General features: G+C 72.1%; 50 protein-coding genes (2 of these 50 running past the window's edge). 24 read left to right on the forward strand and 26 right to left on the reverse strand.

Annotation, left to right across the window (positions count from 1 at the left end):
- The 4 genes from ACFVQG_RS13335 to ACFVQG_RS13350 all read left to right on the forward strand — a co-directional run.
- Window positions 1-91 carry the 3' portion of a hypothetical protein gene (locus ACFVQG_RS13335; protein WP_383380769.1) on the forward strand. The gene continues 485 nt to the left of window position 1, outside the view, so 91 of the gene's 576 nt are visible here — the last part of the coding sequence; its start codon lies off the left edge, out of view; it ends in the stop codon at window positions 89-91.
- A gap of 142 nt (window positions 92-233) precedes the next feature.
- Window positions 234-1,898, forward strand: a complete 1,665-nt coding sequence (gene ettA / locus ACFVQG_RS13340) for an energy-dependent translational throttle protein EttA (RefSeq protein ID WP_383380772.1) — start codon at window positions 234-236, stop codon at window positions 1,896-1,898.
- A 2-nt stretch (window positions 1,899-1,900) separates the two neighbouring features.
- A complete protein-coding gene (locus ACFVQG_RS13345; protein ID WP_383380775.1) occupies window positions 1,901-2,317 on the forward strand; it encodes an acyl-CoA thioesterase in 417 nt (138 codons plus the stop codon).
- The gene (locus ACFVQG_RS13350) at window positions 2,314-2,982 is read left to right on the forward strand and encodes a hypothetical protein (RefSeq protein ID WP_383380778.1); all 669 of its coding nucleotides are present in this window, start codon (window positions 2,314-2,316) and stop codon (window positions 2,980-2,982) included. Before ACFVQG_RS13345 ends, ACFVQG_RS13350 begins: the two co-directional genes overlap by 4 nt.
- An 18-nt stretch (window positions 2,983-3,000) precedes the next feature.
- Here the strand turns inward: ACFVQG_RS13350 and ACFVQG_RS13355 are convergent, their stop codons facing one another.
- Window positions 3,001-3,414: a globin gene (locus ACFVQG_RS13355; RefSeq protein ID WP_383380781.1), complete on the reverse strand. Its 414-nt coding sequence runs from the start codon at window positions 3,412-3,414 to the stop codon at window positions 3,001-3,003.
- A 101-nt stretch (window positions 3,415-3,515) separates the two neighbouring features.
- On the opposite strand from ACFVQG_RS13355, the gene ACFVQG_RS13360 reads away from it, so the two are divergent.
- Complete coding sequence (locus tag ACFVQG_RS13360; RefSeq protein ID WP_383380784.1) at window positions 3,516-4,520, forward strand: methyltransferase domain-containing protein; 1,005 nt, start codon at window positions 3,516-3,518, stop codon at window positions 4,518-4,520.
- Here the strand turns inward: ACFVQG_RS13360 and ACFVQG_RS13365 are convergent.
- From ACFVQG_RS13365 to ACFVQG_RS13400, 8 genes are all read right to left on the reverse strand, one after another.
- A complete protein-coding gene (locus ACFVQG_RS13365) occupies window positions 4,517-6,067 on the reverse strand; it encodes an FHA domain-containing protein (RefSeq protein WP_383380786.1) in 1,551 nt (516 codons plus the stop codon). The genes ACFVQG_RS13360 and ACFVQG_RS13365 overlap by 4 nt on opposite strands.
- A 115-nt stretch (window positions 6,068-6,182) precedes the next feature.
- On the reverse strand, window positions 6,183-7,529 hold the full coding sequence (locus ACFVQG_RS13370; protein ID WP_383380789.1) for a VWA domain-containing protein: 1,347 nt from the start codon (window positions 7,527-7,529) through the stop codon (window positions 6,183-6,185).
- 98 nt (window positions 7,530-7,627) lie between these two features.
- Entirely contained in the window at window positions 7,628-9,040 is a 1,413-nt protein-coding gene (locus tag ACFVQG_RS13375) for a PP2C family serine/threonine-protein phosphatase (RefSeq protein ID WP_383380792.1), read from the reverse strand.
- A 3-nt stretch (window positions 9,041-9,043) separates the two neighbouring features.
- The gene (locus ACFVQG_RS13380) at window positions 9,044-11,707 is read right to left on the reverse strand and encodes a tetratricopeptide repeat protein (RefSeq protein WP_383380795.1); all 2,664 of its coding nucleotides are present in this window, start codon (window positions 11,705-11,707) and stop codon (window positions 9,044-9,046) included.
- Between the two features lie 22 nt (window positions 11,708-11,729).
- The gene (locus ACFVQG_RS13385) at window positions 11,730-13,031 is read right to left on the reverse strand and encodes a hypothetical protein (RefSeq protein WP_383380798.1); all 1,302 of its coding nucleotides are present in this window, start codon (window positions 13,029-13,031) and stop codon (window positions 11,730-11,732) included.
- Window positions 13,032-13,110: 79 nt separating this feature from the next.
- Entirely contained in the window at window positions 13,111-14,130 is a 1,020-nt protein-coding gene (locus ACFVQG_RS13390; RefSeq protein ID WP_383380802.1) for a glutamate ABC transporter substrate-binding protein, read from the reverse strand.
- A gap of 14 nt (window positions 14,131-14,144) precedes the next feature.
- Window positions 14,145-15,518 carry a hypothetical protein gene (locus tag ACFVQG_RS13395; protein WP_383380804.1) on the reverse strand — a complete coding sequence of 458 codons (1,374 nt, stop codon included), beginning with the start codon at window positions 15,516-15,518 and terminating at the stop codon, window positions 14,145-14,147.
- A 308-nt stretch (window positions 15,519-15,826) separates the two neighbouring features.
- Window positions 15,827-16,921, reverse strand: a complete 1,095-nt coding sequence (locus tag ACFVQG_RS13400; protein ID WP_383380807.1) for a mechanosensitive ion channel family protein — start codon at window positions 16,919-16,921, stop codon at window positions 15,827-15,829.
- A 336-nt stretch (window positions 16,922-17,257) separates the two neighbouring features.
- On the opposite strand from ACFVQG_RS13400, the gene ACFVQG_RS13405 reads away from it, so the two are divergent.
- Window positions 17,258-17,794 (forward strand): HNH endonuclease, encoded by a 537-nt coding sequence (locus ACFVQG_RS13405; protein WP_053763139.1) that lies wholly within the window; start codon window positions 17,258-17,260, stop codon window positions 17,792-17,794.
- A gap of 68 nt (window positions 17,795-17,862) precedes the next feature.
- Here the strand turns inward: ACFVQG_RS13405 and ACFVQG_RS13410 are convergent, their stop codons facing one another.
- The 3 genes from ACFVQG_RS13410 to ACFVQG_RS13420 are packed head-to-tail and all read right to left on the reverse strand — an operon-like array spanning window position 17,863 to window position 20,446.
- The gene (locus ACFVQG_RS13410; protein WP_383380810.1) at window positions 17,863-19,215 is read right to left on the reverse strand and encodes an ABC transporter permease; all 1,353 of its coding nucleotides are present in this window, start codon (window positions 19,213-19,215) and stop codon (window positions 17,863-17,865) included.
- Window positions 19,212-19,916 (reverse strand): ABC transporter ATP-binding protein, encoded by a 705-nt coding sequence (locus ACFVQG_RS13415; RefSeq protein WP_383380813.1) that lies wholly within the window; start codon window positions 19,914-19,916, stop codon window positions 19,212-19,214. The genes ACFVQG_RS13410 and ACFVQG_RS13415 overlap by 4 nt, the downstream gene beginning before the upstream one ends.
- Window positions 19,913-20,446 (reverse strand): PadR family transcriptional regulator, encoded by a 534-nt coding sequence (locus ACFVQG_RS13420; protein WP_383380816.1) that lies wholly within the window; start codon window positions 20,444-20,446, stop codon window positions 19,913-19,915. The genes ACFVQG_RS13415 and ACFVQG_RS13420 overlap by 4 nt, the downstream gene beginning before the upstream one ends.
- 235 nt (window positions 20,447-20,681) lie before the next feature.
- On the opposite strand from ACFVQG_RS13420, the gene ACFVQG_RS13425 reads away from it, so the two are divergent.
- The 3 genes from ACFVQG_RS13425 (at window position 20,682) to ACFVQG_RS13435 (ending at window position 23,381) form a co-directional block, all read left to right on the forward strand.
- Entirely contained in the window at window positions 20,682-20,939 is a 258-nt protein-coding gene (locus ACFVQG_RS13425) for a hypothetical protein (protein WP_383380819.1), read from the forward strand.
- Window positions 20,940-23,036, forward strand: a complete 2,097-nt coding sequence (gene malQ, locus ACFVQG_RS13430; protein WP_383380821.1) for a 4-alpha-glucanotransferase — start codon at window positions 20,940-20,942, stop codon at window positions 23,034-23,036.
- A 69-nt stretch (window positions 23,037-23,105) separates the two neighbouring features.
- Window positions 23,106-23,381 carry a hypothetical protein gene (locus tag ACFVQG_RS13435; RefSeq protein ID WP_383380824.1) on the forward strand — a complete coding sequence of 92 codons (276 nt, stop codon included), beginning with the start codon at window positions 23,106-23,108 and terminating at the stop codon, window positions 23,379-23,381.
- 207 nt (window positions 23,382-23,588) lie between these two features.
- Here ACFVQG_RS13435 and ACFVQG_RS13440 read toward each other — a convergent pair whose 3' ends face one another.
- Window positions 23,589-24,164, reverse strand: coding sequence for a TetR family transcriptional regulator (locus tag ACFVQG_RS13440; RefSeq protein WP_383380828.1), 576 nt, complete (start codon window positions 24,162-24,164; stop codon window positions 23,589-23,591).
- A 145-nt stretch (window positions 24,165-24,309) separates the two neighbouring features.
- On the opposite strand from ACFVQG_RS13440, the gene ACFVQG_RS13445 reads away from it, so the two are divergent.
- Complete coding sequence (locus ACFVQG_RS13445; RefSeq protein WP_383380833.1) at window positions 24,310-25,803, forward strand: FAD-dependent monooxygenase; 1,494 nt, start codon at window positions 24,310-24,312, stop codon at window positions 25,801-25,803.
- Window positions 25,804-25,821: 18 nt separating this feature from the next.
- Here ACFVQG_RS13445 and ACFVQG_RS13450 read toward each other — a convergent pair whose 3' ends face one another.
- Window positions 25,822-26,325 carry a MarR family winged helix-turn-helix transcriptional regulator gene (locus ACFVQG_RS13450; protein WP_383380836.1) on the reverse strand — a complete coding sequence of 168 codons (504 nt, stop codon included), beginning with the start codon at window positions 26,323-26,325 and terminating at the stop codon, window positions 25,822-25,824.
- A 122-nt stretch (window positions 26,326-26,447) separates the two neighbouring features.
- Between ACFVQG_RS13450 and ACFVQG_RS13455 the strand changes: the two genes are divergently transcribed.
- Complete coding sequence (locus tag ACFVQG_RS13455; RefSeq protein WP_383380840.1) at window positions 26,448-27,395, forward strand: EamA family transporter; 948 nt, start codon at window positions 26,448-26,450, stop codon at window positions 27,393-27,395.
- A gap of 31 nt (window positions 27,396-27,426) precedes the next feature.
- Here the strand turns inward: ACFVQG_RS13455 and pepN (ACFVQG_RS13460) are convergent, their stop codons facing one another.
- On the reverse strand, window positions 27,427-30,000 hold the full coding sequence (gene pepN / locus ACFVQG_RS13460; protein ID WP_383380843.1) for an aminopeptidase N: 2,574 nt from the start codon (window positions 29,998-30,000) through the stop codon (window positions 27,427-27,429).
- Window positions 30,001-30,113: 113 nt separating this feature from the next.
- Between pepN (ACFVQG_RS13460) and ACFVQG_RS13465 the strand changes: the two genes are divergently transcribed.
- A complete protein-coding gene (locus ACFVQG_RS13465; protein ID WP_383380846.1) occupies window positions 30,114-30,590 on the forward strand; it encodes a DUF1203 domain-containing protein in 477 nt (158 codons plus the stop codon).
- A 91-nt stretch (window positions 30,591-30,681) separates the two neighbouring features.
- A complete protein-coding gene (locus tag ACFVQG_RS13470) occupies window positions 30,682-30,963 on the forward strand; it encodes a hypothetical protein (RefSeq protein WP_383380849.1) in 282 nt (93 codons plus the stop codon).
- Window positions 30,964-30,984: 21 nt separating this feature from the next.
- On the opposite strand, the gene ACFVQG_RS13475 is transcribed toward ACFVQG_RS13470, so the two are convergent.
- Together ACFVQG_RS13475 and ACFVQG_RS13480 are read right to left on the reverse strand one after the other, a co-directional pair.
- Window positions 30,985-32,025, reverse strand: a complete 1,041-nt coding sequence (locus tag ACFVQG_RS13475; protein ID WP_383380852.1) for an aspartate-semialdehyde dehydrogenase — start codon at window positions 32,023-32,025, stop codon at window positions 30,985-30,987.
- Window positions 32,026-32,192: 167 nt separating this feature from the next.
- On the reverse strand, window positions 32,193-34,334 hold the full coding sequence (locus tag ACFVQG_RS13480; protein WP_383380855.1) for a TerD family protein: 2,142 nt from the start codon (window positions 34,332-34,334) through the stop codon (window positions 32,193-32,195).
- A gap of 185 nt (window positions 34,335-34,519) precedes the next feature.
- On the opposite strand from ACFVQG_RS13480, the gene ACFVQG_RS13485 reads away from it, so the two are divergent.
- Both ACFVQG_RS13485 and ACFVQG_RS13490 read left to right on the forward strand, forming a co-directional pair.
- A complete protein-coding gene (locus ACFVQG_RS13485) occupies window positions 34,520-35,077 on the forward strand; it encodes an RNA polymerase sigma factor (RefSeq protein WP_383380858.1) in 558 nt (185 codons plus the stop codon).
- 1 nt (window position 35,078) lies between these two features.
- Complete coding sequence (locus ACFVQG_RS13490; protein WP_383380861.1) at window positions 35,079-35,894, forward strand: hypothetical protein; 816 nt, start codon at window positions 35,079-35,081, stop codon at window positions 35,892-35,894.
- 61 nt (window positions 35,895-35,955) lie between these two features.
- Here ACFVQG_RS13490 and ACFVQG_RS13495 read toward each other — a convergent pair whose 3' ends face one another.
- Both ACFVQG_RS13495 and ACFVQG_RS13500 read right to left on the reverse strand, forming a co-directional pair.
- A complete protein-coding gene (locus ACFVQG_RS13495) occupies window positions 35,956-39,267 on the reverse strand; it encodes a S8 family serine peptidase (RefSeq protein ID WP_383380864.1) in 3,312 nt (1,103 codons plus the stop codon).
- 193 nt (window positions 39,268-39,460) lie between these two features.
- Window positions 39,461-40,003 (reverse strand): CGNR zinc finger domain-containing protein, encoded by a 543-nt coding sequence (locus ACFVQG_RS13500; RefSeq protein ID WP_383380867.1) that lies wholly within the window; start codon window positions 40,001-40,003, stop codon window positions 39,461-39,463.
- Between the two features lie 125 nt (window positions 40,004-40,128).
- Between ACFVQG_RS13500 and ACFVQG_RS13505 the strand changes: the two genes are divergently transcribed.
- The 5 genes from ACFVQG_RS13505 (at window position 40,129) to ACFVQG_RS13525 (ending at window position 45,111) form a co-directional block, all read left to right on the forward strand.
- Entirely contained in the window at window positions 40,129-40,575 is a 447-nt protein-coding gene (locus ACFVQG_RS13505) for a VOC family protein (RefSeq protein WP_383380870.1), read from the forward strand.
- An 11-nt stretch (window positions 40,576-40,586) separates the two neighbouring features.
- On the forward strand, window positions 40,587-41,480 hold the full coding sequence (locus tag ACFVQG_RS13510) for a pyridoxamine 5'-phosphate oxidase family protein (protein ID WP_383380873.1): 894 nt from the start codon (window positions 40,587-40,589) through the stop codon (window positions 41,478-41,480).
- A 10-nt stretch (window positions 41,481-41,490) separates the two neighbouring features.
- A complete protein-coding gene (locus ACFVQG_RS13515; protein ID WP_383380876.1) occupies window positions 41,491-41,940 on the forward strand; it encodes an NUDIX hydrolase in 450 nt (149 codons plus the stop codon).
- A gap of 212 nt (window positions 41,941-42,152) precedes the next feature.
- Window positions 42,153-43,895 (forward strand): TIGR03767 family metallophosphoesterase, encoded by a 1,743-nt coding sequence (locus ACFVQG_RS13520; RefSeq protein WP_383380878.1) that lies wholly within the window; start codon window positions 42,153-42,155, stop codon window positions 43,893-43,895.
- Between the two features lie 61 nt (window positions 43,896-43,956).
- On the forward strand, window positions 43,957-45,111 hold the full coding sequence (locus ACFVQG_RS13525) for a serine hydrolase domain-containing protein (RefSeq protein WP_383380879.1): 1,155 nt from the start codon (window positions 43,957-43,959) through the stop codon (window positions 45,109-45,111).
- Between the two features lie 12 nt (window positions 45,112-45,123).
- Here the strand turns inward: ACFVQG_RS13525 and ACFVQG_RS13530 are convergent, their stop codons facing one another.
- Both ACFVQG_RS13530 and ACFVQG_RS13535 read right to left on the reverse strand, forming a co-directional pair.
- Window positions 45,124-45,393, reverse strand: coding sequence for a DUF397 domain-containing protein (locus tag ACFVQG_RS13530; RefSeq protein ID WP_383380882.1), 270 nt, complete (start codon window positions 45,391-45,393; stop codon window positions 45,124-45,126).
- A gap of 3 nt (window positions 45,394-45,396) precedes the next feature.
- Window positions 45,397-46,278, reverse strand: a complete 882-nt coding sequence (locus ACFVQG_RS13535) for a helix-turn-helix domain-containing protein (RefSeq protein WP_383380884.1) — start codon at window positions 46,276-46,278, stop codon at window positions 45,397-45,399.
- A 234-nt stretch (window positions 46,279-46,512) separates the two neighbouring features.
- On the opposite strand from ACFVQG_RS13535, the gene ACFVQG_RS13540 reads away from it, so the two are divergent.
- Window positions 46,513-46,893: an ATP-binding protein gene (locus ACFVQG_RS13540; protein ID WP_383380887.1), complete on the forward strand. Its 381-nt coding sequence runs from the start codon at window positions 46,513-46,515 to the stop codon at window positions 46,891-46,893.
- A gap of 914 nt (window positions 46,894-47,807) precedes the next feature.
- Here ACFVQG_RS13540 and ACFVQG_RS13545 read toward each other — a convergent pair.
- Complete coding sequence (locus tag ACFVQG_RS13545; protein WP_383380890.1) at window positions 47,808-48,842, reverse strand: hypothetical protein; 1,035 nt, start codon at window positions 48,840-48,842, stop codon at window positions 47,808-47,810.
- Window positions 48,843-49,057: 215 nt separating this feature from the next.
- Entirely contained in the window at window positions 49,058-51,634 is a 2,577-nt protein-coding gene (pepN, locus tag ACFVQG_RS13550; protein ID WP_383380892.1) for an aminopeptidase N, read from the reverse strand.
- A gap of 148 nt (window positions 51,635-51,782) precedes the next feature.
- Between pepN (ACFVQG_RS13550) and ACFVQG_RS13555 the strand changes: the two genes are divergently transcribed.
- The gene (locus tag ACFVQG_RS13555; RefSeq protein ID WP_383380895.1) at window positions 51,783-52,421 is read left to right on the forward strand and encodes a DsbA family protein; all 639 of its coding nucleotides are present in this window, start codon (window positions 51,783-51,785) and stop codon (window positions 52,419-52,421) included.
- 101 nt (window positions 52,422-52,522) lie between these two features.
- Entirely contained in the window at window positions 52,523-53,131 is a 609-nt protein-coding gene (locus ACFVQG_RS13560) for a histidine phosphatase family protein (RefSeq protein WP_383380897.1), read from the forward strand.
- Between the two features lie 109 nt (window positions 53,132-53,240).
- Here ACFVQG_RS13560 and ACFVQG_RS13565 read toward each other — a convergent pair whose 3' ends face one another.
- Together ACFVQG_RS13565 and ACFVQG_RS13570 are read right to left on the reverse strand one after the other, a co-directional pair.
- Complete coding sequence (locus tag ACFVQG_RS13565) at window positions 53,241-53,888, reverse strand: superoxide dismutase (protein WP_383380900.1); 648 nt, start codon at window positions 53,886-53,888, stop codon at window positions 53,241-53,243.
- A 129-nt stretch (window positions 53,889-54,017) separates the two neighbouring features.
- Window positions 54,018-55,412: an amino acid permease gene (locus tag ACFVQG_RS13570; RefSeq protein ID WP_383380903.1), complete on the reverse strand. Its 1,395-nt coding sequence runs from the start codon at window positions 55,410-55,412 to the stop codon at window positions 54,018-54,020.
- Between the two features lie 364 nt (window positions 55,413-55,776).
- Between ACFVQG_RS13570 and ACFVQG_RS13575 the strand changes: the two genes are divergently transcribed.
- Complete coding sequence (locus ACFVQG_RS13575; protein ID WP_383380906.1) at window positions 55,777-56,364, forward strand: biotin transporter BioY; 588 nt, start codon at window positions 55,777-55,779, stop codon at window positions 56,362-56,364.
- Between the two features lie 63 nt (window positions 56,365-56,427).
- On the opposite strand, the gene ACFVQG_RS13580 is transcribed toward ACFVQG_RS13575, so the two are convergent.
- Window positions 56,428-56,742 carry the 3' end of an LPXTG cell wall anchor domain-containing protein gene (locus tag ACFVQG_RS13580; RefSeq protein ID WP_383380909.1) on the reverse strand. Its footprint extends 429 nt past the window's final position, so the window shows 315 of its 744 coding nt (coding positions 430-744); its start codon lies beyond the right edge, outside the window; the stop codon is at window positions 56,428-56,430.

The following is a 56,742-nucleotide window of genomic DNA, read 5'->3' on the forward strand; positions in this document are numbered from 1 at the left end:
CTGGGGCCGCGACGGCGGTCTCCTACGGATCAGCGGCACGGCCACCGATCCCGTCGTCAGCGGCGGCTGGGCCGAGATCGACTGCGGCTGAGCACACTGCCCGTCAGCCGCGCTCAGCAGTAAAACCCCAGGTCACGGGCGCCCGGTGAGACGCGTTTCCTCCCAGGGCTAGCCGTACGGCAAGATGGGGTGTATCTGCCCACTGCCAGATTCAAGCTGCCGGACGGTTTCTCTTGGCTGAGTTCATTTACACCATGCGCAAGGCGCGCAAAGCGCACGGCGACAAGGTGATCCTCGACGATGTCACCCTGAACTTCCTGCCGGGGGCGAAGATCGGCGTCGTCGGTCCGAACGGTGCCGGTAAGTCGACCGTGCTGAAGATCATGGCGGGGCTTGAGCAGCCCTCCAACGGTGACGCGTTCCTGTCTCCCGGGTACAGCGTCGGCATCCTGATGCAGGAGCCGAAGCTGAACGACGAGAAGACGGTCCTGGAGAACGTCCAGGAGGGTGTCGCCGAGATCAAGGGCAAGCTCGACCGGTTCAACGAGATCGCCGAGCTGATGGCGACCGACTACTCCGACGCGCTGCTCGACGAGATGGGCAAGCTGCAGGAGGAACTGGACCACGCGAACGCCTGGGACCTCGACGCCCAGCTGGAGCAGGCCATGGACGCGCTGGGCTGCCCGCCCGGGGACTGGCCCGTCGTCAACCTCTCCGGTGGTGAGAAGCGCCGCGTCGCGCTCTGCAAGCTGCTGCTGGAGGCGCCCGACCTGCTGCTCCTCGACGAGCCCACCAACCACCTCGACGCCGAGTCGGTGAACTGGCTGGAGCAGCACCTGGCCAAGTACGCGGGGACCGTCGTGGCCATCACCCACGACCGGTACTTCCTCGACAACGTCGCCGAGTGGATCCTGGAGCTCGACCGCGGGCGCGCCTACCCGTACGAGGGCAACTACTCCACGTACCTGGAGACCAAGCAGACCCGCCTCAAGGTCGAGGGCCAGAAGGACGCCAAGCGCGCCAAGCGGCTGAAGGAAGAACTCGAGTGGGTTCGTTCCAACGCCAAGGGGCGCCAGGCCAAGTCCAAGGCCCGGCTCGCCCGGTACGAGGAGATGGCCGCCGAGGCCGAGAAGATGCGGAAGCTGGACTTCGAGGAGATCCAGATCCCGCCGGGCCCGCGTCTGGGCAGCATCGTCGTGGAGGTCAACAACCTCAGCAAGGCGTTCGGCGAGAAGGTCCTCATCGACGATCTCTCCTTCACCCTGCCGCGCAACGGCATCGTCGGGGTCATCGGACCCAACGGAGCGGGTAAGACCACTCTGTTCAAGATGATCCAGGGGTTCGAGACGCCCGACTCCGGCTCCATCAAGGTCGGCGACACCGTCAAGATCTCCTACGTCGACCAGAGCCGCGAGAACATCGACCCCAAGAAGACCCTGTGGGCCGTGGTCTCCGATGAGCTGGACTACATCAACGTCGGGCAGGTCGAGATGCCCTCCCGCGCCTACGTGTCCGCCTTCGGGTTCAAGGGGCCGGACCAGCAGAAGCCCGCCGGAGTGCTCTCCGGCGGTGAGCGCAACCGGCTGAACCTCGCGCTCACCCTCAAGCAGGGCGGCAACCTGCTGCTCCTCGACGAGCCCACCAACGACCTGGATGTCGAGACGCTCAGCAGCCTGGAGAACGCGCTGCTGGACTTCCCCGGGTGCGCGGTGGTCGTCTCCCACGACCGGTGGTTCCTGGACCGCGTGGCCACCCACATCCTCGCCTACGAGGGCAACTCCAAGTGGTTCTGGTTCGAGGGCAACTTCGAGTCGTATGAGAAGAACAAGATCGAGCGGCTCGGTCCGGACGCCGCTCGTCCGCACCGTGCGACGTACAAGAAGCTGACTCGGGGCTGATCTTGCGGCATATCTATCGCTGCCCACTGCGCTGGGCGGACATGGACGCGTACGGGCACGTGAACAACGTGGTCTTCCTCCGCTACCTGGAGGAGGCCCGTATCGACTTCCTGTTCCGCCCGGACAAGGAGTTCAAGCAGGGGTCGGTGGTGGCGCGCCACGAGATCGACTACAAGCGGCAGCTCGTGCATCGGCACCACCCCGTCGACATCGAGCTGTGGATCACCGAGATCCGGGCCGCCTCCTTCACCATCTCCTACGAGGTGAAGGACGGCGACCAGGTCTACGTCCGCGCCTCGACCGTCATAGTGCCGTTCGACTTCGAGGCGCAGCGTCCGCGTCGGCTCACCGCCGAGGAGCGGGAGTTCCTGGGCGAGTACACCGATGACGCGACCCAGGAGGAGGCCGTCGCCGCATGACGGTGCTGCACCTCGCCGACGAGGGGGAGGCGGCGGATCTCGCGGCCTTCCTCTCCCGGCTGCTCCACTACGACCGTGGAGCCGCGGTACGCCTCCAGGCCGCGGGCACCGCGCTCGCCGTCTTCGGACGGCCGCCGTCCTTCGAGGTGCTGGCCATCCGCACGGCACGGCTGGCGAAACCGTACGAGAACGGACTCGACGTCATGCTGGACGTGACCGTCTCCGCCGGTGACTTCCTGGAGTCCGTCGACGAGGCCGCCGCCACCGTCGTCGTACCGGCCGCGGTGACCGGGCCGCCCTGGGCGGGCGTCCTGCCGCCGCGTGGCGGCTGGCGCGAGGTGGCCGGGCTGCCCGGCGTGGACGCCCTGCGGGCGATGGTCGGCGCCGGGGTCGCGGAGTTCCGGGCCCGGACGCGGGAGCTGGCCGAGGAACGGCGTACCCGGGCCGAGCTGGACCGGATCGGGCGGGAGATCTGGTCCCGGACGGTCGCGGAGACCGGGCTGCCCGTGCGGGTCGTGCACGCCGCTCAGTCGCTGGGCTTCCTGCGGGGGGCCGGGGGCGTCGGCCTGTTCTCGTCCGGGGCCTGGCTGCGGCTGCGCACGCCGTACGGGTCCGTCGCCGTACGGCGGGTGGGGGCAGGGGCGCTGCCGCTCAGCGTCCGCTGAGCGGCCCCGTCACCGGCGTCAGTCCGGCGCGTTCACCATCGAGGCCGCCGCGTACGTCATATAGCGCCACAGCTGTTCCTCGTGCTCCTCCGACAGGCCCAGCTCGTCGACGGCGACCCGCATGTGCTTCAGCCAGGCGTCGTGCGCCGCGCGGTCGACGGTGAACGGGGCGTGGCGCATCCGCAGCCGGGGGTGGCCGCGGTTATCGCTGTACGTCGTCGGGCCGCCCCAGTACTGGATCAGGAACAGGGTCAGCCGCTCCTCGGCCGGGCCCAGGTCCTCCTCGGGGTACATCGCCCGCAGGACCGGGTCCTCGGCGACCCCCTCGTAGAACCGGCGGACGAGCCGACGGAAGGTCTCCTCCCCGCCGACCTGCTCGTAGAACGTCTGCTCCTGAAGCGTGCCTCGCCGAATCTCATTCACGTCTCCCATGGTCTCAGACGGGGTGGACGAGGACTCAAGGCCTAGGACCGGATCGGATCAGCGGGGGCCGGGCACTCGCCTCCCGGCCCGAAGCGCAGCACAGTGGACCCATGGGCGCGCACGCTCTCGGCAACGACCTGGACGACCTCGCCGCCTCGGCACGGACCGCGCTGGTGCGGGAGATCGCCGCCGAGGGGACCTTCGACGCGGACCCGGTGTGGCGGGCGGCGTTCGAGGCCGTCCCGCGCCACCTCTTCGTCCCCTACTACTACGTCGGTGTCGTCGGCGGCTTCGAGCGGCGCTGGTGCGACAGCCCGGAACCCGGCGCGCGCGAGCGCTGGGTGCGCGGGGCGTACGCCGACAGCCCGCTGGCCACCCGGCTGCGCGACGGCGAACTGCTCTCCTCCAGCAGCCAGCCGTCCCTGATGGCGGCGATGCTCGTCGAGCTGGGGGTGGCGGACGGCGACCACGTCCTGGAGATCGGCACCGGCACCGGCTACAACGCCGCCCTGCTCGCCCACCGGCTCGGCGACGACAGCCTCGTCACCACCGTCGACCTGGAACCGGAGATCACCGACGCCGCCCGGCGGCATCTGGCCACCGCCGGATACCACCCGGTCGTCGTCACCGGCGACGGCGCGCGCGGAGTGCCCGAACGCGCCCCCTACGACCGGATCATCGCCACCTGCGCCCTGCCGTCGATCCCGGGCGCCTGGATCGCCCAGTGCCGTCCCGGCGGGCGCATCCTGACCCCGCTCGCCACCGGTCTGATCACACTGACGGTCCACGACGCCGGGCACGCCGAGGGCCGCTTCCTGGACACGGCCGCGTACTTCGTGCCGCTGCGCGGCGGGGGTACGGCCGCGACGGACCCGGTGCCGATGGGCGGGGTGCCGCGCCGGGGCCGGGAGCACGAGTTGTTCCGCTTCCTGCTGACCCTCACCCGCGGCCGACTCGACCCCCAGGAGGCGTACGCCCTGTGGGAGCGCGAGGGACAGCCACGGCGCGAGCGGTACGGCATCACGGTCGTCGGAGACCGTGAGTGGGTGTGGCTGGATGACCCGGAGGGGCCTTACGCCTGGCCCCTCTCGGGTCCTCCGTCAGCCCTGGTCTAGCCCCGGCGGACCGTGATCGTCGTCCAGGCGCCCACGTGCACCCGGTCGCCGTCCTGGAGCGGGACCGGCACGAACGGCTGGATCGGTTCCTCCGAGCCGTTGACCGTGGTGCCGTTGGTCGAGTTCTGGTCGACGATCGCCCAGGTGCCGTCCGGCTGCTGCACCAGCACCGCGTGCTGGTGCGAGACGCCCGGGTCCTCCGGCGGCACCGACAGGTCGATGTCGGGGGTCTCGCCGGTGGAGTGGCGGCGGCGGCCGATGGTGACCTGGTTGCCGGAGAGCGTGCGCTGCTGCTCCGGGGAGTACGCGGGCAGGTTCAGGCCCGCGGCCTCCGGACCCGAGCGCTGCATCATCGACATGAAGTACTCGCGGTCCGGGCCGATGGTCGCCAGCCAGGTCGCCGGGCGCTGCGGGGTGGCCGGGCCGGGCGGGGCCTGGGTGGCGCCGGGCTGCGGGTAGCCGTAGCCGCCGCCGGGGCCCGTGGGGCCGGGGCCGCCCGGTCCGCCTGGCCCACCGGGGCCGGTCGCGGACGGCGGGGAGAGCACCCAGTCGTCGTCACCGCCGAAGGGCGAGCCGCCGGGGGCGCCGCCCGGCTGCGGGCGGTTCGGGTCCTGCGGGAAGCCGGGGGACGGGGGCGGGGCCTGCGGACCGGGGCCGGGGGCACCTGGGCCGGGGGGCTGCTGGAACGCCTGGGGGGCGCCACCGGGCGCACCGGGGCCGCCTGCCGGGCCGTTCGGACCGCCAGGACCGCCAGGGCCACCAAGGCCGCCAGGGCTACCGGGACCACCGGGTCCGCCAAAACCACCTGGGCCACCGGGACCACTGGGACCACTGGGACCACCGGGTCCGCCAAAACCACCCGGGCCACCAGGACCACCGGGCCCGCCAGGCCCCCCGAGCCCATTCGGACCACCAGGACCACCCGGGCCACCAGGACGACCGGGACCGGGACCACCAGGTCCCCCATGCCCCCCAGGCCCCGCATGCGGCGTCGGGCCAGGCGGCGGCGGGACCGGTCGCGACGGGTCGCCGCCACCGAAGCCGGAAGGACCACCAGGGCGCCCGGGAGCACCGGGCGGGCCCGACGGACCCCCCGGCTCCCCGCCGAACGGCGGGATCGGCTCGGCCGGGCGGTTCATCTGCGACGGCCGCGAGCCCTGGTAGTCGTAGGAGTCACCGCCCCCGAAGGACGGCGGCGGCCCGCCCGGGCGCGGGAAGTTCGGGGCCGCGCCGGACGTCGACGGGCGCGGTGCGGCCGGGGTGTAGGAGGTCGCGGTGTTGGTGAGGAAGTTCCACCGGCACTCCTCGCAGAACGGCGCGCCGCCCTCGCGGGGCGTGCGGCACTGCGGGCACAGCTCCGGCTCGGGGTTCGCGCGGGCGCCGGGCGGCGGGGGCGGGCCCTGGCCGGGGCCGGGCGGCGGGAAGCCGTAGCCACCGGCCGGGGGCGGTGGGGGCGGGGGTGGAGGTACGGCACCGGCCATGCGGTGACCGCAGACCTCGCACCAGTCGTCGGAACCCGACTGGTGTCCGTTCGGGCAGGTCGGCATGTCGGCGCTTCCCCCTTTCCTTTCCGGCCGGTCCGGCCGGATTTCTCCAACCCCGAGGGGTCAGGCTCGCTGTGGTCCGCAGACCCCTCTACGGACCCTCCCAGTCAATTCTGTGTCACTTCTTCACACGAACGGTCTTTGTTGACCGCGTCTCGAGAGTCATCTCGTCCGCGTCCGCGACCTTCGCCTTCAGTCGCACAGTACCTGTCGCGGCGTCGACCACGTCCACCACCTTCGCAAGCAGTTTCGCAGTATCCGCGTTCCCGGAGGCACTGGCGAGCTGAACGGCGCGGCCCAGTTTGGCCGTTGCTCCGTCGAAGTCTCCCGCTTTGCGTAGATCCAGCCCTTGTTGGATGGCCTGTGCCAGTTCGGCCTGCCCGGTGTAGTGGGCGACCTGCGGGTTGATGGCGGTGGAGGCGGCCATGTCATCGGTCCACACGGCCCGTACGAGACCCTGGGCGCCCAAGTTCTGCACCGTGCCGTCGGGTTGGGGAATGACCAGCGAGACGCGCGCCGCCAGCATCTCCTGGCCGATACCGGCGACCGGGACCTCCACGCAGACGTGGTAGTCACGGGACTCGTCGCCCCAGGAACCGGTGGGGTAGTCCCCGGCGCGCGGTCCCGCCTCGGTGCGCCGGTCGCTCAACTCCACCACCGTGGGCGCGACTTGCTTGACGAACTTGATGGTCGTGCCGACCGGTGTCCACAGCCGCAGGGCGACGTCCGCGACCTCCTTGCCCATCGCCGTCTCCATCATCTGCGTGAAGTCGGCGGCGAGTCCGGACGGGTCGGCGACGATGTCGGCGGTGCCGAGCAGGGCGGAGGCGATCCCTGTGACTTCTTTCACTTCCCAGTCGGTGCCCACGCCCCGCGCGTCACAGGTGAACCGTCCGGCGCAGGCGTCCAGGGACGCCTTCAGGTCCTCCGCCGACTCGTGTTCGTTGCGGCCGTCGGTCAGCAGGATGCCGTGCCGGATGGCGACGTCCGCCGACGCCAGCAGCCGGTCCGCCAGCCGCAGCCAGGTGCCGATCGCCGTACCGCCGCCCGCGCTCAGCTTGCGCAGCGCCTGCTTGGCCTGGCCGCGGGTGGTGGCGTCGGCGACCGCGAGCCGCCCGCCGCCCGGGTAGACCTCCCGGGCGACGTGCGTGCCGTCGATCACCGCGAAGTGCACGCCGTCGCGCAGGGTGTCGATCGCCGCGGCGGTCGCGTCCCGGGCGTTGCGCATCTTGGTCGGCGGGTAGTCCATCGAGCCGGAGCAGTCGACCATGATCGCCACGGCCGCGGACGGCCCCTGCCCCGGCGCGTAGAGGTGGGGCGCCGCCACGGCGCTCCCGATCGTGCCGCCGCCGGTGGCGGTCACCGTGACGATCGCGTTGACCTCGCGGCCGGATTCCGGGAGGTACTCGTTCTGGTACACGTCGACCGAGAACTGTGGCACGTTCGACTTCGAGAAATTGGCCATGCCTCTTCTGATCCCCCTTGGTCCCCGTTGAGCGCCCCGTGCGCGGCGGGGAGGTGACGGTGAGCGGACCGGTCCCCTCCGGCCCGCCTCGTGCGGCCTCAGGCCGATCCTGCCCCCTGCGGCGGGGCGGGGAACGGCACGAGGGCCACTGTTACGTTGTCGTGGCCCCCGCCGTCCAGGGCGTGGCCGACGAGGACCCGTGCGCCGTGCAGCGGCCGGACGGCGGCGTCGGGGGGGACCACCCGGGCCATCTCCTCCGCCGCCTCGGCGTAGTTCCACAGCCCGTCCGTGCACACCACCACTACACCCGGCCGGTCCGGTTTGAAGGAAGCGGTGTGCGGCTCCAGTTCGTAGGCGTCCGCGCCGAGCCAGCCGGTGATGGCGTGGGCGCGCTCGTCGGCGTACGCCTCCGCCTCGTTCATCAGGCCCGCGGCGACCATCTGCGCGGCCCAGGAGTCGTCCTCGGTGAGCCGGGCGGGGGGCGCGCCGCGGTCCAGCGGCACCCAGTACGCGCGGCTGTCGCCGACCCAGCCGACGACCAGCAGCCCGGCCGTCACCACGGCGCCGACCAGGGTGCAGGCGGGGGCGTTCTGGTGCGGGGCGTGCTCGCGGGCCGTCGCGGGCTCCTGGGCGAGGGAGTTGACCGCCCGGGAGGCGGCGACGATCGCCTCGTGCATCGCCTGCTGCGGGTGCGTGCCGAGCGGCAGCGCGGCGAGCAGGGACTCGCTCGCCGCCTTCGACGCGGCCAGCGAGGCGTCGTCCGGGCGGGTCGCCGAGGACACGCCGTCGCAGACGATCGCCAGTGTCGCGGGCGAACCGTCGGGCAACGCGGTGTGGCCGATCGCGAACGCGTCCTCGTTGCGGTGGTGCCGCAGGCCGCGGTCGCTCACCGCGGCGATCGGGCCCACCTCCTGCTCCATGTGGTCGCGTTCGCGCGGCTGGGCGTGCCCGCAGGTCTCGCAGTAGCCGTCGGTGTCGACCCGCCCCGACCGGCAGGCCACGCACACCTGACCGCCCGTCTCCGGCTGGTCGCCGGAGCCCGCCTGCGCGGCGAGGTCGGCGGCCACGCGCGGGTCCGGGGCCTGGAGGGGGTAGTCGTCGGGTTCCGGGCGGTGGGGCGGGTCCGGGGTGTGGGCCGGTTCCGAACGGTGGGTCGGTTCCGAACGGTGGGTCGGTTCCGAACGGTGGTCGAAGCGGACGTCCGCGGCGGGAGCCGCTGGTGGCGGTGGTGGTACGGGCGTACCGGCGGCGGCCGGGGACACGGGGACGCCCGCGGGGGCGGGTACGGCCGTGTCCCGGGCGGCCGTCGGCAGATGCCCCGGGGGCGGGGTGCCGTCGGGGGCCTGCGGTGCCGAGCCGTTGTTCATGGTCAGCGTCGGGCTGTCGTCCGGCAGCGGCGGCACGGCGGACAGGTCGTATCCACACGCACCGCAGAAACGGTCACCCGACTCCAGCGGCTCCGCGCAGCTCGGACACCTCGACAGGGCGGCCTGCTGGGGCATCTGCGACATCAACTACACCCATGTCCGGGGGCGGTAACGATTGGCACGTTCCACCAGGTCGATCCTCTCCTCGCCGCCCCGGGCCAGCCGGGCCAGCGTGCGGTACGAACGCTCCAGGCCGAACCTGAGGCCCCGTTCGTCCAGGCCGCTGCCGAGCAGCGTCCGTCCCCCGGCGGCCTGGGGCGGGACGGAACCCTGGCTACCGGAGAGTATCCAGTCCAGCGCGCAACCGAGGACCTCTGTGGCCAACTGTTCACGCCGCGTCGGGTCCAGGCCGTACGCCTCCAGCGCCTCGACCTGCTGCGCGGCGGCGGTCAGATCGTCCAGGAAGGGTACGGCACCGGTGACCTCCGTGCGCTGGCGCAACCGCGCCCGCACCGCCGCCACCCGAGCCGCGATGTAGTGGATGGAGCTTTCCGGCACCGACTCCAGCGTGCTCACCGCGCCGCGCCGGTCACCGGCCGCCAACTGGACGCGCGCCAGGCCGAACGCGGCGCTGACCTGGCTCGGGTCGGTCGTCCACACCAGCCGGTAGTACTCGGCGGCGTTGTCCAACTGGCCCAGCACCTCCGCGCACAGGCCGAGCGCGAGCTTGGGCGCGATCTCGCCGGGGAAGGCGTCGTAGATCGCGTCGAAGGCGAGTGCGGCGCTCTCTCGGTCGCCGGTGACCAGCGCGGTCACGCCCCGGTACCAGACCACCCGCCAGTCGTCCGGCCGCTCGTCCTCCAGCTTGGCCAGGGCGGTCAGCGCGCTCGCCGAGTCGACGTTCTCCAGCCAGGCGCGGATCTGCCGCAGCCGGGTCTCCACCGACGGGGCCGGGGCCGCGGCGAGCGCGCTCAGCAGCTCCGCGGGGGCCGTGGCCATCAGACCCGCCAGGAAGCCCGCGTTGGGGTCGGAGGGGTCGACGCGGGGGACGGGGAGGGCCAGGGCGGCGGTGGGGGTGTCCACCGGCTTGGTGAGGTTCGTGGGAGCGGCTGCGGCTGCCCCCGCGGCGATCGCAAGGCCCGCCGTGCCCGTCGTGCCCGTCGTGCCCGACGTGCCCATCGTGCCCGACGTGCCCGTCGCGCCCGCCCGGAGCGCCGGAGGTGCCGGGAGCGCCGGAGGCGTGCGGCGGGCGCGGGGCACGCGGGCTCCCAGGCGGGAGACCTCGTCCGTCAGCCGCGAGAACAACTCCGTGTCCGGCACCCGCAGTTCGGGGCCGAACAGGGTCGACAGCGCCGGGCGCGCCCGGCCCGTCTGGACGGACACCACCTCGCGCAGGACGCCCAGCAACTGCTCGGCCATCTCCTGCGCGGAGGCGAACCTGCGGGCCGGGTCCGGGTCGGTGGCGCGGACCAGGAGACGGTAGAAGGACTCGTACTGGCGGAAGACCTCGATGCTGTCCGGGTCGGGCAGGGAGTCGACGAAGACGGTCGTGTAGCCCTGGAAGTCGAAGGTGAGGACGGCCAGGGTGCGCGCCACCGTGTACAGGTCCGACGCCACCGACGGGCCGACCTCGGCGACCTCCGGTGCCTGGTAGCCGACCGTGCCGTAGATCGCCGACTCGTCGTCGTCCATGCGGCGCACCGCGCCCATGTCGATCAGCTTGAGCTGGTCCTCGGTCTGGATGGCGTTGTCGACCTTGAAGTCGCAGTAGAGCAGGTTACGGCTGTGCAGGTGGTCCAGCGCCTCCAGCGCCTCGATGCCGTACGCGCAGGCCTGTTCCACCGGCAGCGGGTCGCGGCGGCCCCGCTCGGTGCGGCGGGCGTTGGCGATCTCCTTGAGCGACTTGCCGCCGACGTACTCCATGACGATGTAGCCGTCCAGGGAGCCGGTGCGCTGGTCGAGGTGCTCCACGAAGTTGTAGATCCGCACGATGTTCGCGTGCTCGATCTCCGCGAGGAAGCGCCGCTCGGAGATCGCCGCGGCCATCGCGTCCTGGTCGCCGGTGTCCAGCAGGCCCTTGAGCACCACCCACCGGTCGGAGACCGCGCGGTCGACCGCGAGATAGATCCAGCCGAGCCCGCCGTGCGCCAGACAGCCCGCGACCTCGTACTGCCCGTGCACGACGTCACCGGACTTCAGCTTCGGGACGAAGGAATACGGGTGTCCGCACTTCGTGCAGAAGCCCTCCGTACGGCCCGGACGGTCACCGCGCGCCCTGCCGACCGGCGCCCCGCAGTCCGAGCGCGAGCAGAACCGCTTGCGCTCCGGCACCTCCGGGTTCTCCAGCACCATCTCGCGCGGGTCCGGCCTCGGCACCTGCGGCACCTGCACCAGACCCGCGCCGAGCCGCCCACGGGACGAGGAGGCGGAGGTGGAGCCGGAGCTGCGCACCGACAGCGAGCGGCCGGTGGACTTGCCCGACAGCGAACGCGACAGCCTGCCCGACACCGAGCGCCGTGACTTCGACGACTGGGACGACGTACGGGAGCTGCGGGAACTACGGGAGCTGTGGGAGCCGTCGGAGCCCCGTGAACTGGAGCGTGCGCTTCCGCTGCCTGCCGAGCCTCTTGAGCCCCTGCCGCCGCCCGTGATGCCGGTCGGTGGTGAGCCGACCTCGCCCATCGGCGAGACGACCGGTGCGAGACCGCAGGTGTCGCAGTACAGCTCGCCGCCGCCCACGTCCTCGTACGTCCCGCCGCAGCCGGGCCGCTGGCAGGTCTGCTGGCTCCGACCCGTGTCCGTCTGACTCATGACGCCGCATCCCCCTTCTCGCTCATCCGCCCGGTCCCCCGCGGTCCCGTGGGCCGCTGAGCAGTTCCGCCGCGGCGTGCTGGTAGCGCAGCACCGCCTGTTCGGCCACCCGCAGGTCGCAGGGCGCGCTCCACAGCATGCGGCGCGCCTTCTCGTACCGCTCCACCAGCAGCGGGTCCTCCGCCAGGCCGTGCCGGGCCACCTTCGCCTTGTACGCGTCCAGCCGCCCGCGCAGCTCGGCGCGGACCGCCAGCGGCGCGGTGACCGCGGTCAACGACTCGCGGGCGCGCAGCAGTTCGTCCTCCGCCTTCCGCTCCAGCGACTCCAGCAGCGGGGAGAGGCGGTGCCACTGGGCGTGGCGGCGGTACTCGGCCGCCGTCGCCAACTGCTCCTGGAGGGCCGTCGGCGGTCCGCTGACCACCGGGACCTCCGTCGCCGCGATCTTCGCCAGGACCTCGCCGCGCGCGGTACGGGCCTCGGCGAGCGTGCGGTCCGCGCGCGAGAGCACGTCCCGTAGTTTGATCAGCCGCTGTTCCGCGTCCTTGCGGACCTCCAGTACGGCGTCGATCTCCCGGCGGACCTCCTCCAGCGCCCGCGCCTCGCGGTCGTACACCGTGGTGTCCGGTCTGCCGCCGCCCGGCGCCGAACTGCCCTTCGTCGGCACCCAGAACGCCAGCGGATCGGAGACCACCTGCTCCCGGAGGGAGGTGAGCGTGCGCGTGATGCGCTCCAGGTCGTCGCCCGCCGGGTGCTCGCCCGGACGCACGCCCACCGAGTGCGCGAGGCGCCGGGTGCGCTGGAGTTCCGCGGCGAGTAAATCGATCCGCGCGGGCAGCGCCGACCACACCGCGTCGGCCGCGACGACCAGGTCCAGCGACGTCGCGTACAGCTCGTTCATCTGGTCCACCAGCGTGGTCAGGGAGTAGCTGTGGCTGAGCTTGCCCGTGCCGTGCAGGGTGGGGGCGTTGGCCGTCGCCGTGGCGCTGCCCGCGACCATGACGGACTCGCCGCGCAGCAGCTCCGTCAGCTCCGCCAGGTCCTCCCGGCTGGACCAGCGGCGGCGGGCGCGGATGTCGCGGGCCGTGCGCAGCGCGTCCGTGTACGCGTCGAAGTACGTCCACAGCAGCGTGATCGCGGCCTCGGCGGCGGCCCAGCGCTCCTTGGTGACGCCCGTCAGGTCGGCGCCTTCGAGGAGTCTGCGGCCCGCGTGGTCCTGGAGGGCGAGGAGTGAGGTCTCGATCGCCTCGTGCTCCGCGCCGAGCCGCGCCAGCGCACGGTCCACCTCGTCCCGGTCCAGTACCGGCCCGGTGGGTCCCGCGCCCATCGATCACCTCTCGTCGCTGTTGTGTCCCGGTGTGGTGTGTGGTGTGTGGTGTCTGTGGTTCGGGGTCGGGTGTTCGTGCCTACCTGTACCGCGGCACCGGCGGCGTCGCCGAGTCCGACCTCGAACCCAGCGTCGCCGACAGCCAGTTGTCGTACGACCTCTTCCAGCCGCCGTCCTCGCGGTAGTCCTGCAGTATTCGGTTGACCCGGCGTACCAGATCGTCGGCGCCCTTCTTCATCGCCACGCCGTAGTACTCCGTCGTGAAGGTCTCCCCCTTCAGCGTCACCGTCGGGTCCTGCGCCGCCTGGCTCGCCGCGAGCGCGCCGTCCGTCACCACCGCGTCCACCTCGCCCAGTTGGAGCCTGACCAGGCAGTCGAGCTGGTTGGGGACGGTGAAGGAGATGTCCGCGGAGGCGGGGAGCGCACCGGACTTGCGGTCCGCTTCCAGCTTCTCGTACGCCGTCGAACCGTCCGCCGAGCAGATCCGCTGGTCGGCGAGCGAGTCGTCGTAGCCCTTGATCGGTGAGGACTTGGGGGCGAGGACCTGCTGGCCGGTGACGAAGTACGGGGCGGAGAAGTCGACCTGCTCCAGGCGCGAGCAGGTGATCGTCATGGTGCGGACCACCATGTCGACCCGGCCGCTCTGGATCGCGGGTACGCGCTGGTTGGTCGGGATCGCCTTAAACCTGATCTTGTCCGGGTCGCCCAGCAGTTCCTGCGCGATACGGCGGGCCAGGTCGATGTCGAAGCCCTCCAACTCGACCTCGGGGTCGGTGTTGTTCGGGTCGCGGTAGCCCCAGCGGAAGCTGTTCTGGTCCACGCCGACCGAGAGGTGTCCGCGCTTCCTGATGGCCTCGATCGCCGGGCCCTCGGCCGTCGAGGGGGAGAGGCTGAGGTCCTGGGGGTTGTCCTCGCACTCCGGGGCCCTGGCGTGTGTGCCCTCGGCCACGCCCTGGCCGCCGATGCCCGTGCTGCCGTCGACGGGTGGCTGGGTCAGCGGCAGCAGCAGGACGATGAGCGTCGCCAGGGCGCAGACGACCGCCATCGCGCCTACTCCGCCCCAGCCTCGCAGGCCGGTCCGCAAGCGTCGTGCGTGCATCCTCACGCCCCCTTTCACCGGTACTCCGAAAGCCTGCGGCCGATGCCGAGCACCGCGCCGGCCGCGCCCAGCACCGCGAGGACGGCCGCGCCGACGGTCAGGCCCGTCATCGCGTCCAGGCCGTCGCCCGCGGACTTCTTGAACTCGTTCTCCTCGTGTGCGAGGGCCGTGCGCAGATTACTGTCGATGCTGTCGAAGCACTCGCCCGTCGGCTTCTCGGACTTCGAGCCGATGATCTTGTTCAGGGCGGCCTGGTAGTTGCCCTCGTCGTCCTGTGCGCGGGCGTCGGTGTGGCGGGACTGCCACTCCCGCATGTTGCCCGTGGCGGCGCGGACCGGGTCCGTGCCGGACGCGTCGTCGGCCAGGTCCTGTGCGTCGGTGAGGTGTTCGGAGAGGTCCTTCATCGACGCCTTGAAGGCGACGTCGAACTTGTCCTCGAACTCGCCGGGCTTGACCTCGACCGTCTCGGCGCCGCGGCTGACCAGGGTGAGGTTCTCGTTGCCGCGGGCCTTGAGTGAGGCGATGCGGGCGTCGTGCAGGACGTTGAGGGAGCGGACGCCGTGGTCGTAGGAGTCGTTCAGGCCCTGGCGGGCCACGGTGTGGCCGATCACCAGCCAGAGCAGGACGACCGTGGTGGCGGCCGTCGCGGCGACCAGGCCGTGGTTGAGGACGCGGTTCGTCCGCTGGTAGTTGCGGTGCTGGGCCCAGGCGAGCGCGGCGAGGGCGAGGACGCCGAGGGCGATCGCGGCCCAGGGGTACGGGGTGGCGCTGTCGTAGTCACCGCGCAGCCGCTCGTTCTCGGAGGTGTAGAGGTCCTCGGCGGCCGGGAGCATGTCGGTCTGCATCTTGTCGTTCGCGTAGCGCAGGTAGGCGCCGCCGAGGGGGTAGCCCTGGCGGTTGTTGGCGCGGGCGCGTTCGATGAGGCCCTTGTACTCCGGGAGGAGGCGGTTGAGCTTGGCGATGGTGGCCGCGGCGGGGGAGTCCGGGTCGCTGCTGTTGGCGGCCTTGACGAGTTTGGCGGCGGCCGTGCGGATGTCTTCCTCGTAGCGGTCCCGGGACGCCTTGGTCTCCTGGCCGCCGGCCAGGAAGCCGCTGGAGGCGGCGGTGTTGGCGTCGGCGAGGGAGCGGTAGATGTCGGCGGCTGCGGAGCTGAGGGGCTGGCTCTTGTTCAGGACGTCTTCGGCGGCGGACGCTCGGGTGCTGGTCTGCCAGGCGGTGAGGGTGCCGAAGGCCACGACGAGGAGGGCGAGGACGGCGCCGATGATGCGGAGGCGGCCGGGCTCGGTGGTGGCGGCTGCCCGCAGTTGGTCCACGCCCTCCGCGAAGGCGGTGCGGCGGGTGGGGCCGGGCGCGGGCGGCGTCGGGCTCGGTGGTGCCGCGCTGCTCATCGGCGTGTGTGTCACTCCTGACCTCCCCCATGGTCATCCGTCGCCGCAAGTATCGCTGCCGGGACCGACAATCGCACCGGCCTTGACTGGATCTTGATCGGATCGCACCGGCGACGCTCGCGCCGCGGCTCAGCACGGGCGCCGTCTTGCACCACCCCTGCCCATCAATACGCCGGTGGAATCGGTTCGGTTCCCGGGGCGGGTGGGAGCCTGACAGGAGCGTGAGGGGTGCGTGGGGGGCGTGCATGGCGCTGCGCGCCGGGGGGTGGGCGGGGCCCGCGTGACCCGCCCCCGTGCCCGCGCCCGCCTTACTTCGTCGTGCTCGGCGGTGTCAGCGGGGACGCCGCCATCGACTGCGGGGACGCCGTGCTCGCGTAGGCGGAGGGGGCGGCCATGCCCGCCGTGGGGTCGGTCGGGTCCTCGTCCTGCTGGACGGGGAGGCCGCCGACGATGCGGATGCCCTCGTGGTCGAAGGCGCGCTTGATGCGCCAGCGGAGTTCGCGCTCGATGGTCAGGGACTTGCCCGGCATGGTCTTGGCGGAGACGCGGACGACCATCGAGTCCAGCAGCACGCTGTCGAGGCCGAGCACCTCGACGGGGCTCCACAGCATCTCGTTCCAGGGCTCCTCCTTGCTGAGGACGGAGCCGACGTCGGTGAGGACGGCCTTCACGCGGTCGAGGTCCTCCGAGGGGCGGACGGTGACGTCGACGCCCGCCGTGGCCCAGCCCTGCGAGAGGTTGCCGACCCGCTTGACCTCGCCATTGCGGACGTACCAGATCGCGCCGTTCTCGCCGCGCAGCTTGGTCACCCGCAGGCCGACCTCGATGACCTCGCCGGAGGCCACACCCGCGTCGATGGAGTCGCCGACGCCGTACTGGTCCTCGAGGATCATGAACACGCCGGAGAGGAAGTCCGTGACGAGGTTGCGCGCGCCGAAGCCGATCGCCACGCCCGCGACACCGGCGGACGCCAGGAGCGGCGCCAGGTTGATCTGGAAGGTGGAGAGGATCATCAGCGCGGCGGTGCCCATGATCAGGAAGCTGGCCACCGAGCGCAGGACCGAGCCGATCGCCTGGGAGCGCTGGCGGCGGCGCTCCACGTTCACCAGCAGCCCGCCGATCGCCGTGCCGTCCACCGCCTGCACGGTGCGGTTCATGCGGTCTATGAGCTTGGTGATCGCGCGGCGGACCGCGACCCGGAGGACCGCCGCTATGACGACGATCAGCAGGACGCGCAGGCCGATCGCCAGCCAGGTCGACCAGTTCTCCTCGACCCAGCTCGCCGCGTGTGTGGCGCTCTCCTGGGCGTCCTGGATCGAGGGGACCGCCGGGGTCGTCGTCCCCGAGGGGGATGGCGACGGGGTGGCGGCGGCCAGTAGGCCGGACAGGGGCGACGACGACACGGGGGTACCTCCAGGCGCAGCGGTCTGCCCCGCGGCAGGGCGGTCGAGGCCACGGAAAGGTGTCGAGGCCACGGAAAGGTCACCGAAGGGCAGACTCACCACATTAGCGGGGTGTCGTGTGGGGATCGCTGTGATGTTCGGGGGAGAGAACGCGTACATCCGGGGATGTACAGGTGGGATGAACCGTTGTCCCTCCTGGGGATGAATTCCGGTGTGGTCGAAAACACTCCCAGCCCGTTACCGGGACATGGTGGCGCTTCGACCAGGCATGAGGGGAGACTGACGTCAGATCGTCCCGGCGCGAGCCACGCGCCGCCGGCGTACAAGGAGGCATCCGTGCCGCATGTCCTGGTCCTCAACGCGTCGTACGAGCCGCTCGGCGTCGTACCGCTCCGCCGCGCGCTCGTCCTCGTCCTCGAGAACAAGGCCGTATGCCTTGAGGAGTCCGGCGCCTACCTGCACAGCGCGACCGTCACAGTCCCCGCACCCAGCGTGGTCCGGCTCAAGCGATTCGTACGGGTTCCCTATCGGGGGCCCGTTCCTCTCACCCGTCGGGCCCTGTTCGCCCGGGACGGGGGCCGGTGCATGTACTGCGGTGGCGTCGCAACCAGCGTCGACCACGTCATCCCGCGCTCACGCGGGGGCAAGCACGTCTGGGACAACGTGGTGGCCTCCTGCCGCCGCTGCAACCACGTCAAGGCCGACCGGCATCTCGGTGAGATCGGCTGGCGGCTGCGTCACAAACCCGCTCCACCCACCGGCCTGGCCTGGCGCATCATCGGGACCGGCCACAGGGACCCGCGCTGGCTGCCGTATCTCCAGCCGTACGGCGCGGACGACGCCCTGGCCCGGATCGACGGCATCTCCGCCTGACCGGTCCGGGCCTTCGCATGCCCCGCGCGGGCCGGGACGATCCGCCGTCCGTTCCGGCCCCGCGTCGCTCACGCGTGCCGCAGCTCCTCGGCGCGCACCGAGCGGTGCAGCAGGGGCAGGGCCGTGGCGGCGGCCAGGAGCGCCGTCGCGTACACGGCGAGCGGGATCAGCAGCGCCGACCAGGGGACGGACCAGGTGGTCGTGTCGTCGGTGAGGCCCGCGTAGCCCGTACCGATCGCCATGCCGCCCAGGCCCGCGAGGAGGATCGCCGGTGCCAGGGGCAGGGCGGTCTCCAGCAGGAGTGCCCGGCCCAGCACCCCGTGCGGGACACCCGCGGCGGCCTGGGCGGCGAGCGCCCGGCGTCGGGTGGCCAGGGATTCGGCGGTGCTCACGGCGAGCGCGGACAGGGTGATCAGCAGGGCCATGCCCACCGCCGCCCCGGTCAGGTCCAGGCCCGTGGTGTAGAAGGACCTGTCCTCGCCCAGCCGCTTCTGCGAGTCCAGGACCTGGAGCAGCGTGTGCCGGACGCCCATGTACGCCGTCCCGGTCAGGGTGACCAGCAGGAGCGCCGCGTGGCTGCGGGCCGCCGCCCAGGGGTCGTCACGCAGGCGCTCCGCCGCGATCAGCACGGCCGGACGGCTCGTGCGCGCCGCCAGCAGACGGCCGGTCAGGCGTGACGTGGCGCCGCCCAGCCACAGCGCGGCCGTCCCGGTCAGCACCAGCAGGGCGAGCACCAGCAGCGGACCGCTCGCGGTGCCCCGGCCGTTCGGACCGTCGCTCGTCGTGGCGTACGCGCCCAGCGCCGTCCCCAGCACCAGCAGCACCGCCAGCAGGAACAGCAGCCCCGGGCGCGGCTGCGGGCGCACCCGCCGCACCAGACCCAGCGGTGAGGCGATGACACGGCGCAGCGCCAGCACGCTCACCAGGGCTCCCACCACCGGCACCGCCACCGCCGTCGCCGTGATCCCCGCCCAGGTCAGGGCCGTCGGCCCGCTCCAGAGCAGCAGCAGGACGAGTACGGAGAACACCGTCCCGACCGCCGAGCCCACCAGGCACGTCAGCCCCGTCTCGTACCCGGCGATCCGGCGCACCTGCCAGGGCGTGGCGCCCGCGAGGCGCAGCCCGGCCAGCCGCCGGTCCCGGTGGACCGCGCCGATCCGCGCGCACTGGCCGAGGAAGCCGAACACCGGGAGCAGGAGCAGGAGCAGCGCGACGACCACTCCGGAGCGCTCGCCGGGGCGGTCCAGCAGGCCGTTGCCGAGGGACACGCGGTACTGCCCGTCCAGCGAGGCGAGCGTCACCGCCGCCAGCGCGAGAACCGTCGCCAGCAGCGCGCCCAGCGCCGTGCGCGCGATCCGCCACCACTCGCGCCGGTCGGAGCCCAGCAGCAGGTGCCGGGCGAGCCGGAGGTCGCCGGTCACCGCTCCCCCTCCACGACGGCCGGGTTCCCGGCGCCGGTGACCGTGCCGTCGTGCAGCGTGACCTCGCGGTCCGCGTACGCCGCCACCCGCGCGTCATGCGTGATCAGCAGGACGGCCGTGCCGGACTCGCGGGCCGTGTGCGCCAGCGCCGTCATCACCTGCTCCCCGGCGAGCGAGTCCAGCGCGCCGGTCGGCTCGTCCGCGAAGACCACCCTCGGGCCGGTCACCAGCGCCCGCGCGAGCGCCACCCGCTGGACCTGGCCGCCGCTCAGCTCACCGGGCCGCAGCTCCTCCTGGCCGCGCACCCCGAACCGCTCCAGCCACTCCCCGGCCCGCTCCCGCGCCCCGGCCCGGTCCTGCCCGGCCAGCAGCAGCGGCAGCGCCACGTTGTCCACGGCCGTCAGCTCCGGGATCAGCTGGCCGAACTGGAACACCACCCCGAACTCCGTGCGCCGCAGCTCGCTCAGGCGCTTCTCCGGCAGTTGGTCGACGCGCTCACCGTCGTAGGTCACCGAGCCCTCGTCCGGGCGGACGATGCCCGCCAGGCAGTGCAGCAGGGTGGACTTCCCGCTGCCGCTGGGGCCGGTGACGGCGAGGATCTCGCCGGGGCGCAGTGCCACGGAGGCACCGCGCAGGGCAGGTGTCCTGCCGTGCGCCTTGCCGAGGTCGCGGGCCGCGAGCAGCGGCACTTCGTTGGTCATGCTGGGTCGACCTCCGCGGTCAGGGTGATGAGCCGGGCCGCCGTCGTGGTCATCCAACGGAGGTCGGCGTCGAGGTGGTTGAGGGCGTAGTCCGCCGAGAGCACGGTGGCGAGGTCCGCGCCGCGGGCGGTCTTGACCGCCGTCAGCTCCCGCATCCGCTCCATGTGGGCGGCGCGCTGGGCCCGGAGATAGCCCTCCGCGTCACCGCCGGACAGGATCGACACGACGACCTTGGCGAAGATCTCGTTCGTCACGAACGGCACGGGCGGCGCGATCTCCCCCGCCCAACGGGTCAGTTCACGGCTCCCGGCCTCGGTGGCGCGGTAGAGCGTGCGTTCGGGACCCCCGTCGGAGTCGGTGCCGTCGACCTCGGCCAGCTGGTCGCGGACCAGCCGCTGCAGGGTCGTGTACACCTGCCCGTAGGCCAGCGGACGGGCCTGCGGGAAGCGTTCGTCGTGCCGTCGCTTGAGGTCGTAGCCATGGCTGGGACCGGTGGCGAGCAGGCCGAGCAGGAGGTGGCGGGTGCTCATGGAGATCAGTATGTACTGAGTACATGTACTGAGTGAATAGTGAGCGGACGCTGATTCCGCGGGCGTCGGCGAAGGTGGCCGTGATGTCGCATTTGATCCACTCTGGGGGAGCGCGCCGAGGTGCGCGGGAGGGCGTGGAATCTGACGAGAAGCGCGTTGTCCGACATCGGGGCGTCTGGGGACGCGCCCGCTGGGTAGGGCTGCGGATACCCCATCCACTCGACGAGGAGAACCCGTGGCCGCATCCGCACACCTGCTGATGGACGCTCTCTCCAAACGCCCGGCGGACCCGTCCGGCGCACCCGCCGTGTTCGAGATGTCCGCCGAACCCGCCGTACCGGCCCAGCCGGAAGCCCCCCACCTGTGCGTCTTCAGCGCCGAGGGCCCCTGCTCCGAGGCCCCGCTGACCAGCGAGCCGCCGCTGCCCGACGCCGAACCCCTCACCAGCGAGCCGCCGCTCGCCGCCCCGGACGCCGACTCCACGAGGCCGTAGATGACCGCGCCCCGCCCGGCCGAAGCCGTCCACGAGCCACCACTCGACGACGAGCTGTCCCGGCTCGCCGAGCTGCACGGCGTGGCGACCTCCTTCCGCCCCGCCCCGGACCGCACGGTCGCCGCCTCCGCCACCGCCGTCACCCGCGCCCTGCGCGCCCTCGGCGTCGACGCGATCACACCCGACGCCGTGCGCGCCGCCCTCGCCGCCCGGCGCCGGGACGCGGAGCGGCTGCTGCCGCCGACGGTGGTGTGCTGGGCCGGGGAGGGGTGCGCCGCCCTCACCGGGCTGCCGGACGGCACCCGGCTGCGGATCGACACCGAGCAGGGCGAGACCCGCGCCGACGCCGGGCAGCTCCCGCCCGGCGTCCACCGGCTGACGGCCCAGGCTCCCGACGGCCGCACGGCCGACGCCCACCTGATCGTCGCCCCGGCCCGGCTGCCCACGCCGACGGGACGCTCGTACGGCCTGCTCGTCCAGCTCTACTCCCTGCTCTCCCGGCGCTCCTGGGGCATGGGCGACCTCGGCGACCTCGGCGAGCTGACCAACTGGGCGGGGCGCGCCCTCGGCGCCGGATTCGTGCAGGTCAACCCGCTGCACGCGGCCGTACCCGGCCACCCCACCGACCCCTCCCCCTATCGCCCCTCCTCGCGCCGCTTCCCCGACCCGGTGCACCTGCGCGTCGAGGACGTGCCCGAGTTCGCGTACCTGACCGACCCCGACCGGGAGCGGGTGCGCGGGCTGCTGGAGCGCGCCGGGCGGCTGCGGGAGGCCGTGCTGGACAAGGGCGCGCTGATCGACCGGGACGCGGTGTGGGAGCTGAAGCGGGAGGCCCTGGAGATCCTGCGCGCCGTTCCGCTCGGACCCGGCCGCCGCGCCGCCTACTGCGACTTCCTCGCCCGCGAGGGGCAGGCCCTGGAGGACCACGCCACCTGGTACGCCTTCGCCGAGGAACACGGCCCGGACTGGCGGTCCTGGCCGGAGGGCCTGCGCGACCCCCGCTCGGCGGCCACCGCCCGCGCCCGCGCCGAACTGATGGACCGCGTCGACTTCCACTCCCGCCTCGCCTGGCTCACCGACAGCCAGCTCACCGCCGCCCAGCGCACCGCCCGCGAGGCGGGCATGCCAATCGGGATCGTGCACGACCTCGCGGTGGGCGTGCACCCCGAGGGCGCCGACGCCTGGGCCCAGCAGGACCACTTCGCCGCCGGGATGTCGGTGGGCGCCCCGCCGGACGCCTTCAACGCCCACGGCCAGGACTGGGGCCTGCCGCCCTGGCGCCCCGACCGGCTCGCGGAATCCGGATACGCCCCCTTCCGCGCCCTCCTGCGCGCCCTGTTCCGCTACGCCGGAGCCCTGCGCATCGACCACGTCATGGGCCTCTTCCGGCTCTGGTGGATCCCCGAGGGCCTGCCCCCCACCGAGGGCACCTACGTCCGCTACGACGCCCAGGCCATGCTCGCCGTCCTGGTGCTGGAGGCCTCCCGGGCCGGGGCGCTGGTGATCGGCGAGGACCTGGGCACGGTGGAGCCGGGCGTGCGCGGCGCGCTGCGGGAGCGGGGCGTCTTCGGTACGTCCGTACTCTGGTTCGAACGCGACTGGGACGGCGACGGCCGCCCCCTGCCCCCCGACCGCTGGCGCGCCGACTGCCTCGCCACCGCCACCACCCACGACCTGCCGCCCACCGCCGCCCGTCTCACCGGCGAGCACGTCGAACTCCGCGACCGCCTCGGCCTGCTCGGCCGCCCTCTGGAGGTCGAGCGCGCCGAGGCCGCCGCCGACACGGGGGAGTGGCTGGGCCTGCTCACCCGGCTCGGGCTGCTGCGGGGCACCGGCGGCGGCGTCGACGCCTCCTCCGAGGAGGCCGAGGTACGGGCCGTGCACCGCTTCCTGCTGCGCACCCCCGCCCGGCTCATCGGCGTCTGGCTCCCCGACGGCATCGGCGACCGGCGCCCGCAGAACCTGCCGGGGACCTGGGACGAGTACCCGAACTGGCGGCTGCCGATCGCCGACGCGGCCGGGCGGCCGGTGACGCTGGAGGAACTGGCGGAGTCGGCGCGGCTGCGCGGGCTGGTGGAGGGGCTGCGGGGAGGCTGAGAAGGGCGGGGTGTGCTCGTACGGCACCCCGGGCGCGCGGCCTGAACCGGCGTTCGCTACTTTTGCACCGTGGACAAGAAGAACGCCCTGCGCGCCGGCGCCCTGGCTGCCGGTACGACGCTGATGATGCTGCTCATGTCGTCCCCCGCGCTCGCGCTCACCCGCGACGACGGCGACGACCCCGGCCCGGGCCTGAGCGTCATCGAGACGCTGGGCCTCTATGTCGCCCTCCCGATCGCGATCTTCGCGGTCATCGCGGGTCTGGTCATGGTTCTGGACCGGTCCCAGGAGAAGCACCGGGTGACGTCCAAGAACATCAAGACGAAGAGCACGGCGAAGGCCTGACCGCCGGGCCCGGCTCACTCACGCGCTGAGGGCGCCGCCCCTGCCGTCGTACGACGGTGAGGACGGCGCCCTCGGCGCGTTCTTCTTTACGGGGCCTTCGTTGCGTGCCCTTCTCTTGCGGGGGTCTCAAGGGCTCGGCTCTCTTGCGGGGTCCCAAGGGCTCGGCTCTCTTGCGGGGTCCCAAGGGCTCGGCTCCCTTACGCGGTCTCAAGGGCTCGGCGCGGTCAGGTACCGCTGGATCGTGGGGCCCAGCCAGGCCACGATCTCCTCGCGGGACAGTTGCTCGGCCGACGGGATGCGTACGACGTAGCGGGTGAGCGCGAGCCCCAGGAGCTGCGTCGCGACGAGCGCGGCCCGCGCGGGCACCTGCTCCGGGTCCGGGCACATCCGCCGCGTGACCGGCAGCACCTGCTCGCGGAAGATGCCCTGCATCCGCTCGGCTCCGGCCTCGTTCGTGATGCCGACCCTGAGCAGGGCGGTGAGCACCTCGTTCTCCTCCCACTGGGAGAGGAAGTGCGCCACCAGGCCCCGTCCGGCCTCCTCGCGGGGCAGGGCGGCGAGGTCGGGCATCCGCAGATCGATGGCGACGGCCGCGGCGAAGAGGCCCTCCTTGTTGCCGTAGTAGCGCATCACCATCGAGGGGTCGATCTTGGCGTCCCTGGCGATGGCGCGGATGGTGGCGCGCTCGTAGCCGTCGGCGGCGAAGCGCTCACGGGCGGCGTCGAGGATGGCGGTGCGGGTGGCGTCGGAGCGGCGGGGGGCGGGGGTGGTCGCTTGGCTCATGTCAACAAGCGTAGGCCTACAAGTGTGGGCCCACAAGTGTTGACCCATCTCCCGCTGCCCGCTACCTTCATTGCCAACGGTCGTTGACCCACAACCGTTGGCCAACAAGCGTTGACCGGCGGTCGCTGTCACCCAGGAGGCGCACATGTCCAGCACCACTGGCACCACCGGCCCCACCGGCACCGGCACCGGCACCAACACCGACCCCGCCCCCGTGATCGTCATCGGCTCCGGCCCCACCGGCCTCCTCCTCGCCGGAGACCTGGCCACCGCCGGAGTCCCCGTCACCCTCGTCGAGAAGCGCCCGCAGAAGACCAGCAACCTCTCCCGGGCCTTCGCCGTACACGCCCGCACCCTGGAGCAACTCGACGCCCGCGGACTGGCCGACGAGTTGGAGCCCACCGGTCAGGTGCTGCAGCGCCTGCGCCTGTTCGGCCGCCTCACCATCGAGCTGGAATCCCTCCCCTCCCGCTTCAACCACCTCCTCATCACCCCCCAGTACGAGGTGGAGAAGCTGCTCAAGCGGCGGGCGGAGGAGGCCGGGGTCGACTTCCGCTACGAGACGGAGATGACCCGGCTGACCCAGGACGCCGACGGGGTCACCGTCGGACTCCGTGGCCCCGGCGGCGCGGAGGAGAGCCTGCGGGCGGCGTACGTCGTCGGCGCGGACGGCATGCGCAGTGCCGTACGCCAGGCCGTCGGGCTGTCCTTCCCCGGGCACTCGGTCATCCGTTCCGTGGTCCTCGCCGACGTCCTGCTCGCCGAGAAGCCGGAAACCCTGCTCGCCGTCAACGCCGTGGGGGACGCCTTCGCCTTCATCGCGCCCTTCGGTGACGGCTACTACCGCGTCGTCGGCTGGCACCGCGGCCGCGACGTCCCCGACAGCGAGCCCCTGAACCTGGAGGAGGTCAAGGAGATCACGCGGATGGCGCTGGGCACCGACTACGGCATGCACGACGCCCGCTGGATGTCCCGCTTCCACAGCGACGAACGCCAGGCGCCCGCCTACCGCGTCGGCCGCGTCTTCCTCGCCGGTGACGCCGCGCACGTGCACACCCCCGCGGGCGGACAGGGCATGAACACCGGCCTCCAGGACGCCGCCAACCTCGGCTGGAAGCTCGCCCAGGTGGTCAACGGCCACGCGGCCCCGGAACTCCTGGACACCTACCACGCCGAGCGCCACCCCGTCGGCAAGGCGGTCCTGCGCAGCAGCGGCGGCCTGGTCCGCCTCGCCATGGCCAAGACCCCCTGGACACTGGCCCTGCGCGCCGCGGTCACCACCCTCCTCGACACCGTGGCACCGGCCCGCCGCAAGATGCTCGGCCAGCTCACCGGCATCGGCTACCGCTACCCCGCCCCCCGCGGCTCCCACGCCCTCACCGGCACCCGCGTCCCCGACGTCGCCCTCGCCGACGGCACCCGCCTCTACGAGGCGCTGCGCGGCGGGCGCTTCGTCCTGATCACACCGGACGCCTACGACGACAGGAACGCCGCCCGCCGCAACCGGCTGACCGTGGCCCACTGGTCGAGCGCCCGCCGCACGACCGTCCTCGTCCGCCCCGACGGCTACGTGGCCTGGGCGTCCGACTCCGCCGCCCCGACGGACATCGACACCGCGCTCACGGCCCACGTCGGCTGACCGCCTGACCGGGAGCCGTCAGTCGGCTGCCGTGGCGCCCAGCAACTCCCGCAGCAGGTCGGCCAGTTGGTCGGCCTTCTCGGGCGTGAGGGCGGACAGCGCCGCCGTCTGGAGCGCGAGCCCCGCCCCCACCGCCTCGTCCACCACGGCCAGCCCCCGCTCGGTGAGGGTGACCTTCAGGCCGCGGCGGTCATGGGGGTCGGGGGAGCGGCGCAGCAGGTCCGCGCGTTCGAGTTTGTCGAGGCGGCCGGTCATGCCGCCGGTGGTGAGCATCAGGGTGGCGGAGAGCTGGCGGGGGGAGAGGGTGTACGGCTCCCCGGAGCGGCGCAGGGTCGCCAGGACGTCGAACTCACCGCGGGAGATCCCGAACCGGGCGTACGCCTTCTCCATCCGGTCGCCCATCGTGCGCGCGAGCCGGTAGACGCGGCCGAAGACCTCCATCCCGCGGGTGTCGAGGTCGGGGCGTACGGCCGCCCACTGGTCGATGATCGCGTCGACGGGGTCCCGGTCCTGTGCGTCCATGCGGGGAGTATCCGCTGGCGGGCGGTCCCTTGCAAGCAAGTGGCTTGGAAGGGAGTTGCTTGACTGTGACTTGCTTAGTACTAAGCTAATCAGCGCTGGCCTACCTCGAAAGGTGTGCGCCCATGACCTCCCCGACGCCCCCGACCACCCCCAACCGCCTGGCCTTCACCCTCCTCACCGCCCTCGCCCCCGTCTCCTGGGGCACCACCTACGCCGTCACCACCGAGTTCCTCCCGCCCGACCGCCCCCTCTTCACCGGCATGCTGCGCGCCCTGCCCGCCGGGCTGTTGCTGCTGGCGTTCGCCCGGGTGCTGCCGCGCGGCGTCTGGTGGGGGAAGGCGGCGGTGCTCGGGGCGCTGAACATCGGGGCGTTCTTCCCGCTGCTGTTCCTGTCCGCGTACCGGCTGCCCGGAGGGATGGCGGCGGTCGTCGGATCCGTGGGCCCGCTGCTCGTGGTCGGGCTGTCCGCGGGGCTGCTGGGGCAGCGGCCCACCGTACGGGCGCTGCTCACCGGGGTCGTGGCGGCGTTCGGGGTCAGTCTCGTCGTACTGCGGGCGGCCGGGGCGCTGGACGCCCTCGGCGTGCTCGCGGCGCTGGCCTCCACGGCGTCGATGTCCGCCGGAACGGTCCTCACCAAGAAGTGGGGCCGCCCCGACGGCGTCGGCCCGCTCGCCCTCACCGCCTGGCAGCTCACCGCGGGCGGCCTGCTGATCGCGCCGGTCGCCTTCCTCGCCGAGGGCGCGCCGCCCGCGCTGGACGGCCGGGCCGTCGGCGGCTACCTCTACCTCGCGCTGGCCAACACGGCCGTCGCCTACTGGCTCTGGTTCCGCGGCATCGGCCGCCTCACCGCCACCCAGGTCACCTTCCTCGGCCCCCTCTCCCCGCTGACCGCCGCCGTCGTCGGCTGGGCCGCCCTCGGGCAGGCGCTCACCCCGGTGCAACTGGCGGGCATGGCGCTCGCCTTCGGGGCGACGGTCGTGGGACAGCTCCCGGCGAAGGCGCCACAGCCCCTCGTCGTCGACCCGCGCCCGCTCCCCGAGGCACGCGAAAGGCGCCCGGTGTCCCCCTGACACCGGGCGCCCGTCAGCCAGCAGCCGGAGGCTACTCCGCCGCCGCGTCCGCCGCCTGCGCCTTCAGCGCCCGCTCGACACCCGCCCGCGACTCCGACACCAGCCGCCGCAGCGCCGGAGTCGGCTCCGCGGACGCCAGCCAGGCGTCCGTCTTGGTCAGCGTCTCCTCGGCGACCTGCACCGACGGATACAGCCCGACCGCGATCTGCTGCGCCATCTCATGGGACCGGGAGTCCCAGACGTCCTTGACCGCGTCGAAGAACCTGTCCGTGTACGGCGCCAGCAGCTCCCGCTGGTCGGTCTGGACGAAGCCGGAGATCACCGCCTCCTGCACCGCGTTCGGCAGCTTGTCCGACTCGACGACGGAGGCCCAGGCCTCGGCCTTGGCGCCCGGCGTCGGACGCGCCGCGCGGGCCGTCGCGGCGTGGCGCTCACCGGCCGCCGTCCTGTCCCGCTCGTACTCGCCCGCGATCTCCGTCTCGTCGAACCGGCCGACCGCGGCCAGCCGCTGCACGAACGCCCACCGCAGCTCGGTGTCGACGACCAGGCCCTCGACCGACTGGGAGCCGTCGAGCAGCCCCTCCAGCAGGTCGAGCTGCTCCGGCGTCCGGGCCGTCGCCGCGAACGCCCGCGCCCAGGCCAGCTGGTGGTCGCCACCGGGCTCAGCCGCCCGCAGATGCGCCAGCGTGGCGTCGGTCCAGCGGGTGAGCAGCGCCTCGCGGCCCACCGGGGCGGCGTACAGGTCGATCGCCAGCTTCACCTGCCGCTGGAGCGACTGCACGACACCGATGTCGGACTCCTTGCCGATGCCGGACAGCACCAGCGAGAGGTAGTCGCGGGTGGCCAGCTCCGCGTCCCGCGTCATGTCCCACGCCGACGCCCAGCACAGCGCGCGGGGGAGGGAGGACTCGAAGTCGCCGAGGTGCTCGGTGACGTACGCCAGCGACTGCTCGTCCAGTCGGACCTTCGCGTACGACAGGTCGTCGTCGTTGAGCAGCACGACCGCCGGGCGGCGCTTGCCGACGAGGCCGTCCACGGCCGTCCGCTCCCCGTCCACGTCCAACTCGGCCCGCTCGACGCGCACCAGCTTGCCGGTCGCCTCGTCACGGTCGTAGAAGCCGACCGCGATCCGGTGCGGGCGCAGCGTCGGCTCGCCCTTGGCGCCCACGGGGAGCGCGGGGGCCTCCTGGCGGACGGCGAAGGAGGTGATGGTCCCCTCCGCGTCCGTCTCGATCTCGGGGCGCAGGACGTTGATGCCCGCCGTCTCCAGCCACTTCCCCGACCAGGTCTTCAGGTCGCGGCCGGACGTCTCCTCCAGCGCGGTCAGCAGGTCGCTCAGGCGCGTGTTGCCGTACTCGTGGCGCTTGAAGTACGCCTGTACGCCGCGGAAGAACTCGTCCTCACCGACGTACGAGACGAGCTGCTTGAGGACGGAGGCGCCCTTGGCGTACGTGATGCCGTCGAAGTTGACGAGCACGTCGTCGAGGTCGCGGATCTCGGCCATGATCGGGTGGGTGGACGGCAACTGGTCCTGCCGGTAGGCCCACGTCTTCATGGAGTTGGCGAACGTCGTCCACGCGTGCGGCCAGCGCGACCCCGGGGCCGCGGCCTGGCAGGCGATGGAGGTGTAGGTGGCGAACGACTCGTTCAGCCACAGGTCGTTCCACCACTCCATGGTGACCAGGTCGCCGAACCACATGTGGGCCAGCTCGTGCAGGATCGTCTCCGCGCGCATCTCGTACGCCGCGTCGGTCACCTTGGACCGGAAGACGTACTGGTCGCGGAAGGTGACCGCGCCCGCGTTCTCCATCGCGCCCGCGTTGAACTCCGGCACGAACAGCTGGTCGTACTTCTTGAACGGGTAGGCGTAGTCGAACTTCTCCTGGAACCAGTCGAAGCCCTGCCGGGTCACCTCGAAGATGGCGTCCGAGTCGAGGTACTCGGCGAGCGAGGGGCGGCAGTAGATGCCCAGCGGGACGGTCCGGCCGTCCTTCTCGTAGACGCTGTGCACGCTGTGGTACGGGCCCACGATCAGCGCCGTGATGTACGTCGAGATCCGCGGCGTCGGCTCGAACTCCCAGACGCAGTCGACCGGCTCCGGGGTGGGCGAGTTGGAGATGACCGTCCAGCCCTCCGGCGCCCGCACGGTGAACTGGAACGTCGCCTTCAGGTCCGGCTGCTCGAAGGACGCGAAGACCCGGCGCGCGTCCGGCACCTCGAACTGCGTGTACAGGTACGCCTGCTGGTCGACCGGGTCGACGAACTTGTGCAGGCCCTCACCGGTGTTCGTGTACGCGCAGTCGGCCACGACGCGCAGGATGTTACGGCCCTCCAGCAGGCCCGGCAGCGCGATCCGCGAGTCCTCGAACACCTCGGCGGGGTCGAGCGCGTCGCCGTTGAGGGTCACCTCGTGGACCGTCGGCGCCACCAGGTCGATGAAGGACTCCCCGCCGTTCCCGGCCACGTCGAAACGGACCGTGGTGACGGAACGGAAGGTGTCGCCCTCCTGCGCGCCGGAGAGGTCGAGATCGATCTCGTACGAGTCAACGGTGAGCAGCTTCGCCCGCTGCTGCGCCTCTTCGCGAGTCAGGTTTGTGCCAGGCACGCGGTCATCTCCTCGTTATGTGTCGGTTACGCCATCCTTCCACGGGACCCACACGGAACGCGATGTCCTATTCCCGCCGGTGAACGCGGCGCGAGCGGGCCACGCTGGGGCGCATGAGCACCTACACCGCACGGCCCGTCGAACCCGCCGTCCTCAAGGAACTCCGCACCGCCGACGACGCCGGACGCCCCCTCGTCCCGGTGACCGACGCGGAGGGCGGCGCCCCCCTGCGCTGCTGCCTGCGCCGCAGCACGCCCGGCGAGCACATCGCCCTCGTCTCCTACGCCCCACTGCGGCGCTGGGCCGCCGGGCACGGTGCCGACCCCGGCGCGTACGACGAACAGGGCCCCGTCTTCATCCACGCGGAGGACTGTCCGGGCCCGGACGGTGACGCCCTGCCCTTCACCAACGCCCACCGCGTCGTCCGCCGCTACTCCGCCGACGGCCGCATCCTGGGCGGACGGCTCGTCGATGACGCCGACGGGTTCGACGCGGCCTTCGCCGAGGCGTTCGCCGAGCCGGGTGTGGCGCTGGTCCATGTGCGGGCCGTGGAGTACGGGTGCTTCCTGTACGAGGTACGGCGGCCGTAGCCCGGGTTCGGGGTGCGGCGGCCGTCACCCGGGTTCGGGGTACGGCGGCCGTCACCCGGCGAGTGCTTCCGGATGCCGGAAACCGAACAGCGTGAGCGGGGCAGCGTGCACCTCGAAGGGCAGGAGGCTGCGGCGCGGGCTCCCCGCGGTCGCCCCGCTGATCACCGGCCGCTTCGCCGCGTACACCTCCGTCCGCCCGGGCCTGGGACGCGTCCGCGGCCCCGCCCCGGTGGGCGCCCTCCTGCTCGGCTACGGCGCCGCGGACGTCGTCGGCGCCTTCGCGGGCGGCACCCTCGCCACCCGGCGACCGCGCCACGCCCTGCCGCTGACGGGATACGCGCAGACGAGGAGGGCGGTCACCGGCGTCCGGTGACCGCCCCGCTCGTGCGCGCGCCTACTGGGCGGTGGCGCCCGTCGCCTTCGTGGTCAGCTCCGCCGCCACCAGCTCGGCGACCTGTACGGCGTTCAGGGCCGCGCCCTTGCGGAGGTTGTCGCTGGAGACGAACAGCGCGAGGCCGTTGTCGACCGTCTCGTCCGCGCGGATGCGGCCGACGTACGACGGGTCCTGACCGGCGGCCTGGAGCGGGGTCGGCACGTCCGTCAGGGCCACGCCGGGGGCACCGGCGAGCAGCTCCTTGGCGCGCTCCACGCTCAGCGGGCGCGCGAAACGGGCGTTGACCTGGAGGGAGTGGCCGGTGAAGACCGGCACGCGGACACAGGTGCCGGAGACCTTCAGACCGTCGATCTCCAGGATCTTGCGGGACTCGTGGCGCAGCTTCTGCTCCTCGTCGGTCTCGTGCAGACCGTCGTCGACGATCGAGCCCGCCAGCGGCAGCACGTTGTACGCGATCGGCGCGACGTACTTGTGCGGCTCCGGGAAGTGCGCCGCCGACCCGTCGTGGGCCAGCTTCGGCGCGTCCTCGCCCACCTTCGTGACCTGCTCGAACAGCTCCTCGACACCGGCCAGACCGGAACCGGACACCGCCTGGTAGGTGGCGACGACCAGCGCCTGCAGCCCCGCCTCCTGGTGCAGCGGCTTCAGCACCGGCATCGCGGCCATCGTGGTGCAGTTCGGGTTGGCGATGATGCCCTTGGGGCGGCTCGCGACGGCGTGCGGGTTGACCTCGGCCACCACCAGCGGCACATCCGGGTCCCGGCGCCACGCCGAGGAGTTGTCGATCACGACCGCGCCCTGCGCGGCGACCTTCTCAGCCAGCGCCTTGGAGGTGGCGCCGCCCGCCGAGAACAGCACGATGTCCAGGCCGGTGTAGTCGGCGGTGGACGCGTCCTCCACCGTCACGCCGTCCAGGACCGTCCCCGCCGAACGGGCCGAGGCGAACAGCCGCAGCTCGTCGACCGGGAAGTCCCGCTCGGCCAGGATCCTGCGCATGACCGTGCCGACCTGACCGGTGGCTCCGACGATTCCGACCCTCACGGTGACTCCCTCTACCTCTGACTGCGTGACCTGTGTGACCTGTGTGACCTGCGTGTGCCTGCCGGATGGCCGAGGCCTTTCCATCATGCGGTGGACCCCGGCCGATGTGTCCAATCCTTAAGGCACCTCACAGCCGGACCTGCCCAGGATCCGAGACGCTACGCCCCTCACCCGCGTGGCTCGAGCGTCCACCGGCCCGCCGTCCTGATCTGGAGATATCCGCCCGGAACCCGCTGCAGACCGGAACTCGTGCTGATCCGGCGCACCGGTTCCAGGCGTTCGTCCAGTTCCCAGAGCACCGGCAGGTCGATCGTGCCGCGCGGCTCATGGGTGAGCATCACGTCGGTCTCCGGCCCGGTGTGATGTACGACTCCATAACCCTGCCCCTCGACCCGCGCCCCGAGCACGGGCGCCCCGGACAGCGGTGCCGGTTCGATCCGCCAGCCCGTGCGGTCGGAGGTGGCGACCTGGACATAGCAGTACCCGGCGTGCGACACCCACACCGGCCCGGTCACCGGGCGCCGCCGCCCCGAGGTGTCGGCCAAGATCCGCGCCCGGCCGTCCGCCTGGATCGTCTGGGTGATCAGTTCCTCCTCGTCGGAGCTGGTCCGGGTCAGACCGAGCAGCGCGGGCGGACCGTCGTAGCGGAACACCGCGCTGCCCCGGCCCTCCGCCGGGCCGGTGAGCGGGGGCGCCTGCTCGACGGGCAGCAGCCGCAGGCTCCAGTCGCCGACGTCCTCCAGCTTCAGCCGGAGCCGCGCCTCGCCCTTGCGGAAGATCACGGTACGGCCGTGCTCGCCGTGCCGGGAGCCCTTGAGGAACTCCTCCTCGTCGTCGTACTCGTCGAGCAGGCTCACCCGGTGGCCGAAGAGGCCGCCGTCGCCGCCGATCGCGTACTCCAGCAGCGCGGGGCGGCCCGGCGCCGGGTTGACCAGGGTGACCGTCTTGGCGCCACGGCCCGAGTACGCCCCGGCGGCCTGGGCGGCGGCCTGGTCGAGCACCGGGAGCGGGCGGGCGGCCAGTCGCCAGGGGCCGTCGGCCTCCATGTCGAGCAGCAGCGGGCCGTCGGACAGCGGCACGGTCTGGCGGAACGGGTCGGTGTCGTTGACCAGCAGGTCGTACTCGTCCGGGTCGGGCAGCCGCGCCGCCTCCCGGCCGCGGATCGCGAAGTAGCCGCCGCCGTCCTCGTCGCCCGCGAAGTCCACGTCCAGGTCGGCCGCGGTGCCGTAGTACGCGACGATCTCGGGGCCGTACCCCTGGAGCGGTGTCCCGGCGTCCAGCCTGCGGGCCACCGACAGCGGCTGCACCAGCACCGTCCAGTCGTTGTCGGCCTCGATCCGCAGCCGCAGCGGGCGGTCCCGCAGGGGCCAGGCGAGGGCGCGGCCACGGAAGTCGCGCAGGGTGCTGTTGAAGAGGAGTTCGTCGTCCTTGTTGCGGCGGTTGAGGGTGTGGGCGGAGAAGTAGCCGGAGCCCTGGTGCCAGGCCTCCACGAGCACCGGGTGCCCGGGTGGGAGGGGCGCGGTGACGGAGACGACACCGTTGCCGCGGCCGCGCTGGGTGTAGGGCTGGAAGTCGGGGCCGAAGGGCTGCGGGGCGGCGGGTGCGGGTGCGGGTGCGGGTGCGGGTGCGGGCGCGGGCGCCGGGGGAGGCGGGGGCGCGGGCGGGGTGAACGCCGGGGCGGGAGCCGTGGGCGGCGGGGGAGGCGTCGGCACCTTCCCCACCGCGCCGACCGGCGGGGGCACGGGCGTCGGCACGGGCGTCGGCACCGGCGTGTCCACCGGCTCCCCCACCACGATCCCGAAGTCCGTCGCCAGCCCCGCGAGCCCGGAGGAGTAGCCCTGCCCCACCGCCCGGAACTTCCACTGCCCGTCGCGCCGGTAGAACTCCCCGAGCACGAACGCCGTCTCGGTCGTCGCGTCGGTCACCGCGTAGTGCGCCACCACCGCGCCGTCGGCGGCGCTCAGCGTCTGCACATACAGCCCGGGCACCTGCCCGAAGACCCCGCCGTCACAGGAACCGGCGATGAGCACCCGCTGGACGGCCGGTTCGACGCCCGGCAGGTCTATCTCCAGCCACTCGGCGAGCTGACCGTCGCCCTCGGCGGTGCCGGAGTGCCGTACGGCGCCGGACGGATGGGCGGGCTGGTTATAGAAGACCAGGTCGGCGTCGCCACGCACCTTCCCCGTCGCGTCGAGCAGCAGCGCCGAGGCATCCACGACCGGAGCCCCCGGCACCTTCCGCCGCCCGACCACTACCCGCAGCGGAGCCGCGGGGACAGGGGTGTTGGCGCCTTTGGTGATGTGCGTCATGGTGCACATGGTGACAGTGAAGCTGGCGTGAAGTCGATGGTCGGAAGAAGTGGAGATCATCCCTCCGGCATGGCCCGGCGGGTGGGTCGGGGACCGCGGTTCGAGCGACGCGGAGATTCCCGCCCGCCCCGGCCGAACGTTTCCGACCGCCCCGGCGTCATAGGGGAAACGCGGCGAGGAGAGGGGTGGCTGTGCTGCGCAGAAAGGCGCGTCGCGGCCAGGGGGCGGAACGCGGGCACGGGGCGGACCGTACCGCGGACGACCCGCTGGACGCTGTTCAGGAGCGCCGGGTGCGGGCGGTGCTCGCGCTGGGCGGAGTGCCGCAGGCGGACCTGCTGGACGGGGTACAGCAGGTTCGTCTACGGCTGCTGGAACGGGCGGCGAGCGGGCGGGAGGCGCCGCGCGACGTCTCGGCGTGGGCGGCCGTGGTCGCCTCCAACCTCGCCGTCGACTGGCACCGCGCCAAGCGGCGGCAGGAGCGCATCGGCGAACGCCTCGCCTCGCTGCGCCAGTTGGAGCACCCCTCCGGCGAGGACACCAGCGTGCTCTCCGTCGCCGTCGCGCAGGGCCTGGACGAACTGCCCGACGCCCAGCGGCAGGTCGTCGTCCTGCGCTTCTACGCCGATCTGCCGGTGCGCTCCATAGCCGAGGAACTCGGCATCCCGGAGGGCACGGTCAAGAGCAGGCTGCACACCGCGGTCCGGGCGCTGCGCACCCGGCTGCACGAGGACGAGGTGGTGTGACGTGTCCGTCGAACACGACGGCTACGACGGCTCCGACGGCTCCGACGGTCGTGGGGACCCGGCCCTCGACGCCCTGCTGGCCGTGCTCACCGACGAACCGCTGCCGGACGGCGCCCGCGAGGACGCCGCCTTCATGGCCGCGTACCGGTCGGCGTCGGCCGACGTGGCGGTGTTGCGGGAGCAACTGGACATCGTCGCCCGGACCCTCACCGAGTCGACGGCCCCACAGCCGTCCCCGGCCCCCGCCCCCGCCCCCGCCCCCGCCCCGGCCCCCGCCCCCGCCCCCGTCCCCGGGCGGCCACGGAACCGCCGCCGCCCCTTCGTCCTCGCCCTGCGTGTCGCGGCGGTGGCCTGCGCGGCCGGTCTCCTCGCGGGCCTGGGCTGGCTGGTCGTACAGGCACCGGGCGGCGGCGCGGACGACAGCGCCGGGAGCGGCGTGGCCGACAGCGGTTCGAAGGGCGACGCCGGAGGGGACGAGGAGGCGGCGTCCCAGTCCCAGGCCGGTTACCTGGCCTGCGCCCGACTGGTCGTCGAGGGCACGGTCACCGAGGTCCTGCCGGTGCCCGGGACGGGCAAGGACCGCATCACCCTGAGCGTGACCCGCTCCTACAAACCGGACAGGGGCCCGGACGAGACCACGTTCACCATGGACGAGGCCGTGGACCCCCGCCTGCGGGAGGGCCAGCACGTACTGCTCGGCATCCCCAAGGGCGCCGCCGAGCCCGACATGTGGGCCGTCGACGAGCGGGACATCGCCGACCACCGCTCGTGGATCACGGCGGCACTGCCGGACTCCCGCACGATCGACTGCGAGTAGGAGATACGGGAAAGGGGCGGGCGCCCGCACAGGACGCCCGCCCCAAGGCCGTACCGCCGCGTTACGGCGTGACCTTCTCGATCTTCACATTGCCCACGCCCGCGACCGTGCCGCGCGCGTTGAGCAACTGGACCTGCCCGAAGAACTCCCGCCCGGCGGGGGCCTCGGCGGCGGCCGTGACGCTGCCGGTGACGGTCGTCGTCGCACCCGTGCCCAGCTTCACCGGCGACTCGTCGACGGTGACGGTGCCGAGGGCGGCGGAGTAGAAGACGTCCCGGTAGTCGTAGGCGGTGGAGCCGGTCGGCACGCCGTACCCGTAGACCTGGACGGTGTACGTACCGGCGGCCGGGGCCGGAATGGACACCGACTCCTCGGAGTCACCGTCGGCGTCCTCGGCGACGACCGCGCCGCTGCTGTCCCGGACCGTCAGGTCGAGGTCGGCACCGGCGTCGGAGACGTTGCCGATGGCCACGTCCAGGGAGGTGGCGCCCTCGGGCACCTGGACCGTGGTGGTCACGGTCTGGCCCTGCGCGATGGTCGGGCGCTCGCTCTTGGCGGAGCCCAGCGGACCGCCCGCCAGCCTGCCGTCGATCGCGGCGCCCTGGTTGGTCACCGTCCAGGACGCGGTGGCCGGGGTGCCCACCTTGACCTCGGGCACGGTCACCGTCGCCGGGTCGAAGACCGCGCCGAGGATGGTGACGTCGAGGGTGTACGGGTTGTCGAGCAGCGGCGACGTACGGCGCGACTCGACCTCGATCTCCCAGACGCCGGGCTGCGGGTCGGCGTACGCGCGCACGTCGGGCTTGCAGCCGTTGCCGTCGAGGTAGTTGTTGTAGCAGTACGGGGTCGAGGTGTTGTCGACCGGGACGCCGTACGGGTGCAGGGAGATGAACCGCGTCTGGCTCTTGCCCTTCAGTCCGCCGATCGCGACCTCGAGGGTCTTGGCGCCCTCGGGGACGGTCACGAAGTACGACTTGGTGCTGTTGCGCTGCACCGAACCGGACGTCGAGTAGGTGTGGTTCAGCGGCTCGGACACCACGACCGTGTTGAGGACCTGCTTGTCCACGCCCTCGGTACGCGGGTCGTCGACCTCCAGGATCACGCTCTTGAGCCCGGCGGACCTCGGCGCGGCCTGCACCTTCACCGTCACCGGCTTGTTCAGCGGCAGCGCGACCTCGTCGGAGCCGACGATCCGGAAGGTACCGGCCGCGTTGTTCTCCAAGTCCAGGTCGTGCCGGATGGCACGGTCGGCGCCGGAGGTACGGGTGAGGGTGATGTCGTACGTCTTCTTCTGCCCGGCCTTCAGGCCGCCCTCGCGGTCGTAGACGCCGGTGCCGTAGCCGGGCGTCTCCAGGTACTGCTCGATGGCGGTGTCCACCGGCGCCTTCACGGTGTACGTGTGCGCGGTGGCGCCGTCCAGGACGGCGTCCCAGGCGTCCTCGATGTCGATGAGGCCCGCGCCCTCCTCGTAGGCCTGGACGCCGGGGATGTGCTCGGCGGTCGAGGTCAGCGCGGTGCGCAGGGTGGCCGGGGTCAGCTCGATGCCCTTGCGCTTGGCCGCGGACAGCAGCAGCGCGGAGGCACCGGCGGCCTGCGGGGAGGCCATCGAGGTGCCCTGGAGCATGGAGTAGCCGGGCGGCAGGCTGTAGCCCGCCTCGGCGACCGGGCCGCCGGGCGACCAGGTCTGGGTGGTGTTGATCGCGGCGCCGGGCGCGGAGAGCGTCGGCGTGAACCCGCCGTCCTCACGCGGACCGCGCGAGGAGAACGGCATCATGGCGTACGGCTTCTCCACCGCGGAGCCGTAGTTGGCGGCCCAGGTCTCCTTGGAGATGGTGGCGCCGACGGAGATCACCTTGTCCGCGAGGGACGGGTCGCCGATGGTGTTGGCGCCGGGCCCGGAGTTACCGGCGGAGACGACCAGCTGCACGCCGTACTCGTCGATGAGCCGCGTGTACAGCTTCGCGCGCACGTTGTTGCCGTCGTTCAGCGCGGGCAGGCCGCCGATCGACATGTTGACGATGTCGACGCCGCGGTTGACGACGAGGTCGATCATGCCCTCGGTGAGCGCGACGTTGGTGCAGCCGCCGCTCCAGGTGCAGGCGCGCGAGGAGACCAGCTTGGCGCCGGGCGCGGCACCGTTCATCTCGCCGCCGAACAGCCCGTTGGCGGCGGTGATACCGGCGACGTGCGTGCCGTGCGAGCCCTCGATCACGCCGATGCTGACGTAGTCGGCCTTGGCACCGGCGGCGTTGTAGACGACGTCCTTGCGGATCTCGACGACGAACGGAATCCGCTCGGCGATGGCGGTGGCCGGGTCGTCGGTCCCGAAGTACCCGGTCTGGAAGCCGTCCTTGTACGGCTTCATGGCCTCGTCGTCGGTGAAGTCGAGGTCGTCGTCGAGGTCGACGCGCACGGTGCCCGCGGCGGCGTCGTACAGCACGCCCCAGACGTCGGTGGTGTCCCCGTCGCGGTTGAGGTCGCCCGCCATGTCGCCACCGGTGGTGGCGGACTCGGAGAAGTACTGGAACTTGTAGGCCCCCTCGGGCGCCTTGAAGGTCTCCGTGCCCAGCGCGGTGGTCGTGATCGAGAACGTCGGCCCGGAGACCGAGGTGGTCATACGCCGCCAGGTACCGTCACCGTCGGCGACCGGGTCCGTCGCGGTCACCCAGTCGACGATCTTCCGCTCACCGGTCGTCGTCTTCTGGAGCGCGGGGTGCCCGAGGTCGACCCCGGAGTCCAGGATGCCGATGGTGATGCCCCGGCCGTCCGCCTTCGGGTGGTCCTCGACGAAGTCGACGGCGCCGGTCTCGAAGGAGGGGTTGTACGGGTTCTCGGCCGGGGTCTTCCTGCCGGGCGCGGGGTAGCTGCCCGCGGTGGGCGCCCTGTCCGCCCCCTTGGCCCGGTCCCCGGCGGGGGTCGGGTCGTCCAGCGGGATCTCCTCCCGCAGGTCGATGCCGTGCACGGAACGCAGCTTGGCCGCCGCCGCGATGGCCGCGTCCGCCTGGCCGGTCGGCACGGTGGCCCGGACATAGCCGAGCTTGTCGTAGGTACGGCCCACCAGGCCGCCCTTGACCGAGTCGAGCTGCTCGGCGACCTGCTCGGTCTGGCCGGGCGCGGTCGCGATCATCATCGTGACCGACTTGTCGCCGCCCGCCTTGGCCTCGGCGAGCAGTTCGGCGTCGTTGGAACCGAGCTTGTCGTGGGCCGCCTTGACGCCGGGGTCGGCGGCGGCGGGCGCGTCGTCGGCCCCGACGGCCATGGCCATCGGTATCGGCCCGGCCGCGCCGAGCGCGGCGACCAGACCTGCGGCCACGGCGATGCGGGCCACGCGTCTGGCGCCCGGTATCGGTTCCCGCTGGGGGGTGTGGGTCATCGGCATCCCTTGGAGGTAAAGGAGCGAGCGTGGGCGTCCGGAATGCGATGCCGGACGACCGCTCACCCTTACTCAAGGGATCGCTTTATGGGAGGAGTTGACCGAACCGAAACAGATGTATGGGGAAAACCCCCGGTGCGCTATGCGGCGACGGGCGGCGTATGCCCCCGATTACCCCCCTTCCCGCCGGGGGTCAGCTGTCCTTGCTGCGGGCGTAGTGCCGTGACGCCTTGGCCCGGTTCCCGCAGGCGGCCATGGAGCACCAGCGGCGGGTCCCGTTCCGCGAGGTGTCGAAGAAGTGCAGGACACAGGCCTCGTGCGCACAGTGCCGGATCCGGTCCGGCGCGGTGGCGAGCAGCTCCAGGTAGTTCCGGGCGGCGAGCCACCCGGGCCCCCAGGAGGCGTCCGCGAACTCGGCACGCTCCCCGCCGCCCGCGGTCGTGAGAGTGGCGCGAATCCGCCCTTCCCCCAGCACGGCGTCCACCCGCGCGGCCCCCTCCTCCAGCGACCCGTCCACCACGGCCAACAGCGCGTCCCGCGCCTGGAGCGTCCGCCGCAGGGTGAGGTCGTCGGCGACGAACCGCCCGTCGTCGAGCCCGTTGGCGTGCAGCCAGACCCCGAGCCCGTCGACATCGCCGAGCAGGTCCCGCGGGCGCCCGTCCTCGATCCAACGGGTGTTGAGGAGATCGAGGGAGAGGGGCTCGCCGGTGAGAGGGCGGGGGTCGTGGGGGGACATGGGGGCGACTCCTTCCGTACGCACTAACCACTGAAGAGTACGTGACAGGTTGACGCACGCCTCATCTAACCTTTAATGTCGAGATCAACGGTTAGAGCAGTCATCCGATCACGAAGGGACCAGCCATGACCCGCCTCCGCACCGGCCACATCGGCCTGAACGTCACCGACATCACCCGCTCCCTCGCCTTCTACCGGGACGTCCTCGGCTTCGTGCTGATCGGCGAGGGCAAGGAGGAAGGCCGCCGGTACGCCTTCCTGGGCGACGGCGAGAAGCTGGTGCTCACGCTCTGGCAGCAGGCGGAGGGGACGTACGACGCCACCCGCGCGGGCCTGCACCACCTCGCCCTGGAGGTGGACTCGATCGACCAGGTCAGGACGTACGAACAGGCTCTGCGCGCGTCCGGCGCGACCTTCGCCCACGAGGGCGTCGTGGCGCACGCCGAGGGCGCGGCGTCGGGCGGCATCTTCTTCCACGACCCGGACGGCACGCGGGTGGAGATCTCGGCGCCGAGCGGCGCGCAAGAGGCCCCGGCACCGAGTGGCGCGGCCCCGACCTGCGGTTTCTTCTAGGAGCGCACACCATGACGACCACGACCTACCACGAGGGCTCCCGCGCGGTGCAGGACCGCGTGGGCGTCCGCGAGCTGGCCGACCACGTGGGCCGCTCGATCGGCCCGGGCATCAAGCCGGTGGCGGCGGCCTTCCTGGAGCGCCAGCCCTTCCTGGTCCTCGGCGCGGCGGACCCGACGACGGGCGAGGTCTGGTCGTCGGTGCTCGCGGACACCCCGGGCTTCGTCCGCGCGACGGGCCCCGACCAGATCGCGGTGCGGACGGCTCTGGCCCCCACGGACCCGTTGCGCGCGGCACTGGCGACCCCCGGCACCCCCGTCGGCACCATCGCCCTGGACCCCCGCACCCGCCGCCGCATGCGCCTGAACGGCCGCGCGCGACCGACACCGGAAGGCTTCGCGGTGCGGGCGGAGAAGGTCTTCTCCAACTGCCCGAAGTACCTCCAGAAGAGAGACACCTACGAGGAGGACCCCACACGCACCCCGGGCAGGCCGGAGGTGAGCACCCGACTGTCACCACGACAGCGCGCCTTCATCGCGGCATCGGACACGTTCTTCCTGGCCACCGTCCACGAGACCGGCGCGGACGCCAGCCACCGGGGCGGCAACCCGGGCTTCGTCCGGGCCGCGTCGCCCCGCGAACTCACCTGGCCCGACTACCCGGGCAACTCCATGTTCCTGACCCTGGGCAACCTGGCCGCCGACCCACGGGCGGGCATCCTGTTCCTCGACTGGACGACCGGTACGACGCTGCAGCTGACGGGCGAGGCGGAGACGTACTTCACGGCGAACGGCGACCGAACGATCCGCTTCACCCTCACAAAAGCCATCGAAACCCCCTCGGCGGTTCCGCTCCGCTGGTCGGCGCCCCAGTTCTCCCCTGCCAACCCGGAGTCCGGGCGCTAGCGTCCGCAGTGTGCGCAAGACGTTGCGGGTGGCGGCCTACGCCATATGCGTCCGCCAAGGCCAACTCCTCCTCGCCCGCTCACCGGCGGCGGGCGGCGGCCACGAGTGGGTCCTGCCGGGCGGCGGCATGGAACACGGCGAGGACCCCTACGACACCGTCCGCCGCGAGGTCAACGAGGAGACCGGCTACCACATCGAGGTGACCGGTCTCCTCGGCGTCGACTCCCTCCGCCGCCCCACCCCACGCCGCCACCTGCGCCCCGCCATCGACCACCACTCCGTCCGCCTCCTCTACGAGGGCCACGTCACCGGCGGCGAACTCCGCCACGAGATCGGCGGCTCCACGGACATGGCCGCGTGGCACGACCTCACGGACGTCCCGTCGCTGCGGCGGGTGGGGCTGGTGGACGTGGGGCTGGGGCTGTGGCGGGGGAGAGGGCGGTCCTTCCCCCGTACATGAACGCTGAGTGACCTTTTCCGGGCCGGAGAAAGAGCACCCGCAAACGCGCGGACCTGCCCGAGATCCACGTACAGCGATCGGCGTCACGCGTTGCCGCGCTGTTTACGCGCAGGCCACTCCCGGTGCCAAGCATCCAGTACGAGCGGGCCGTTCGCGATCGCGAGCGTCGTCCGTGACCACTGCCGACGCGTTCGCACTCGAGGGGACCGCGCATGCCGCGCCTACGCTCTGTCGCCAACGGACCTGCCGTCAACCGCCGTGCCCTCCTCGCCACCGCCACAGCCGTGACCCTGTCCGCGGGGGTCGGCTACACCCTGCGGCCGACGGAGAGCGAGGCGGCGGCAGCCGCCGAGGCGCCGGTCGCCAACTCCCGCCAAGCACCCGTCGCACCCCTCGCCCCCTACACCCGCGGCACCACCCTCACCACCGTCGCCACCCCGCGCGGCGACTCCGGCTACCGGCGCCTCGGGCAAGGCCCCGGCTGGCAGCGCGTGGTCCGCGGCGAGCTGGCCGCCCCCCAGTCCGGCCGCGAGGACCGGCGCACCGTCCTCGCCGCCTTCGTACAGCTCAGCGATCTGCACATCATCGACGCCCAGCACCCGATGCGGCTGGAGTTCCTGCGTTCCCACGACCCCAGGGCCTGGCGGCCCCAGGAGGCGCTCACCGTGCAGGGCGCCGTCTCCCTCGTCGAGCGGATCAACGGCCTGCGGGGCGCCCCCGCCACCGGCGCGCCGCTCCACTTCGCCATCACCACCGGCGACAACACCGACAACAACGCGAAGACCGAGCTGGAGTGGTACCTCACCGTCATGAGCGGTGGCCGCGTCCGCCCCGACTCCGGCGACCCCCGCCACTACGAAGGCGTCCAGAACAGCGGCATCAAGCAGTACTGGCAGCCCGACTCACCCGTCCGCGACGCCGACAAGCAGTCCGGCTTCCCGCACCTGGACGGCTTCCTCACCGCCGCCACCCGCGAGGTCCGCAGCCCCGGCCTCAACCTCCCCTGGTACTCGACCGTCGGCAACCACGACGCCATGCCCCTGGGCTGCTACGGCCACGGCGACCCGTACCTCGCGGAGTTCGCCGTCGGCGGGCGGAAGCTGATGAGCCTGCCCGCGACCGAGGCGAAGAAGCTGCAAGCCGCCCTCAAGGCCGCCACCGACCCACTGGGCGTCCAGTTCCGCGACCTGCTCAAGGCCCACGCCCGCGAGATGCGCCCCGTCACCCCGGACGAGCGCCGCGCCCCCTTCACCGCCGCGGAGTACGTGCGGGCCCACCTCGACCCGGCGCACACCGGCCCGGGCCCGGTCGGCCACGGCTACTCCACCGCCAACGCCGAGGCCCGCACCCAGTACTACAGCTTCCGCGTCGCCGACGACGTCATCGGCATCAGCCTCGACACCACCGACCCCGGCGGCCACTACCAAGGCTCCCTCGGCACCGCCCAGCTCCGCTGGCTGGAGCGCACCCTGCGCGACAACGCCGACTCCTACGCCATCGTCTTCAGCCACCACACCAGCAAGACCATGGACAACACCCGCCCCGACCCGGCCCGCCCCACCGAGCGCCGCCACAACGGCGACGAGGTCCTCGCCGCCCTCGGCCGCCACCGCAACGTCCTCGCCTGGATCAACGGCCACATCCACCGCAACGCGATCACGCCCCACACCACACCGGGCGGACACTCCTTCTGGGAGATATCCACCGCCTCCCACGTCGACTTCCCCCAGCTCGCCCGGGTCATCGAGCTGTCCGACAACAGGGACGGCACCCTCTCCCTGCACACCACCCTCATCGAGTCCGCCGCCCCGCACCGCACCGACTTCGCCGACCTGTCACAGACCGGTCTCGCCGCCCTCTATCGTGAACTGTCCCTCAACCGCGCGGGTGGTCTGTCGGACCAGGCGGGCGGCCGAACCGACCGCAACACCGAACTGCTCCTGCGAAAGGGCTGACGCTCACCCAACCGGCCGATACCCTCGCAACCCGCACCCCACCCACCGGGTCTCGCAGCACATGACGACACAGACACGGGTATCCACGACCCTCACGGCGGCGGCCCTCACCGCGCTCGCCGTCGCCCTGACCGGTACGGCCACCGCCGCCCCCGCCGACCACCACGCCACCCGCGAAGCGGTGCGGGCCGCCGTCAAGGACGGCGTCCCCGGCGTCACCCTGACCGCCCGGGACACCCACGGCCGCTGGTCCACCACCGCGGGCGTCGCCGATCTGCGCACCGGCCAGCCGCGCACCCCCGCCGACCGCTACCGCGTCGGCAGCGTCACCAAGACCTTCGTGGCCACGGTCGTCCTCCAACTGGAGGCCGAGGGGCGCCTCTCCCTCGACGACCCGGTGGACCGCTGGCTACCGGGCGTCGTCCACGGCAACGGCAACGACGGCCGCGCCATCACCCTCCGCCAGCTCCTCAACCACACCAGCGGCCTCTTCGACTACACCAACGACCCCGACTTCCTCCGCGCCCACTTCACGGCGGACGGCTTCCGCGAGAACCGCCACCGCGCCCACACCCCGTCGGACCTGGTCGCCGTCGCCATGCGCCACGAACCCGAGTTCACCCCGGGCGGCGGCTGGACCTACAGCAACACCAACTACCTCCTCGCCGGAATGGTCATCGAGGCCGTCACCGGCCGCCCCTACGGCGACGAGGTCCACGCCCGCATCATCCGCCCCCTCCACCTCACCGCCACGTCCGTCCCCGGCACCCGCGTCGACGTGCCCCGCCCCAGCGCCCGCGCCTACAGCAAGCTCGCGGAGACGACGACCGGACCCACGTACGACGTCACCCGCTTCCACCCCTCCATCGCCGGGGCGGCGGGCGAGATGATCTCCGACTCCGCCGACCTCAACCGCTTCTACGCCGCCCTCCTGCGCGGCAAGCTGCTCCCCCCGGCCCAACTGAAGGCCATGAAGGCCACGGTCCCCGTCGGCACCGCCACCCCGAACGTCGCCTACGGCCTCGGCATCATGGACCGCGAGCTGAGCTGCGGGGTCCACGTCTGGGGCCACCCCGGCGGCATCTACGGCTCCCTGTCCGACGCGGTCACCACGCCCGACGGCCGCCACACCCTTGCCGTCAATTTCAACGGGGACTGGGCGGGGGACACCGCGGCCGTTGTGGAGGCGGAGTTCTGCCCGACCGACGGCCGCTGAGCACCGCCGGGCCTACCTTTCCTCCTGGCCTACGTACGCGATGAAGGCGGACCAGGCCGGGGTGGGGAGGAGGAGGGCGGGGGTGGTGGGGGATTTGGAGTCGCGGATGGCTATGGCTATGGCCTGGGGAAGAGGGGCGGCCTTGAGACAGTTCTGACCCGGGTCACTGTAGGAGGACTTGAACCAGGCGGCTTCGAGGCAGTTCTGCATGGCGTCGCTGTACGAGGACTTGAACCAGGCGTCTTCGGGGATGAGCGCGGGGCCGACGAGGTGTACGGGCATGACCTACAGCTCTCTTTGTAGTCGTTGTAGGAAAGCGGGGGTGTCATCAGGCGGTAGTGCGGAGGCTGCCATGGCATCGAATCGGCGAGTGAACCGGTCGACTTCACGGGGTTTGTCGGAGGTGGAGACCGACCCCCAAGCGCTGTCCGTCTGGACCCGGGGTGGCAGGTCGCTCCCGAAGTCCAGGATCGCGAAGTCGTTGATCGAGCGATAGCTCGGCCGGAATGGCAGCACTTGGACGGTGACGTGGTCCCACGCCGACATCTCCCCGATCCGCACGGACTGCTCGCGCATCACTTCGTCGCCGCCGACCGGGTATCGCAAGGCGGCTTCTCCGAGGATGACGTGCAGCTTGACGGGGTTGTCGCGGGTGAGGACCTCCTGGCGTTTCATTCGTAGCTCCACGCTACTTCGGATGCTTTCCGAGGTGTACTCCTCGATGGGCTTCTGCACTTCGTGCAGGGCACGTGCGTACCGTTCGCTCTGGAGCAGGCCGTAGACCAGCGTCGGGTGGTACGCCTTCATCGCGCGTGCCTCAGGCTCCAGCCCGACGAACCCTGGCATACCCGCAGGCATGAGCCCTCGATACTGGGTCAGCCAGTCCTGTTGGTCGGACTCACGATTGAGGTTGATCAGCGACTCGATCACTGTCTCGTCGGTCACCCCGTACTTGTCCAGCAGCTTCCGCAGATCCCCTACATTGCGGAAGTTGAGGTTGCCCGACTCGATCCGCTGCAACGACGCCTCGGAGATGCGCAGTCCCACCACCGCCTGCCTGCGGGTGAACCCACCTCCTCGGTCGCCCAGCCCGCAGTTCTCTCGTAGCTGGCGCAGTTGCAGGCCCAGTTCGAGTCGCTGAGCCGTCCGTCCACGCTTCGCTGCCATGCGCACCGCCTTCGTGCTTCAGTGCCGTGTTCCCTGTGCCGTGTGCAGAGTGTGACAGGGCGTGTGCGCTCCGCGCAGACGATTGCGCAACTCCGGGCATAGTCCATTTCGCCCTGCACTGATTAATCAGGCGACTTTCGATTGAAGTCGAATGCCGGGCCCCGTCACGGGGGTTGAGCAGGCACCCTCTCCCCGAAAGGCCCTCTCATGCACGCCTGGTCGATGGGCTACCCCATGACTCCCCGCAGCATCCGCCTCGCCCGCCTCCACACCCGCCGTCGGCTCACGATGTGGCGGTGGCCCGGCGACATCGATGACGCCGTCCTGGTCACCTCCGAACTGGTCGCCAACGCCGTACGGCACGGACGACTCCCCGGCCACGAACTGCACCTCGGCCTGCGAACGGGGGAGGGGGGCGAGGACTTGATCGTCGACGTGTCGGACCCGATCCTGACGTTCCCCACGGTCGACAAGGAACCCGGCGAGGACGCGGAGTTCGGTAGAGGCCTGCTGGTCGTATCGCAGATCGCCGCCGAACTGGACTGGTTCCTGCGACAGGACGCCGGCAAGACGGTACGGGCACGGTTGGCCGCCGAACCGCCGGTTCCCAAGTGACCGTGGGGGCCGCCCGCTTCTTTGCCAGGGTCGTGCTTCCTCGGCCCGGCCTCAAGGGCGCTCCCTGCGGTCGCGTCGCCTTCGGCGATCGGCCTGCGGCCGACCCTTGACCCCGGCACGCTCCAGCACGGGTGAGAAGCGAGCGGGCGGCCCGGAGGGATGGGTGGCCCAGGTCTGTCGGTCCCTTGGGTGGGCTGAGCTGTCGGCCGGGGTATGGGGCGCGTCGGCGCCTCGCCAGCACGCCGGGTGGGTTTAGCGGCTTTCGGGCCGGTGGGTGGAGGGGCGGAGGGATGGAGGACCTCTGGTATCACATCAGCCTCACTGGCCCCAGGAGACAGGGCCTCGGAGCATGACTGGCCTGTTTGACCCACAGGCTTCTGACCAGGGAAGACGCAGGCCTGTGGGGCAGGAGGGAGGTCAGGCAGGCTGTGAGCCAAAGGCGCCACTCACCCTCTCGGGGCTCACTCATGAGGCCGGTGTGACACCAGAGGACGTCCATCCCTCCACCCCTCCCTCCACTCCTGCGCCCCTCCACCCACCCACCCATAGCCGCTAAGCCCACCCGGCGTGCTGGCGAGGCGCCGACGCGCCCCCAGCCAACGCCCACCCGGAACCCACCCGAAGGGATAACTGGCCTGGGCCCCCGTCTTTCCGGGCCGTCCGCTCGCTTCTTACCCGTGCTGGAGCGGGCCGGGGTCAAGGGTGGCCCGCAGGGCCATCGCCGAAGGCGACGCGGAGCGATAGCGGAGCGCCCTTGAGGCCGGGTCGTGGAAGCACGACCCTGGCAAAGAAGCGGGCGGCCCCCGAAAGCCACGGCAACCCCTGAAACCCAGGGCACGAAGAGGGGCCGCCGGTGAGTATGCGCACCCGCGGCCCCTCCGCTCCCCTCCTGGTCGTGCCGATCCGGTCCGTCACTACCGGGGCAGCACCACCACGTACGCGGCCGGGTCGCGGTCCGCCGCCGCCATCAGGGCCGTGCGGATCACCGCCGCCTGTTGCTCCATCGCGTCCCGGAGCTTGCGGGGGGTGATGTGGACGACCGTGATGCCGAGCCGCTCCAGGTGCTCGCGCTTGCGGGCGTACTCCGACCACGTCGCGTCCTCGTCCTGGCGCGGGGCGCGGGTGTCCAGCTCGACCGCCACGGCGTGGTCGGGCCAGTAGGCGTCGAGGCCGCCGAGGTGGGGGCCGCCGGGGAGGCGGAGGTCGACGTTCCAGACGGGGTCGGGGAGGCCGTACGCGTTGACCATGGCGTAGAGGCGGTCCTCGGCGATGGCCCGGCCCTCGGCCAGCAGGGAGTCGACCGCGTCCACCACGTGCGGGCGGCTCAGGAGCCTGGCCTGGGTCAGTTCGCGGACCACCGAGGCCGGGTCGCAGTGGCCGCCCCGTACCGCCTCCGTGAGCAGGCGGCGTACGGCGTTCGCGTCCGTCAGGTCCGCCACCGCGTCGGCGAGGGCGCGGGGGACGGGGGCGACCGGGAGGCCGGTGACCAGTTCGGGGGCGGGGAGGGTGGAGGCGCGCACGACGCGGGCGCAGCCCGTCGTGCGCAGTCGGCGCAGGCGGGGGACCAGGACGTCGACGTGGTCGAGGGAGGTGAGGGGGGGTGTGGCGGCGAAGCCGTGGAGGGTGAGGGCCGCCAGGCCCGTGATCATGGCGTCGAGGTAGGGAGGGTGGGGGGTGGCCGACGGGCCCGGTTGGGTCGGGACGGCCGCCGACGCGCGGGCCGCGTACAGCAGGACCGCGTGCAGGCGCTCCTCGCTGGTGGGCGGGCCGGGGTGGAGGAGGTGGACGCCGGGGAGGAGTTGTTGCCAGGGGCCGCCCGGGCGGCACTTCGTGTTCAGGTCGGCGGTCGAGAGGCCGCGTGCTCGCAGTTGTGCCGTCGTCACCACGCGGTGGCGGACGTCGGCCAGGTCGTGCAGGGGGCGGGGGGAGAGCGGGGTGTTGTGGGTCATGGTGCGGAGGTTCCCGGGCCCCGTGCCGCCCTTAACCGCTGTTACACGCTCGTCGGCGAACGCGGACAACTCCGTACTAAAGGACGGGTGTTCGGATGCCGAAAACCCCTGGTCCGTTCGGGGGTGGACCAGGGGTTACGGCTCTTACTGCCTGAATTTCGTAACGGTCACCGAAGGCCGAAGTTCAGGCCAGAGGTCAACCTCGTAACCGGCCTTCACCCGGCTTCCGCGTCGCACGCCTGTCCGCGCAGCCCCCGCGCCAGGTCGTCCCGTGCCTCCAGCACCAGTCGGCGGAGTGCGGGCGCCGCGTCCTCGTGGGACGACAGCCACGCGTCCGTCGCGTCCAGCGTCGCCTGCCCGTCCTCGGGGAAGGCGGGGAAGAAGCCGCTGACCACGTGCATGGCGATCTGGATCGACCGCTCGGTCCATACGCGCTCGATCGCCGCGAAGTACTTCTCCGCGTACGGCGTCAGCAGCTCCCGCTGCGTCGGCTGGGCGAAGCCCGCGATCGTCGCCTCCACCAGCGCGTTGGACAGCGCGTCGGACTCCACCACCTGCGCCCACGCCTGTGCCTTGACCGCCGCCGAGGGGCGGGCGGCGAGGCAGCGGACCTGGTGGCGCTTGCCGGACGCGGTGTCGTCGCGGGCCAACTCCTCCGCCAGCGTCGACTCGTCGGCGACGCCGTGCGCGGTCAGCGGTTCCAGGAAGGACCAGCGCAGCTCCTGGTCCACCTCCAGGCCGTCGATCTTCTCGGTGCCGTCCAGGAGGGCCTTCAGGAGTCCGAAGTCGGCCTCCGTCGAGGCCGCCGAGGCGAAGAAGCGCGCCCATGCCAGCTGGTGTTCGCTGCCCGGCTCCGCCCGGCGCAGCTCGCGCAGGGCGCCCTCCGCGAGGAGGGGACCTCCGACGGAGCGCCACTGAGGTGCCGCGTAGTGCGTCAGGGCCGAGTTGGCCCAGGCGTGCAGCATCTGCAGGACGCCGATGTCGGACTCGCGGCCCGCGTGGCGCAGTACCAGGTCCACGAAGTCACGGGCCGCAAGCAGCGCGTCCCGCGTCATGTTCCACAGCGCCGACCAGCACAGGGCGCGGGCGAGCGGGTCGGTCATCGAGCCCAGGTGGTCCCGCAGGGTGGCGAGGGAGGTCTCGTCGAAGCGGGTCTTGCAGTAGGTGAGGTCGTCGTCGTTGACCAGGACCAGGTCCGGGGCATCGGCGCCCGCCAGTGCGGTGACGATCGTGCGCGGGCCGTCGACGTCCACCTCGGCCCGCGCGTACCGCTCCAGCGTGCCGCCCGAGACGCGGTACAGGCCCACCGCCACCCGGTGCGGGCGCAGCTCCGGGTGGGACTCGGCCGCCTCCTGGAGCACGGCGAGTTCGTCGACGCGGCCGTTCGCGGCCAGCAGCACCTGCGGGGTGAGGGAGTTGACGCCCGCCGTCTGGAGCCAGGAGCGCGCCCACGCGGCCATGTCCCGGCCGCTGGTCTCCTCCAGCACCGACAGCAGGTCGCCGAGGCGGGTGTTGCCGTACGCGTGCCGCTTGAAGTAGCGGCGGGCGCCCTCGAGGAACGCGTCCTGGCCGACGTACGCCACCAACTGCTTGAGCACGGAGGCGCCCTTGGCGTACGTGATGCCGTCGAAGTTGAGCTTGGCGTCCTGGAGGTCGCGGATGTCGGCGGTGATGGGGTGGGTGGAGGGGAGCTGGTCGGCGCGGTAGGCCCAGGCCTTGCGGCGGTTGGCGAAGGTGATCCAGGCGTCCTTGAAGCGGGTCGCGCCGACGTTGGCGAAGGCGCCCATGAAGTCGGCGAAGGACTCCTTGAGCCACAGGTCGTCCCACCACTCCATGGTGACGAGGTCGCCGAACCACATGTGCGCCATCTCGTGGAGGAGGGTGTTGGCGCGGCCCTGGTAGGAGGCCTGGGTGACCTTGCCGCGGAAGATGTACTCCTCGCGGAAGGTGACCATGCCGGGGTTCTCCATGGCGCCGAGGTTGTACTCGGGCACGAACGCCTGGTCGTACTTCCCGAAGGGGTACGGGTAGTCGAAGTGGTCGTGGAAGAAGTCCAGGCCCTGCTTGGTGACCAGGAACACGTCGTCGGCGTCGAAGTGCGGGGCGAGGCCCTTGCGGCACATCGCGCCGAGGGGGATCTCCAGACGGGTGCCGTCCTCGAACACGCGCTCGTAGCTGTCGGTGACGTAGTGGTAGGGGCCCGCGACGACGCAGGTGATGTACGTCGAGATGGGCTTGGTCTCCGCGAAGCGCCAGGTACCGTCCGCGCGCTGTCCGGCGCCGTTGCTCCACACCGTCCACTCCTCGGGCGCCCGCACCTCGAAGCGGAAGGGGGCCTTGAGGTCGGGCTGCTCGAAGCCCGCGAAGACGCGGCGGGAGTCGGCCGGTTCGTACTGCGTGTAGAGGTAGACCTCGCCGTCCTCGGGGTCGACGAAGCGGTGCAGGCCCTCGCCGGTGCGGGAGTAGGCGCACTGGGCGTCGACGACCAGTTCGTTGTCGGCGGCGAGGTCCTCCAGGAGGATCCGGGAGCCGTCGAAGACCCCGTTGGGGTCGAGGTCGCGGCCGTTGAGGGAGACGGCGGTGACGCTCGGCGCGATCAGGTCCGCGAAGCTCGACGCGCCCGGTTCGGCGCAGCGGAAGCGGACGGTGGTGACGGAGCGGAAGGTCCGGGGACCGTCGCCGTCGTGGTCGCCGACCGCCGAGCGCACGTCGAGGGACACCTCGTACCCGTCGACGGACAGCAGTGCGGCCCGCTCCCGGGCCTCGTCGCGGGACAGATTCTCACCGGGCACGGACGGTACTCCCTCACGTGGTGTTCAGCATGCGGACAGCGTCGATCCTGCCATGCGCGGCGGACGCCGGTCAGCCGGGAATGGCGGCGACGACGTGCGGTGTTGCCGGGGAGGACGTTTGAGCACCCGTTCCCCCGCGAGGAGAGACATGTCGGACAAAACCCCCGTCGACTTCTGGTTCGACCCGCTGTGCCCGTGGGCGTGGATGACGTCCCGCTGGGTGCTGGAGGTGGAGAAGCTCCGTGACATCGAGGTGCGCTGGCACCTGATGAGCCTGGGCGTCCTCAACGAGGACAAGCTCGACGAGCTTCCCGAGGACTACCGCGAGATGCTCACCACCCAGGCGTGGGGTCCCGTCCGGGTCGTCATCGCGGCCCAGCAGGAGCACGGTTCCGAGGTGCTCGGCGACCTCTACACGGCGCTCGGCACCCGTATCCACAACAAGGAGGAGGGTCCGGGCAAGGAGACGGTCGCCGCCGCCCTCAAGGACGTCGGCCTGCCCGAGTCCCTCCTGGACCACTGGGACGACACCCCTTACGAGGCCGCACTGCGCGCCTCCCACAACGAGGGCATAGAGAAGGTCGGTCAGGAGGTCGGCACCCCGGTCATCGCCGTCCCCGGCGCCGACGGCGAGCAACTGGCCTTCTTCGGCCCCGTCGTCACCCCGGCCCCCAAGGGCGAGGCCGCCGCCCGCCTCTGGGACGGCACGCTGGCGGTCGCCTCGATCCCGGGCTTCTACGAGATCAAGCGGACCCGGACCAAGGGGCCGGACTTCAGCAACCTGTAGGCCGTGACTTCAGCAACCCGTACGCCGTGACTTCAGCAACCCGTAGGCCGTAGGTCGCGGCGCCGCCGCCCGTGCCGTCGTAGCCCCGATACTGCGGAGCCATGAGTACGACCCTCCTGCTGGCCCGGCACGGGCAGTCCGTCTGGCACGCCGAGAACCGCTATGCCGGGGTGAGCGACATCCCGCTCACCGACACCGGGCGCGCCCAGGCGGAGGCGCTCGGGCGGTGGGCGGTCGCCCATCGGGTGGCCGCGGTGTGGACGTCCCCGCTGGTCCGGGCCGTCGAGACGGCGGGGCCCGCCTGCCGGGCGCTCGGCGTCGCCGCGCATCCGGACGCCGGGCTGCGGGAGTGCGACTTCGGGGTGGCGGAGGGCCGTACGTTCGCCGAGTTCGCGGCGGAGCAGCCGGAGCGGGCGGCGGCCTACCGGGTCGATCCGGTGGCGCACGCCTTCCCCGCGGCCGAGGATCCACGGGCCGCCGCGGTGCGGGGCGCGGAGGCGTTGCAGCGGATCACCGGCGCGCATCCGGGCGCGCGCGTTCTGGTGGTCTCCCATAACAGCCTGCTGCGGCTGGCGCTGTGCTCGCTGCTGTCGATCCCGTTGCGCGAGTACCGCCGGGTCTTCCCCGTCCTGCGCAACGGCGCGGTCAGCGAGCTGGTCATGGACGGCGGCACGGCCGGGCTGCTCTCCCTGAACGTGCCCTGCGCCTGAACGGGGGCGGCCCCGCGAGTCACGTCCTCGCGGGGCCGCCCCTTCTTTCCGCCTGCCGTGCGTGAAGGGTGAGAAGACGCTCACGAGGCAGGACGACTCGGTACGGGACTCAGGGCGCGAGCAGCAGCACGTCCGTACGGGACGTGGCGGCGGCGTACCGCCGGGCCACGTCCTGCCAGTTGACGACCTGCCACATCGCCTCGATGAAGTCGACCTTCTGGTTGCGGTACTGGAGGTAGAAGGCGTGCTCCCAGGCGTCGAAGACCAGGATCGGGGTCGCGCCCTGGCCGACGTTGCCCTGGTGGTCGTAGACCTGCTCGACGATCAGTCGGCCGCTGAGCGGCTCATGGGCGAGGACGCCCCAGCCGGAGCCCTGGGTGGTCGCGGCGGCCCGGGACAGCTGGGTCTTGAACGCCGCGAACGAGCCGAAGGACTCGGTGATCGCGTCGGCCAGCTCCGCCACGCCGTCCTGGGCCAGCGGCTCCCCGCCGCCCTCCTTCGGGCCGGTCATGTTCTGCCAGTAGAGGGAGTGCAGGATGTGGCCGGAGAGGTGGAAGGCGAGGTTCTTCTGCAGGCCGTTGATCGCGCCCCACCGCTCCGTGTCCCGTGCCTCGGCAAGCTGCTCCAGCGTGTCGTTGGCGCCCTTCACATAGGCCGCGTGGTGCTTGTCGTGGTGCAGCTCGATGATCTCGGGGCTGATGACGGGCGCGAGCGCGGAGTAGTCGTACGGCAGGTCAGGCAGCGTGTAGACGGGCATGCGGGGTCCCCTCCGACCTCTTATTGCAACGAGCTTGCAAGTGCAGGCTAGCAACAATAAGCGGGCGAGGGGCAAGGAGAAGGCCCCCTCGCCGTGTCGGCGTGGGGGCCTTCGAGTCAGGGGCGGCGGTCAGGCCGTGACCGCCCGCTTCCGCTGCCAGGCGTAGCCGATCGCGGCCAGCACCAGCGTCATCGCGCCCGTCGAGTACAGCTGCACCCGCGTGTCGGGCTCCCGGGCCATCAGGACGAAGATCGCCGCCATTCCGGCCAGCGCCACCCAGGTCAGCACCGGGAACGCCCACATCCGCACCGTCAGCTTCCCGGGCGTCTCCCGCTCCAGTCGGCGGCGCAGCCGCAGCTGGGACACGGCGATGAAGATCCAGACGACCAGGATCACCGCGCCGATCATGTTCAGCAGCCAGGCGAAGACGTCGTCCGGCCGCCAGTAGCTCAGCACGACACAGCCGAACCCGAAGACGGAGGAGGCGAGGACGGCGACGCGGGGCACCCCGCCGGAGACCCGGCCGAGGAACTTCGGGCCCTGGTCGCGCTGGACCAGCGAGTAGCCGATGCGGGAGGCGCCGTAGATGTTGGCGTTCATCGCGCTCAGCAGGGCGACCAGCACGACCACGTTCATCAGCTGACCGGCGCCGGGGATGCCGATGTGGTCCAGGGCGGCGACGTACGGGCCCTTCTCCACGACCGCCGCGGAGTCCCAGGGGACCAGGGTGACGACGACCGCCATCGAGCCGATGTAGAACAGCGCGATGCGCCACATCGCCGTGCGGACGGCGCTGGCGACGCCCTTGACCGGGTTCTCCGACTCGGCCGCCGCGATGGTGACCGTCTCCAGGCCGCCGTAGGCGAACACGGAGGCGAGCAGTCCGATGACCAGGCCCTCGCTGCCGTGGGGCAGGAAGTCGGTGAGGTTGCTCGCGCCGGGGGAGTCGGTGCCGGGCAGCACACCCGCGACGGCCAGGCCGCCGAGGGCGAGGAACAGGGTGATCGCGCCGACCTTCAGCGCCGCGAACCAGAACTCGAACTCGCCGAAGTTCTTCACGGCGGCCAGGTTCGTGCCGCAGAACACCAGCATGAACAGGGCCACCCAGGCCCACTCGGGCGTGCCCGGCAGCCAGCCGCTGACGATCTTCGCGGCGCCGATGCCCTCCAGGCCGACCGCCGTGCACAGCAGCACCCAGAACGACCAGCCCGCCGTGAAGCCCGCCCAGGGGCCGATCGCCCGCTCGGCGTGCGCGGAGAAGGAGCCCGACGACGGATACGCCGCCGACATCTCGCCCAGCATCCGCATCACCAGCATCACGAGGAGGCCGGAGAGGGCGTAGGCGACGACGATCGACGGACCGGCGGCGGCGATACCCGCGCCGGAGCCGACGAACAGCCCGGCGCCGATGACGCCACCGAGGGCGATCATCGACAGATGGCGCTGCTTCAGGCCGTGGGAGAGGGAGGAGTCCGCCTCGGGGAGAGACTCGGTGGGAGCCTGGGCGGAGGTGGTGCGGGACATGCGCGGCTCGTCCAGTACGTGAGTCGGTGCGATAGCAAAAACGTCCACAGTGTCGGTGGCAGACAGCCACGTAGACAGGGATGGCCCAGGATACGGACGTTTGCACGACGGACGGTAGGACGCTGGTCACTCCGACGGCTTTGTCGGAGTCCTACAGTGCCCTCAGTGTGCCGGAACGTGAGCCATCCATCCCGACCTCAGTGACCGGCGTCACGTCCCAGCCGTTGTCACCGGCGTTCTTTGTGTGGAGCGCACCAAGTCGCCGTTCCAGCCTTTGTCGAGCGCTGATGGTGATCGGCGCGAGGGCGCTGGGATAGCGTCGCGATGTCCCGAGTGTCCCTCACCTCACCTCCGCGGAGTCCCCATGAGCACCGCTGCCGCTGCCGTCCCTGCCCGAGCCGGACAGGTCCTCGCCGACCTCCTCCCGGCCTCCCGCGTCCGCGACATCGCGCTGGTCGCCGGTGGCGCCGCGCTCACCGGTCTCGCGGCCCAGATCGCGGTGCCCGTGCCCGGCTCCCCGGTGCCGGTGACCGGCCAGACCTTCGCCGCGCTGCTCGTCGGCACCGCCCTCGGCGCGGGGCGCGGCTTCCTCTCCCTCGCGCTGTACGCGCTGGTGGGCATGGCGGGCGTGCCGTGGTTCGCGGAGGGGGGCTCCGGCGCCGCCGCGCCGTCCTTCGGCTACGTCCTCGGCATGATCCTGGCGGCCACCGTCGTCGGCGCCCTCGCCCGCCGTGGCGCCGACCGCTCCATGCTGCGCATGGCCGGGGCGATGCTGCTCGGCGAGGCGGTCATCTACGCCGTCGGTGTGCCCTACCTGGCCCTCGCCACCGGCATGTCCGCCTCCGCCGCCATCGCCGCGGGCCTCACGCCGTTCCTGCTCGGCGACGCCCTGAAGGCGGCGCTGGCCATGGGTGCGCTGCCGACGGCCTGGAAGTTCGTCAACAAGCGCTGACGCGCGCGGGGTGGACGGAGGGCCGGGCGCTGACGCCAGCACCCGGCCCTCCGTCATTCCCCCTTACTGGTCCACCGGCCGCCTCCGCGACCACCACAGTCCGGCCGCGCCCGCCGCCAGCAGTGCCGCGCCGGTCGCTCCCAGGGGCAGTACCTCCCGCTCGAACCCGGTCTTCGGCAGTTCCTCCGCGCCGCCCGGCGCCTTCTTGTCGCCGCCCGGGGCCGCCGGCTGGTTGTCGGTGCCGAGGAGCAACGGGGTGGCCGGGGCGTTCGGGGACGGGTTGGCCGTGCCGAACGGGACCGGGCCCTGCTGCCAGAAGGTCTTGCTCCCGTCGGCGTTCTGGACGGGCAGGCAGATCCTTCCGGCCTTGGACAGGTC

It is taken from the genome of Streptomyces sp. NPDC057877, from assembly GCF_042796855.1.
In the GTDB taxonomy this organism is placed as follows: domain Bacteria; phylum Actinomycetota; class Actinomycetes; order Streptomycetales; family Streptomycetaceae; genus Streptomyces.

Bases quoted from the DNA above. Each gene is read 5' to 3' on its own strand.
- ACFVQG_RS13375 (WP_383380792.1), bottom strand. From the start codon at position 9,040: ATGTCGCAGATGCCCCAGCAGGCCGCCCTGTCGAGGTGTCCGAGCTGC.
- ACFVQG_RS13525 (WP_383380879.1), top strand. From the start codon at position 43,957: ATGACGACACAGACACGGGTATCCACGACCCTCACGGCGGCGGCCCTC.
- ACFVQG_RS13355 (WP_383380781.1), bottom strand. From the start codon at position 3,414: ATGGGAGACGTGAATGAGATTCGGCGAGGCACGCTTCAGGAGCAGACG.
- ACFVQG_RS13495 (WP_383380864.1), bottom strand. From the start codon at position 39,267: ATGACCCACACCCCCCAGCGGGAACCGATACCGGGCGCCAGACGCGTG.
- ACFVQG_RS13445 (WP_383380833.1), top strand. From the start codon at position 24,310: ATGTCCAGCACCACTGGCACCACCGGCCCCACCGGCACCGGCACCGGC.
- ACFVQG_RS13530 (WP_383380882.1), bottom strand. From the start codon at position 45,393: ATGCCCGTACACCTCGTCGGCCCCGCGCTCATCCCCGAAGACGCCTGG.
- ACFVQG_RS13360 (WP_383380784.1), top strand. From the start codon at position 3,516: ATGGGCGCGCACGCTCTCGGCAACGACCTGGACGACCTCGCCGCCTCG.
- ACFVQG_RS13535 (WP_383380884.1), bottom strand. From the start codon at position 46,278: ATGGCAGCGAAGCGTGGACGGACGGCTCAGCGACTCGAACTGGGCCTG.
- ACFVQG_RS13570 (WP_383380903.1), bottom strand. From the start codon at position 55,412: ATGTCCCGCACCACCTCCGCCCAGGCTCCCACCGAGTCTCTCCCCGAG.
- ACFVQG_RS13520 (WP_383380878.1), top strand. From the start codon at position 42,153: ATGCCGCGCCTACGCTCTGTCGCCAACGGACCTGCCGTCAACCGCCGT.
- ACFVQG_RS13415 (WP_383380813.1), bottom strand. From the start codon at position 19,916: ATGACCAACGAAGTGCCGCTGCTCGCGGCCCGCGACCTCGGCAAGGCG.
- ACFVQG_RS13480 (WP_383380855.1), bottom strand. From the start codon at position 34,334: ATGACGCACATCACCAAAGGCGCCAACACCCCTGTCCCCGCGGCTCCG.
- ACFVQG_RS13500 (WP_383380867.1), bottom strand. From the start codon at position 40,003: ATGTCCCCCCACGACCCCCGCCCTCTCACCGGCGAGCCCCTCTCCCTC.
- ACFVQG_RS13370 (WP_383380789.1), bottom strand. From the start codon at position 7,529: ATGGCCAATTTCTCGAAGTCGAACGTGCCACAGTTCTCGGTCGACGTG.
- ACFVQG_RS13350 (WP_383380778.1), top strand. From the start codon at position 2,314: ATGACGGTGCTGCACCTCGCCGACGAGGGGGAGGCGGCGGATCTCGCG.
- ACFVQG_RS13465 (WP_383380846.1), top strand. From the start codon at position 30,114: ATGAGCACCTACACCGCACGGCCCGTCGAACCCGCCGTCCTCAAGGAA.
- ACFVQG_RS13575 (WP_383380906.1), top strand. From the start codon at position 55,777: ATGAGCACCGCTGCCGCTGCCGTCCCTGCCCGAGCCGGACAGGTCCTC.
- ACFVQG_RS13455 (WP_383380840.1), top strand. From the start codon at position 26,448: ATGACCTCCCCGACGCCCCCGACCACCCCCAACCGCCTGGCCTTCACC.
- ACFVQG_RS13385 (WP_383380798.1), bottom strand. From the start codon at position 13,031: ATGGGCGCGGGACCCACCGGGCCGGTACTGGACCGGGACGAGGTGGAC.
- ACFVQG_RS13450 (WP_383380836.1), bottom strand. From the start codon at position 26,325: ATGGACGCACAGGACCGGGACCCCGTCGACGCGATCATCGACCAGTGG.
- ACFVQG_RS13395 (WP_383380804.1), bottom strand. From the start codon at position 15,518: ATGAGCAGCGCGGCACCACCGAGCCCGACGCCGCCCGCGCCCGGCCCC.
- ACFVQG_RS13565 (WP_383380900.1), bottom strand. From the start codon at position 53,888: ATGCCCGTCTACACGCTGCCTGACCTGCCGTACGACTACTCCGCGCTC.
- ACFVQG_RS13505 (WP_383380870.1), top strand. From the start codon at position 40,129: ATGACCCGCCTCCGCACCGGCCACATCGGCCTGAACGTCACCGACATC.
- malQ (WP_383380821.1), top strand. From the start codon at position 20,940: ATGACCGCGCCCCGCCCGGCCGAAGCCGTCCACGAGCCACCACTCGAC.
- ACFVQG_RS13540 (WP_383380887.1), top strand. From the start codon at position 46,513: ATGACTCCCCGCAGCATCCGCCTCGCCCGCCTCCACACCCGCCGTCGG.
- ACFVQG_RS13390 (WP_383380802.1), bottom strand. From the start codon at position 14,130: ATGCACGCACGACGCTTGCGGACCGGCCTGCGAGGCTGGGGCGGAGTA.
- ACFVQG_RS13365 (WP_383380786.1), bottom strand. From the start codon at position 6,067: ATGCCGACCTGCCCGAACGGACACCAGTCGGGTTCCGACGACTGGTGC.
- ACFVQG_RS13545 (WP_383380890.1), bottom strand. From the start codon at position 48,842: ATGACCCACAACACCCCGCTCTCCCCCCGCCCCCTGCACGACCTGGCC.
- ACFVQG_RS13510 (WP_383380873.1), top strand. From the start codon at position 40,587: ATGACGACCACGACCTACCACGAGGGCTCCCGCGCGGTGCAGGACCGC.
- ACFVQG_RS13420 (WP_383380816.1), bottom strand. From the start codon at position 20,446: ATGAGCACCCGCCACCTCCTGCTCGGCCTGCTCGCCACCGGTCCCAGC.
- ACFVQG_RS13440 (WP_383380828.1), bottom strand. From the start codon at position 24,164: ATGAGCCAAGCGACCACCCCCGCCCCCCGCCGCTCCGACGCCACCCGC.
- ACFVQG_RS13555 (WP_383380895.1), top strand. From the start codon at position 51,783: ATGTCGGACAAAACCCCCGTCGACTTCTGGTTCGACCCGCTGTGCCCG.
- ACFVQG_RS13560 (WP_383380897.1), top strand. From the start codon at position 52,523: ATGAGTACGACCCTCCTGCTGGCCCGGCACGGGCAGTCCGTCTGGCAC.
- ACFVQG_RS13380 (WP_383380795.1), bottom strand. From the start codon at position 11,707: ATGAGTCAGACGGACACGGGTCGGAGCCAGCAGACCTGCCAGCGGCCC.